The organism is Chitinophaga sp. CC14, assembly GCF_048957795.1.
Classification (GTDB): domain Bacteria; phylum Bacteroidota; class Bacteroidia; order Chitinophagales; family Chitinophagaceae; genus Chitinophaga; species Chitinophaga ginsengisegetis.
On sequence record NZ_JARBFY010000004.1, the window covers coordinates 1 to 57,671 of the forward strand.

The following is a 57,671-nucleotide window of genomic DNA, read 5'->3' on the forward strand; positions in this document are numbered from 1 at the left end:
TACCTGGTTGTGGGAAAAGACCGCTGGTCCTGCCGGGGGAAATCTTTCCGCCGCCAACGCTTCAAAAACAAATGCAACCAACCTGCAGACAGGAACTTATACGTTCCGGTTAACGGTAACCGATAACAACGGCGCCACTGCTACCGCTTCAGTAAACGTCACCGTATTGCCCCTGGAAAATAAGGCGCCGGTAGCCCAAACGCAGGGCGACAGAAGCATTCAGCAGCCAATGAATTCATTCATCGCAGATGGCAGCTCTTCTTATGATCCAGATGGTAATATTGTGAAGTATGAATGGTCACAGGTAGAAGGACCCGCCACCGCAAATTTAAAAAGTCCGGATCAGGTGCAAACACTGATCAACAGCCTCAATGCCGGTAAATACCAGTTCAGGCTTACCGTTACGGACGACAGGGGCGCTACCGCTACCACTACCTTTAACTTAACTGTACTTGGCAACGACATCGTTAGTCATACGGAAGATTCATTGGGTATATTCCCGAATCCGGCCACGCAATACATCCGCTTACGGATTGTGAGAAGCGGTGCAACGCCTTTGCAGGTGCGGATTTTCGACATGAATGGCCGTATGCAGCAACAGATGAGGTATACTACTCCGGATTCATTCCAGACAGAAGTAAACATCAGCAATTTATCAAACGGACATTTTATAGTGGATGTGAAGTCGGAAGATAGCAGTTATAATAAGAAAGGACGTTTTATAAAAGTAACCAACTAGATTTTTTCCCAGGTACCACTGGATGGCTGATATTGACGTATAGGGCGGGCAGGGTTGCCCGCCACTATTGTAAAAGGAGGAACGTCTTTGGTAACCACACTGCCGCCTGCTACTACAGCATGGCGTCCGATGGTTACTCCTGCGGTAATAACGCTGTTGGCGCCAATCCAGCAATCTGCTTCTACAACAATTTCTCCAACGGTGCAGGGCTGCAACGCAATAGGAACATCAGGATCCTGGTAACCATGATTTAAACCGGATAACACAATGTTCTGTGCCAGTATAACATTGTCGCCTATACGAACCGGGCCAATTAACACATTACCTATCCCGATCCTTACATGGTTGCCAATAATCACCGCACCCATGCCATTATTTACCGTAGCAAAATCTTCTATCGTGGAGTAACTTCCGAGGGTAAACGTATTAAATGGCAACACGTCCATCCGTGTGCGTCTTCTTATGAGGGAACCCTTTCCCTTTTTATGGATGAAGGGGTTGATAAACAACCGCACCCACAGGCGTGGACGGGCCTGATGCTTTGGCATCAGCAGGTACAAAGCCAGTTTCTTCAAACCCGGGTGTTGTTTCAGTTTGTCTTTTATACTCATAATCAATTACCGCTGGAATTTAAAATCGCCTGATAAATGGCCGCAACGGAATTCTCCCAGGTATGTGTACCGGCAAAGCGGATACGTTCAGTGGCCAATCCCGGATCAGCATTTTCTGACAGTGCTTTTTCAATCAGTGGAACATAGTCGTCCGGTGTAGCTGCCAGGTAAACATGTTCCCTGAACAACTCCATCGTTTTAGTGGCGGTTGCTACTACCGGCTTACCCATTGCAAGGTATTCATCGATTTTCAACGGGTAATTACCTGCCGTTACTTCATTGATCACCTGTGGATTAAGGCATACATCAAAAGACTGCACATAGGCAGGAAGCTGCGACAGATCTTTATGTCCTGTAAAATAAACGTTGGGAAGGTGGTGGAGCTCAGAAGCTTTGAAGTCATCATCTTCCGGACCAACCAGTACCAGTTGCCATCCCGGTCTTTCACTGGCTATCTTTACCAAAACGGAGATATCCAGCCGCAGCGATTTAAGCGCGCCCACATAACCAATGATGGGGCCTTTTCCTGTTGGCACATCATCCGGAACAGGATGTTTGTCGGCCGCATTAAAAAGCCGGAGGTCACATCCCTGTCCAACATAATAGCTGGAAGGATTATACTGCTGCAGCATTTCTTTGAGATATAAGGAATTGGCTACCGCGGCATCGGCCTTGGCGATGTGTTGTGGTTCAAGCCGGAGCCCGTGCTTTTTCCAGTAAGGCACGCCCAGGAGGTAGTCCCTGCTGTAGTATACATAACTGGAAGGCCGTAGCATTTCTTTGAGATAAAAGCCCCGGAAGATGTCGTTATCATTAAATAAAATGATGTCTTTGAAATTCATTTCCCGGACAGCCTCCATAATACTGTCTGCAAACTTTCTGTTATTCCGCTTGTTAAACCAGGAAAATAACGGTGTAAAAGGGAGCCAGTTAATAGACTCCAGTATGGCAGATGGATAATAGTTCCAGAGGTTGTCACTGATGGGAACAATACCCGGAACTTTTTTATGGATGGCATTCAGCTGGTATTGCACATGCGGATCTTGTCTCCCCGTCATAAGGGTATTTCTGTCCAGCGGAGCGTTAACATATAATACCCTGTTATGCCGGGCGAATTCCAGCGCAATATTTTTACAGTTGCTTCCAATAGTGGTGTACCATTGTTGCAGCCCTATTACAACGATATCTCTGTTTTGAATTAAAGGCACGATAGCAAAGGTGTAGATGATGTATAACGGTTTCTTGAATTAAATGTGCAGGTCTGCCGTTGGGGATGGTTAAATATTGAAGTTGCTAACTTAAATACAAAGTAAATAAAAAAAATCGATATTATTGAAGTATTACGATAAGAATCGTTCTATAAAAAAAGAGGCTATGTCAGAAACAGTAGAAATAAGAACATTGACCGTCGAGGATTACCTGGACCTGAAAGAATCTATGGTGTCCGCTTATGCCGATATGGCTGGCAGTTACTGGCGGGAGCCAACTATACAGCGGCTCATCAAGCTTTTCCCGGAAGGGCAGATAGCGGTTACGGTCAATGATAAAGTAGTAGGTTGCGCGCTGGCTATTATAGTGGACTATGAAAAATTCGGGGATAGTCATACCTATGAGCAGATCACCGGGTACTATACTTTTAACACACACAACCCCAAAGGGGATACGTTGTATGGAATCGAGGTTTTCGTGCATCCCGACTATCGGGGGAAAAGACTGGCCCGCCGGTTATACGATGCCCGTAAAAATCTCTGCGAACAACTAAACCTGCAGGGGATAGTGGCCGGTGGACGCATACCCAATTTTGAAAAGTTCTCCGACCGGATGTCGCCCAGGGAGTATATCGAGAAGGTACAGGACCGGGAAATTTATGATCCCACGCTCACTTTCCAGTTTTCGAATGATTTCACCGTAAAGAAGATCCTGAAGAACTACCTGCCCAACGACGAGGCCTCCAAAGGCTTTGCCACGCTGCTGCAGTGGTTCAATATCTATTATGAAAAAGACCAGGACACTATCCGGTACAACAAATCAACGGTACGCATAGGGCTGGTACAATGGCAGATGCGCGATTATGGCAGCCTGGATGGTTTCCTGCAACAGGTGGAGTATTTCATTGACGCGGTAAGCGACTATGGATCAGACTTTGTTGTTTTCCCGGAACTCTTCAACTCCCCGCTGATGAAAGAGTTTAACCAGATGGACCCCGCCGGGGCTATCAGGGGAGTGGCCCAATACACGGAGCAGTTAAGGGAAATATTCCAGCAGCATGCAGTAGCCTATAATGTAAATATCATTTCGGGGAGCATGCCCATTGTGATCGATGAGGTACTCTACAACATTTCCTACCTCTGCCGCCGGGATGGTACTTACGAGCAATATATCAAGATCCATCCAACTCCCGGTGAGGTAGCTGCCTGGGGAATCAAGGGGGGAAGTGATATCAAGGTGTTTGATACGGATTGCGGCAAAATAGGGATCCAGATCTGCTATGATGTGGAGTTCCCGGAGCCTTCCCGTATCCTGGCGGAACAGGGCATGCAGATCCTGTTCGTTCCTTTTATGACCGATACGCAGCATGCCTATAACCGGGTGCGGTTCTGCGCACAGGCAAGGGCCGTTGAAAATGAGTGCTATGTTGCTATAGCCGGCTGTATCGGTAATTTGCCGAAGGTAAATAATATGGACCTGCAGTATGCGCAATCCTGCGTGTTTACCCCATCGGATTTTGCGTTTCCCGTAACCGGTATAAAAGCAGAATCAACGCCAAACACCGAAATGGTGGTTATCGCTGACGTGGACCTGGTATTGCTGAAAGAATTACACGCCTTTGGAAGCGTACAAACTAAAAAGGATATCCGGCGGGATTTGTATGAAGTGAATTATAAAAAGAAGTGATAATTAGACATATAAATAAGGAGGATTTTTGAATTATAAATGGATGTAATTTGAGTCCTGAAAATAAATAGGGTAACGGCTTGCGGAGGCTTGCTGTTATCCTTTTTTAGTTTTAAATTCAGTGTAAAACCCCTAAGTTATGAAAGATCAAGCCTATTATCCTTCCTGGAAGAATGTATCCAAGTACAGGCAGTATCTTGCCTATTTTAGTGAGTATATCCGGTATAACGACTGGAAATCCCTTCAGGCGTCCCTTAAACTCGTTTTATTAAACAAACCCTCTCTGAGCGAATGGAAGGCAAAATCAGCGATGGGACTTTTCCGGATCCGCGGAGGCACTACCGACTTTCAGTTTATTAATTACGCCTACGAGAAGCGGGTGCGCGACTTCCTCAAGGAGCAGGTGGAAAACAGGAACATCGACGGGTTCATTGATATTGGCGCCTGCATCGGGGAGTATGATATCTGGCTGGCGGGAAAAGGAATCCCCTGCGTTGCCTTTGAACCTGTAAATTATAAAGCCGTTCAGGAAAACATCGGGCTCAATCATGTGGAAGGCAAGGTGAAACTTTATGCCTGCGGTCTTGGCAGCAAGCAGGAAAAGGTGAACTTCAATATTATGAGCACTGTTACCGGGTCCAGTTATATCGACAGGGATAGTGACAAGGAAGGTAATATCCCTATTGAAAAACTCGATGACCTGATCCCCGAACTGGGATTTGACCTGCGCAGTAAGATCATTATAAAGCTGGATGTGGAGGGAATGGAGACAGAAGTGCTGGAAGGGGCACGGAATTTTATCAGCAAAGCTGAACACCTGCGTATCATTTTTGAGCGCTATGAAGGTGACAATACTGTAAATGATAAGTTGAGCTCACTGGCCAATTTTACTTTCGACCGGATAGACCAGTTTAACTACCTGGCTACAAAAATATAATCAGTCTCTTTAGGATGATAAGGGCAATACATGTTCATTTGTGTATTGCCTTTCGTAGTTTTACCACCTTATAGGCGTTAAACAGATGTTTTTTATTTGTTATGTATAATGAAACGTACAATGATTTTAAATAATGAAAATCATGTAAAATATTTCTTCTTTAGTTATTGATAATTAATAAATTGAGAGATTTAATTAAATGAACGCTATAACTAAAACAACCTGTTTTCCCTTGTTCGTAATAAATTACGCCCGGAAAAAGGAGGTTTTAATTGAACCATTACTGTAGACATATTGTTTTAATCAACTGATAACCATAAAATTAAAAAATAGTAAAAAGATGAGCAATAAGATCAATTTAGCACTGCAAATCATTCCTTCAGTGCCGTCAGAACAGGTATACGCGGTAGTTGACGAAGCAATTGCAGTGATTAAAGATTCCGGTGTAAAATACAGGGTATGTCCTTTTGAAACGGTGATGGAAGGAACCTATGATGAGCTGATGGAAGTAGTGCGTAAAACCCAGGAAGTATGTTTTAAGGCCGGCGCATCCCAGTTATTAGTGTATATAAAAATGCAGATAAGAAAAGACGGGGATGTTACCATTGAAGAAAAAACAGGGAAGTATGACAGCATATAACCATTTTTTTTTATCTTACTCACCGAACTAAAGGAGAGCCATAATATGAGATACGCCGCCCCGTTGGATGATAACTCGAAGATTGTAACGAACCTGGTCATCATTATCACGCTAGTGTTTTTATGCAGACAGATGACGGATGTTTCGCATGATGCCGTTACCACTACCATGTTTTTATTTATCCTGGTACCCGCCATCCTGGTGGCCTGGTGTCTGAGCCCCCGGTATTATATTCTAACGGCTACGACTATACTTATCAAGCGCCCGCTGCATACCATCACTATTCAGCTGGAAGATGTGGTAAGACTGAGAAGCGTTACGGAAGAAGACCTTGGCACAAGCTCCCGCTTACTGGGAATAGGAGGCATTTTCGGGTACCTTGGTACCTACCGTTCCAGTGAAATAGGGAAGTACCAGCGCTGGTGTACCAGCCGGGAAAACCTGGTGCTGATAGAATCACTCAACAGGAAATGGCTGATCAGCCCTACCGGTGCAGATGATTTTGTAAAGCGGGTGAATGCCACCATTAACGTACCAGCTTAAAATAACCGGGCTGAACTGAAAAGGGTTCCGGCTCCATCACCTGGCTACCCGGGAGTGGGACCGCCCTTACTTGCCGAATGCTTCTCCAGTGCCCCGGACTTGCGTATATTATGGATCATCCATGCACTATCCATACACTCCTCATGCACTATTAATGCACTCCTCATGCACTCCTCATGCACTATCCATGCACTATCAATGCAAATAGCGTAAAAAAGAGCGGCTGACCCTCAAGCCTCATTTGACTTTTGGATCAGCCGCTGTAATACTCCTTATCATATTATTTAATGGAAGAAGAGATATCCGAGTAATATTGCGCAGAGCATGCCAAAGAAGTCGGCAATCAGCCCGGCCGCCAGGGCATAACGTGTAAGCTTGATGTTTACCGAGCCAAAGTACACCGCCAGTACATAAAAGGTGGTTTCTGTAGTACCCTGTATAATGCTGGCCAGTTTGCCTACGAAAGAATCCGGTCCGTGCGTTTTCAGGATATCCACCATCAGCGCGCGGGCGCCTCCGCCACTCAGCGGCTTCATAAAAGCTACCGGCAGGGCAGGTACAAAATCCGTATTGAACCCCATTGCCGCAAACAGCAGCCCGATTCCGTTGGTGATATAGTCCAGGCAACCAGTGGTCCGGAATACGCTGATCGCTACCAGCATACCCACCAGGTAAGGAATGATTCTTACAGATACCTGGAATCCCTCTTTCGCCCCTTCAATGAAGGCATCATATACATTGATCTTTTTCACGATCCCCGCCACCAGGAAAATAATGACGATGCTGAAAATGATCGCGCCGCCGAGGGAAGCCGTTTTAGGGCCTATCTCCGCAGGAGGTAAACTACGTACCCAAAAATATAAAGCAGCCATAATCCCCGCAAACAGGGTCAGGAATACCAGCACAGGTAATTTAAAGAGATTGATTTTTTGGTAGATGGAAACCACAAACATCCCCATGATAAAAGCCATGAACGTGGATATCAGGGTAGGGATGAAGATGTCTGCCGGGTTAGCCGCGCCTGCGGCCAGCCGTATGGCAATAACAGAAGTCGGGATCAATACCACGCCGGCAGTATTCAGTACCAGGAACATGATTTGCGGATTACTCGCTTCTTCGGGCTTAGGATTGATTTCCTGCAGCTCTTTCATGGCTTTCAGTCCCATTGGCGTGGCGGCGTTGTCCAGCCCCAGCATGGTGGCGGAGAAGTTCATCATCATGGATCCCATCGCCGGATGCCCTTTGGGCACTTCCGGGAACAACTTGGAAAAGAAAGGGTTTACCAGCCTGGAAAACCGGTTGATCATCCCGGCTACCTCGCCAATCCGCATGATACCCAGCCATAAAGTCATGATACCAGCCAGTCCCAGTGAGATCTCCGCACCGGTTTTGGCGCTGGCAAACATGCCGTTCATGATCTCCCCGAAAATAGACGCATCATGTAAAACTACTGACTTGAAAAGTGCTACAACAAATGCAATAAGAAAAAATCCCAGCCATACGTAGTTTAATGCCATTAGATTATTGGTTTATTCAATCAACAAATAAACTAAAATAAACCTATCTTTGCGCAAATTTTAAAAAATGGCTTTGCAAGTTGGAATTGTAGGATTGCCGAATGTAGGAAAATCGACTTTATTTAATGCGGTGAGCAACAGCGCTAAGGCGCAGGCCAGTAACTACCGCTTCTGTACTATAGAACCTAACGTTGGCCAGGTGGACGTACCTGACGAACGTATGCATAAACTGGCAGAGCTGGTAAAGCCTGACCGTGTGGTGCCTACTACCATCGAGTTTGTGGACATTGCCGGCCTGGTAAAAGGCGCCAGCAAAGGGGAAGGTCTGGGAAACAAGTTCCTGGCCAATATCCGTGAGGTAGATGCTATCGTGCACGTGATCCGCTGTTTTGAAGATGAAAACATCCTCCGCGAAGAAGGCGACATCAACCCTGTCAGCGATAAGGAAATTATTGACACCGAATTACAGCTGAAAGACCTCGACAGCGTGGAGCGTAAAGTAGCCCGCACCGAAAAAATGGCTAAAACCGGTGGCGATCCAAAAGCAAAGATCGAATTTGAAATACTGAAAAGATGCCAGGAACACCTGGAGAAAGGCCGTAACATCCGCGAACTCGGTCTTAGTAAAGAAGAACGGGTAGCCATTGCCGACCTGTTCCTGCTCACCGAAAAGCCGGTACTGTACGTTGCCAACGTAGATGAAGCCTCCCTTCATACCGGTAACAAATTTTCCCAGGCCCTCCAGGAATCTGTGAAAGCAGAAAATGCACAGGTAATTATCATGAACAACACCATCGAAGCACAGATCTCCGAAATGGAAGATCCGGCCGATAAAGAATTGTTCCTGGGAGAATATGGTCTCACTGAACCTGGATTGAACCGCTTAATCCGTTCTGCCTATAACCTGCTGGAACTGATCACTTACTTCACTGCCGGCGTGCAGGAAGTACGTGCCTGGACGATCCACAAAGGCTGGAAAGCACCACAGGCCGCCAGCGTAATCCACACCGATTTTGAGAAAGGCTTTATTAAAGCCGAAGTAATTGCCTACGAAGATTACGTGAAATACGGATCTGAAGCTGCTGCCCGTGATAATGGCCGCCTGCGTATTGAAGGTAAAGAATACATCGTTGCCGACGGAGATGTAATGCACTTCCGTTTCAACGTTTAAAAATACTTCTGGATAAGATCCACGAAGGTTACAACAAAAAGACGGGCCGGCCTTCCGGCCCGTTGCTATGTTACCCCTAACGTATATGCATATATTAATTATATAACCCCCGCGCTCCGAATTCAAAATTCTTTTATTAGCTTAGCCACCTATTTTTAATGTTAGCTCATGCGTATTGTCAGGAACGTAAAACTTTTTTTCCGGGAAGGAAACTCGGATAAGACCTATGAAATCGATCTTTGTGAAGTTGGCCCGGAACAGTATATTGTTAACTTCAGATATGGTAAACGCTTTGGTACGCTGAAAGACGGCACCAAAACAGTAAGCCCCGTAACATTATCTGCCGCCACCACTATATTCGATGGTCTTGAAAAAGAAAAAAGAAGTAAAGGTTATCTGGGAGAACAGGAGGCTGTTCAGGATCTGTCGTTTACACCGGTAGACACTACCCTCGTGGAAAATGTGAAGCACCGTGCCATCCTGAAAAGATTACAGGATGCGGTAGAAGGGAAAAGCAGCTTTAAAACTGCCTGGAGAACCTCCCGCGTAATATGGCGGGCCGGTGAAGAAAAGATAAAGGAAGCAGTGCCCTACCTGATCAAGCTCGTGGAAAAAGGCGACGGACTGCAACGCTATGCAGCCCTCTGGGCGCTGGGCAAGTCGGCCGATCCCGCCGCGGCACCGGTGCTCCGCTCTTATGCCGATAACAGCTCCCGCCCGCTGAACATCCGGATGCTGGCCGCCAACGGCTTGTTGCTGGTACTGCCGGCGGAAGAACGCGCAGAACATGTGCGTTCCTACCTCCAACGGCTCCCCGAAGTTTTCCAACAGGCGGTTGCCAAAGGAAATACGGAAGAACTGCTGGCACTGCTGCAGCAACGGGTGATCACACAACAGGAGCAAAGCTATCCTTTACTGGAAGACCTATACATCGTAGCCTTTGAACAGCCCGCAGTAAGGATTGCCATTGGCAACCTCCTTATGCACCTGCCTTTGAGGCCCTCCTGGTTCCAGCATATCCGCCATATCTTCAAACAGGCGGAACTACGCGGCGATCAGGGAATCGTTGCCATCCTGGCCGCCCGTTTTGAAAGGGAAAACGCCATGTTCAGGAATCCGGGTACAAGAATAGATTACAACGATAAACCGTTTGTTCCTGCCACTTACATACACGAACTGGAAGAATCTGTACAGGCAGATAAGGAACTGAAAAAGCCCACCAGCAGGGTAGCCTTTTCAGACAGAACCCGTAATTACCTTCATTACCGTGTATTCCGTAACCTGCGCCAGTTCGGGGAACAAAACGACGACCATTACGTTCGCCTCGCCACGGCCCTGTTGCTGCAATATGAAGAAAGCAGGGATGCTGCCAAAGAATACCAGACCCGGGAACATACCTGGGTGAATGGCCGCTACGTGAGCTTCTACCGCCAGTTCCCGGCTAACTCGAAGTTGGTATACCTCAACTATATCCTCCGCGGAAACGCCGCCAACCTGCAACTAACGCCCGATCGTAAGGAATGGGTTTTCAAAGACGAAGGAGCACCTAACGCACAGGGACAAACGAAACCGGTACTCGGCGCCAACCCCGACGCTGCGAAGGACAAAGGCGGCCTGCTGAAAAAACTCTTCGGCTGGCTGGGTGGGGAGAAGAACCTGACCGCATCCGCCGTACCGCCCGAATATAAATCCACACAGGCATCTTCACCTGCAAAACCGGTGAGCGATGTACCTTTTCTGCCGCTATGGCAAAAGTTACCACAGGCTTTTATCCAGCTGCTGGTATCCGCCCGCATGGAAGTGATCCACATCTTTGCGATGGAGCAACTGAAAGCACACCCGGATTACAATGCCCTGAAAGATAAAATGGATGAAGGCGTGATTGCCGGACTCCTCGCCAACGCATTCTCCATTCCATCTATGTTTGGTCTGGAACTGGCCAAAGAAAGATATGATCCCGCCAATCCGTCGTTGCGGTTATTATATATATTGGTGATGAGCCCACTGGATCTGGCCCGCCTGCAGGGTTTGCAGTGGATCAACGACAATGAAGCCGTTTGCTTTGCGGACATGGACTTCCTCATGCAGCTGATATTCTCACCATATAAAGAGGTGCGTAATTATGTCCGTAAACAACTCAAACCGGTGCATTTGCCACTGGATAAGATGCGGGTTCTCAGCGCAAAAGCAATTACTGCACTGCTGGCGCTGAAAACATCCACACCGGCGGGTAATGAAAACCTCAACGACGGCTGCGATATCCTGGAACAATATTGCCGCGAGGCACTAACGGAAACGGGCATGCCGGATATAGAAGCATTGCTGCAAAGCCCGGTGCCAGCCGGTCAGGCTTTCGCTGCGAGGCTGCTGCTCCTGAAACAGGGACAGTTTAACTTCAGCGAAGTATCTGACGCTATGCTGAAGCGCCTCATCAGCAATGAGTTCCAGCCGGTAAGAACCGCTGGCGTAAGAGTGCTGGAAGCAATAGGCACGGATGAATTGTTGAGAAGACCGGAACTGGTACTCCATATATTATTAAGTACGTACACGGATGTACGGAACGCAGTGCGTCCCCTCATCAGCCGGTTGGTGCAGCAGGATAAACGCCTCGCCGTTTACCTGGTCAATGAACTGGTGCCGTTGCTCATGCGTAAGGAAACTGCCGAAGGCATGCATGCGGATATTGAAGCCACTCTCAGCAATGAGCTGGTAGACTATTTACAGGACATCGACACGGCTACTGCGTTACGCCTGTTATACGCCAACTACAGGTCGGCACAGCAGTTCGGATTGCTGGTGCTGGATAAATATATCCCGGCATCGGCTTTATCCCTGAAACAGGTGATTGCCGCCGGTAACCACGAGTTGCTGAAAGTAAGGGAGTGGAGCTGGCATTTCTATTACAACAACGCGGCGCGTATCCGTTTTGAAAGGGATGCCGCCATCGGCATGCTCGATGCAAAATGGGACGACACCCGGCAGGAGGCCATGGAGTTTTTCCGGACGCAGTTTACAGATAACGACTGGTCGCCGGAAACACTGGTGGCAGTGGCGGACAGTGTACGCCCAGATATACAGGCATTTGGCAGGGAACTGCTGCTGCGCTTCTTCCGCGAACAGGACGGGCAAACTTACCTGTTGAAACTTAGCCAGCATCCAAGTGAAAGCATGCAGTTATTTGCCACCAACTACCTGCAGCAATATGCCGCCGGCAACCTGGTGTTTTTGCAGGAGCTGGAACATTATTTCCGGGTGGTACTGAGCCGGGTAAATAAGGCCCGCGCTGCAAAGGAACGGATCTTTGCATTCCTGGAGAAGGAAGCCATGAAATCCACAGAGGCAGCCACTTACATCGGTCATATTATTGCGCATATATCTGCTACAGTAGCCATTGGCGACAAAGCCCGCTGTATCGCCATCATGCGCAGTATACAGGAACGGTATGCCGTGGAGCTGCCTATTGAAATAGTGCCAACAGCGATTAGAGTATCCTAAAAAGTAATCCATTTATGTTATTCAACTACAGATACAGCGGAAACTCCAACGTGTACAGCAATGCCACTGCTGCGGGCATTTCTTTTGCACCGGATACCCGTCGTGATCCCACTTTTTTTGTGGGCAAGCTGCATAAAAAAATAGCCTTCCGGGAAGCCATTTCCGCCCTGCACGATGTAGTGGTGTCTGATCTGCGCTTTAAACCGAAAGATAAAACAGCCTACAAGGAATGGGCCGCCCAGCAGGAAACGGTGTGGCTGGCGGAATTCATGAACGGCTATGACATGCAGGCCGCTGATCAGCGGATAGAGGCCCTGAGGGGAGAGCTCAACAGTATTTACCAGGAGCAGGACAAAGTGATGGCTCCGTTTTATAAAGCCCGCAAACATTATTTCGATTATTTATACCAGAAGGACCGCGACACATGGTTTGTGCTGGACCCGGTAATCAGCGTGCATCCGGATGAACTGTTCTTTGAATGTTTCAGCCAGGATGAATCTACCTACGGAAAGCTGAGTGCCAGTTATAATGTTTTTAAAGAAGTGAACGAATTTGAATGCGGTACTACCAACATTGATTATTCCGCTTCTTTATATAACGAGTTCCAGAAGATCCGTGATTATAAGGAAACAGATTTTAAGATTGATCCGGGAGGCTTCCAGGTGCAAACCTCGCAGGAGGAACTGTATCATGAAGTAAAGATCGACTTGCCCGATAGCTGGGTGAGGGGATTTCTGCAGGTAAGCTCTGCGATGACGCTGCCCGCAGCAACGTTTGATCTGCATCCGATGGATGTATATAATTTCTGTTCCTGGCTGCGGCGGTTCAAAGAAAAACGCGGTCCCCGTTCCATCCGTTTTATACTGGAACCCGGCAAACCCGTACGTGCTGTGTTTGAACCGTGGAACCAGGAAATCGTATGTGCGAGATCGTTATACACCGGCCCGCAAAGCAGGGAAATCAGGATATGGGGGAGAAGACGGTTGCTGATCCTGGAAAGGCTGATTCCAATTGCAAAGAAATTCACGGTGCATCTTACCGGCAACGGGCTGCCATCCTTTTATGTGGCGGACCTCGGCGATATGCAGTTTACGCTGGGGCTCAGCGGATGGACCGCCAACGACTGGTCGCGCGCCGGGCAGTTCGACCTCATGGCGCCGAGAGCAGAAGTGAATGACCTGGCAAAGCTCACCGTTTATGAAGACCTGAAAACCAGGTGGATGGCCAAACCGGAAACAATTGTGGCGGCCACTGGTCTGGATAGGGCTACGGTATTGGGCGCACTGGGAATTTATACCCAGGCAGGCAAAGTAATTTACGATCTGCACACCGGCTTTTACCGTCTTCGTGAGCTGAGCCGTGAACCATTGCCGCTGGACCAGCTGCGCTTTGCCAATCCACAGGAGGGCGAAGCCACCAAACTGGTGCAGGCCGGAAAAGTAGAGCTGACGGCGACCGACATCCCCGGAGTAGGTTTGCAACTGAAAGGAACTATAAAAGGTGCGCAACGTATATACCATCCCGTTATAACCATTGATGCGGATGAAAGATTGAGTAATGCGCACTGCGATTGTAATTTTTATAGTACGAATAAATTATACAAGGGGCCGTGCGAACACATGCTGGCACTGCGTATAGCGCATTCGGAAAATAAAGCGGTAAAATAATTTAAGGAGGTGTTTTATTTCCGGAAATTATTTTCTACCTTGCTGACTCGTTAATAACAAAGATCTTTGTAAAGAGGAATTGATTGCACTTGCGCCCGAAAAGGGACGAATGATGTTTCGTCATTCAGGTATTCTGACTATACATGCTTCACTAAATGCAATCTTTACTTTGGGAGGGGCCTACTGTACGCATATTTCCAGTAGAAGCCCCGGGGGCTGAAATATGCGTACAGTAGGCCCCTCCCTGGAGTTGATTGATTTAGTCAATGGTTTGCACGAAGGCCTTTTCCTCTTTACAGAATTTGTTTCCCCCTCAGCAGGGCTGCGCCGCCGGCCATTTTCCACCTCCTTTTATTTTATACACCCGGATATTTATTAGGGATATACTCCGTTATCAAAATCATGAAACTGAATAAATACAAACATATTTATCATGTCCTTAACCCGTCAACAACTGTACGATAAGATACGTGCATCCTCTAAAGAGGAATATATATTACAGGAAATGACACGCCTGGGTTTCTGGGCCGAAAATGTTGCGCAGCCTTCACCGGCGGCTACGCTCATCCAGAAGGAAAAGGAGGTGCGCCGGCAACTGAACGATCTTCTCAGCGAGCGGCAGAAATACCGCAACAAACGGGCAATGCTGGAAGACATGCGCAAAGCCCGCATGGCAAAAGCCAAACTGAAAAGAGAAGAAACAAAACAACGCCGCGAAGCTGCCCGGAAAGAAAGAGCAGCGGCATGGGCCATCACCAAAGAGCAACAGATTGTATATCTCGGTGAAGAGGTATCTGCCGGCTTAAATAAAGTGACGCCGGATGTAGCGCAACTACAAAAGTTCGGATTGCCTGTATGGGCCGACGCTACCGCATTGGCCACTGCGATGGGAATCACCATCGGCAAACTGAGGTATTTATCGTTTAACCGTAAAGTGGGCCACCATACCCACTACCAACGTTTTCAGATTCCCAAAAAATCCGGCGGCGCCCGCACCATTTCTGCGCCCATGCCACAGCTGAAAGCCGCACAACACTGGATCCTGGAAAATATTCTCTATAAAATAAAAAATGATGAATCTGCCCACGGCTTTGTACCGGGTAGATCCATTGTTACCAACGCAACGCCACATACCGGTCAGGATATCGTGATCAACATCGATCTGCGCGACTTCTTCCCGTCCATCGCATACAAACGTGTAAAAGGATTATTCTGTAAACTCGGATATGCTGAACAGGTAGCTACCATACTGGCGCTTATTTGTACAGAACCCGAAGTAGATGAAGTATTGCTCGATGGCCGCAAATATTATGTGGCTAAAACAGCCAGGCATCTCCCGCAGGGAGCCCCTACCAGCCCTGCTATTACAAACCTGATCTGTTATAAGCTGGACAGGCGTTTTGCAGGTTTGGCGGCAAAATACGGGTACGCCTATACGAGGTATGCAGACGATATGACTTTTTCTGCCAAAGGACCCGCTGCAGATAAAGCAGGGCAGTTACTGCGCGCCGTGAAAATGTTTGTAAAGGAAGAAGGCTTTACCATCCACCCGGATAAATTAAAGGTGATGCGTAAAGGAGATAAGCACGAAGTAACAGGCATCGTGGTAAATGAAAAGCTGAGCCTGGACCGTACTACCCTGCGTAAATTCCGCGCCCTGCTGCACCAGGTTGAAAAAACAGGTTTAGCTAACAAAAGCTGGGGCAAAGGAAAAAATATTATCAGCAGCATGGAAGGCTACGCCAACTTTGTATACATGGTAAAACCGGAGCTGGGCGCAAAGCTGAAAGCCACGCTGGGCACATTGTTACAAAGGGAAGATATTAAAGCAGAAGCCCGTGGTTTATGGACGGGAGAAAGCACCGCGAAAAAAATTACGCCACTGGTAAATGCCACACCGCTCAACAATCCAACCACCTCATCAGACAAACCCTGGTGGGATGTAGTATAGCAACTGACTAACAAACATAAAAAGCCCCGGGTATTATTTTCTGATCAGAAAACAGTATCCGGGGCTTCTTCTTTTTATAAATTTATAAATTATAACCGATAGAAATATAGCCTTGCATGCCAACAGTAGGATTACCCCACGACTGCACATATTTCTTGTTCAGGATATTGGCGGCGCCCAGTTTTACCGTGGTTTTAGCCTTCGGGAAAAACTTGCTCACCATCGCATCCAGTGTGCCATAGGCAGGAATTTCACTAAGACCTGCAGCATTTAAATTAGGTCCTACAAATGAAGATTGCCATATAAAGGATTCCTGCCATTTCCATAATATATTAAAAGCAAAATTGGAATTGGCTATGTTGCGGTTACCGAAATTCAGGCTGTAGCGCACCTTTGGTGTGTTGTACATGGTCATGAACGAACCCAGGTCTTTTTCATTGGTGAGTTCATTATACGAGATGTTACCCCCGGCGGTGAAATTAAGCGGCAGGCTGTAATCCAGTCCCAATGCCCATCCCCAGGAGTGTACCACTTCTGTGGCGCTTACAGGTATAGAGAAGATATTATTTTTGGTAGGGTCAGCAGTGGGTTGCACCAGCACCTGCGTACCATTCATATTTTTAAAATCATTTTTATAAATGTACGCATCCACTAACAGTTGTTTTGCGATCACTGCTTTATAACCTATTTCATATGCCTGGATTCTTTCCGGGAGGAATTCGCGGAAAACGTACTGTTTAGGAGCGCCCGCCTGTACTGACTGGAGGGAGAATACCGGTCCTTTATCCAAACCATAGCGTTCGCGGAGGAAAGGTAAACCACCGATCAGGTGTGCCTGCGGCGTTACGAGATCAATATATTGATCCTGGTTGTGCGGGATGCGGAAACCTGTTTGATAGGAAGCGCGGATATTGTGCGTACCGAGGAAAGTATATACTGCCGACAAACGCGGACTGAACTGGCCTTTGAAGTTCATGTTCTTGTCATAACGCAGGGAGCCGGTCAGTTTTACGTGATCGTCTATCAGCTTTTTCATGACCTGTACATAGCCGCCATATTCATTGATACGGAACTCATCGCCGTTGTCGTCCACCGCAAACAATGTTTTTTCGGAGTTCAGCGCATAGCGGCGGTAGTTACCGCCTACCAATATTTCTGCAAAATGAATCAGGTTATGAAAGTTGTACATGAACTCTGCCTGATACAGGTTGGTTTTATCGGTAAACTTGGCGCCAACGCCGGAAGCGTCGCCGGGGATGGGTTTGTTCTTCACCTTATCTGCGGCAGCATCAAACTCCGGTGTGCCGGGAATCAGGCGGCCCTTGTCGGCGTTGGTTCTGGCAGCGCCGATGAAATTGGCCTGTTGCGACTGAACGGCGGCCTGGGCAGCAGCAAATGCGGCAGGAATTCCTTGTCCGAGGTTATTGGTAAAAGTTGTTTTAAAAAGATTGCCTGCTGCAAGGCCGTAAGTACCGAAGTATTCAGTATACCATTGCTGGCTGGTTTTCCAGGCTTCATTGATACCGGAAGCCAGCGTACCACCGGCGTAGCTGTCGCCCGCCCTTTCCTGCGTAGTATATAATCTTACATAGAAGTCTGGGCTCTTCAATTCCACTTTATACTGGCCCATGTTGAAGTTTTTCAGGGAATACCTGTCAGCTCCTGTATACACGGTGGTACCGGAACCATAGCTACCCTGCAAAATGGCTTCGAGATTGGTGGTTAGCCGGTAGTGCAATGCTGCGTTCAGTTTCAGGTTTTTGGTGGTATAATCTACTACGTCCGCTTCATTGTAACCGGTGCGGGTTACGTTCGACATATTCTGCGGAGGCAGGATAGCGTTATATAATTGATCTGGTGTGAGGGCGCCTCCCAGTTGCTGTGATAATGCAATCATTTGTGGCATCAGGGAAGGTTTCAGGCCGGTGTACATATTTACCGTATTCTCATCTCCATATACATTCACCCCGTTATAGCCTTCATTATTGGCGCGGGTACCGTTTTCGAGGGTATGACCGTTTGCCAGGCTCTGATCCCGGTGGTCATATGCCTGCCAGTCCTTCGCCTGTAAATAGCCTACGTTCAGCTTAAAGGCCACTTTATCACTAAAGGCATGCGCGTAACGTACAGACACATCGTAATAGCCGGTAGTGGCGGTGGAGCGGCCGGCATCATTCAGGAAGCCGGTTTTTACGAGGGCGCTTAATCCCTGGTACTGGAAAGGGTTTTTGCTGTTCATCAGCAGGATGCCGTTGAGGGCATTGGGGCCATACAGTGCGGAAGCCGCGCCGGGAATGAGTTCCATGTTGTCGAGGTCCACTTCAGGAATACCCACCATGTTGCCCACCGCGAAATTGAGGCCGGGCGCCTGGTTGTCCATTCCGTCGTTCAGTTGCAGCACGCGGGTATTACCATTGCTGTTAAAGCCGCGGGTGTTCACTGATTTAAATGTTAAGCTCTGGGTGCTCATTTCAACGCCTTTGAGGTTAGCCAGCGCATCGTAATAAGAAGGCGCGGGAGAGGCTTTCAGGGCGCGGGTGTCCAGCTTTTCGATAGACACCGGTGATTGCAGGATGCTTTCCTGTGTACGGCTGGCAGCAACTACTACTTCCTGGCCGAGGATTTCGGTGGAGCTGAGTTCTATCGCCACTTTATCAGTAGCGGAAGAAATTTGCTGTTCCTCCGTTTTAAAGCCTACGTAGGAAAACACCAGTGTTAACGGGAACGCATGTGTGGTTCTGAGCGTGAAAGCGCCTCCGCTGCCGGTGATCGCACCGGTATTGGAGCCTTTAACTGCTACGGTTACACCAGGCATGACGTTGCCGGAACCTTTTTCGCGTACAGTACCATTAATGGAGACAGGGTTTTGGGCCGAAATTATCTGGGTTAGGGATAATAAAAGCACCAGACAGCCAATGAAGGCTTTGATTAGAATGCTTCTCATACACGATGGATTTATAAAAGGTTTAGACTCGGTTTAAATAAATATAACGAAAAAAAACCGCATATAGCCATCGGGAGTGCAGGGGATTAAAATAATAATGCAGCAGGGTCATCCTGCTGCATCTATCTTATTATAATACCTTAAAAATCAATGTGCTGTTATTGCATCCATTCCTGTAATATGTTCCCGATTTTTTCAAATTCTATCAGGAAACCATCATGCCCGTACGAAGAATCTATTTCATGATAAGTAGCATGTGGCAGATGTGCGGCCATGAACTGCTGTTCTTCCGGCGGACACAGAATATCGCTGCTGATACCTATCAGCAGGGTAGGTTGCTGAATGTGCGAAAGGGTAGTGGTAATATCTTCATGACGGCCACGGGCAATATTATGACTGTCCATTGCTTTCGTGAGCAGCCAGTACGACTGTGCATTAAAGCGTTTTACGAGTTTGTCGCCCTGGTAAATGATATAGGAAGAAGCCCTGAAATTATCGGTCTTCTCTTTATCTTCATCGGATTGGGCGCGCACAAAGGTCCGGTAGTTGCGATAGGTAAGCATACCGATAGCCCTGGCGGCTTTCAGCCCTTTCGATCCTGCGCTGTGGCAGTTGTCTTTCCAGGTATCATCCGCTTCAATGGCCAGTCGCTGCGCGGTGTGAATGGCAATACCCCAGGCGCTTTCTGCAGCTCCGGTACATAACAGGAACAGGCGATCAATAACAGCCGCCTCCTGCAACGACCATTCCAGTGCCTGGTAACCGCCCATAGAACCGCCGATCAGCAGGTGGATACGGGGAATTTCCAGGTGCTGCCGGAGCAGGATATGCGCCTGTACCATATCGCGGATAGTGATGGTAGGGAACTGCCGGTACCACGGATGGCCCGTTTCCGGGTTGATAGTATGAGGGCCGCTGCTGCCATAGCAGGAGCCAATGATATTGGCGCACACAATGAAGTGCCTGGCAGGGTCAATCGCTTTGCCGGAACCAATTAAGCCAGTCCACCAGTCAGCCGCATCACTGTTGGCGGTTAGGGCATGACATACCCAAACCACGTTACTGCCATCTTCTTTCATCGTACCATATGTATGGTACGCGATATGTAATCCCGGTAATACTTCCCCGGATTCTAACCGGAATGCTGTTTGACTGTGAAATACCTTTGCCGACAATGCTTCTTCGAATTTGCGCAAAACTACAATATCAGAATTAAAAATTGCAAAATACAGCCGATGAATTACGAATTAGGGAGGAATGACGGCCACTGCATAAATCCTGATGGTTTTATTTTATCTTTGTTGAAGATAACCTAATAATCATGAAGATAGCATTACAAAGAGTAGATGACGGATTTAATATGGAGGCAGTAGATGAAGGCGGCCACAAAGTACTGATGGACTCATCTCTGGAAAATGGCGGTAAGAATAACGGAGTAAGACCTATGCAAATGGTGATCATGGGCCTGGGTGGTTGCTCTGCCATTGATGTGATGATGATCCTGAAGAAACAACGCCAGGAAGTAACAGATTTCCGTATTGAAATAGACGCAGAAAGAGAAAAAGGAAAAGAACCTTCTCTCTGGGAAACAGCTCACCTGGTATTTCATCTCAAGGGTAATATTGATCCCGATAAAGCAGCACGCGCTGTAGAATTGTCTATGAACAAATATTGTTCTGTAGCGGAAACCCTGCGTCAGGGTAATACCAAACTGACCTGGGAAGTGAAACTGAACGCTTAAAATGCTGTAATTACCATATCCATGAGCAAAGATAGAAATCAATACCAACCGGATACCAATGCGGTAAGAATGCAGACGCCAAAAACGGACCAGATGGAACATTCCGTACCCATGTTCCTGACTTCCAGTTTTTGTTTTGATAACGCAGAAGAAATGCGCGCTACCTTCGCGGATGAAACTGACTTTAATATCTACAGCCGTTTCAGCAATCCCAATGTAGACGAATTTGTACAGAAGATGTGTGCCCTCGAAGGAGGAGAAGCCGGGTATGCCACCGCATCGGGGATGAGCGCTATTTTTGCCAGCTTTATGGCACTGCTCAAAGCCGGCGACCACCTGCTGTCGGCCCGCTCTATCTTTGGATCTACCCACACTGTGATCACGAAGTTCCTGCCAAAATGGGGTATTGAAACTTCTTATTTTGATATGACTGATCCCGCCGGCATTGCCGCTATGATAAAGCCCAATACCCGGATGATCTTCGTGGAAACGCCGTCCAATCCCGGTCTTGAGATCATTGACCTGGAACTGCTGGCCGGCATTGCCAACAAGCACAATATCATTCTGAACGTAGACAACTGCTTTGCAACGCCTGTACTGCAACGTCCTATTGAATACGGCGCCCACCTGGTTACCCATTCGGCTACCAAATGGATCGACGGGCAGGGACGTGTACTGGGTGGAGTAGTAGTTGGAAAGGCAGAGCTGATCAAGGAAATCCATACTTTTTGCAGAAGCACCGGCCCGGCCATGTCGCCATTCAACGCCTGGGTGTTGAGTAAAAGCCTGGAAACCCTGTATGTGAGGATGGAGCGTCATTCGGCCAGCGCCCTGAAACTGGCGGAGCGCCTGCAAAGTAACCCGCACCTGTTGTCGGTGAAATATCCTTTGCTGACCACTCACCCGCAATACGATATTGCAAAGAAACAAATGAGTGGCGGCGGCGGTATCGTATGCTTTGAGCTGAAAGGCGGTCTGCAACAGGGCGTTCGTTTCCTGGATGCATTACAACTCCTTTCGCTTACTGCTAACCTGGGAGACAGCCGCAGTATTGCTTCCCATCCTGCCAGCACCACCCATGCAAAGCTCTCTGATGAAGAACGGGCAATTGCCGGTATAACGCCAGGGCTGATACGCATTTCCGTAGGACTGGAAAATATTAAGGATATCGTGGAAGATATAGAACAGGCATTAGAGAAGAGTAAATAAAAATAATCACGGAGCTGGCTGAAAGGGAACACGGGATAACAATCCTGTATAACTTTTTAGTCAGCTCCGGTTGCAAAGCCCCCACAGTACTGGCATGAATGTCCCGATGTACCGGCATGTGAATAAAGAGCCCCTTCAACCATTTGAATAAATAGTTTGCAGTATCACTGTGAACACAGCATCTTTCCCCACGGATTTTTAAAAGGTGCAGAAAACAATTCCTTTATTGCGACTAACCCTCCTCATTTTTGAACTTTTCTACTTATATTAGAATCATGAAATCCTTTGCCCATTTTCTCCTGATCCTTCTCCTGGCTTATGTAGCAGGTATGGTGCTGCCCTGGTGGAGCGTAGCGCTCGTGGCCTTCCTGGTAACGTTGCTGATGCCTTTATCACCGGGTAAATCATTCTTCAGCGCCTTCATGGGCATATTTGTGTTATGGATGATCCTGGCTTTTTATATGGATGTAAGAAATGATCACCTGCTGGCCAATCGGATGAGTGAAATGATCTTGAAGGTGCGGAGCGCGCCGCTCATGGGTGCAGTGAGTTCATTTATCGGCGGACTCGTAGCCGGCTTTGCCGCCAGTTCTGCTGCGTTTATCCGTGCCGCAAAAAAGCCCGCCTGATTACTTATCCAGGCTGTTAAAATTCTGATAAAACAGCTTATGCAGGTACCCCGTAAGCTGTTCGCCGTTACATTTGGAATATGAAGAATTACCTGTCTGCCCTGTTTTGCATTTTCATTTCCAGCTACTGCCAGGCTATTGCGGTGAAAGGCCGCGTAACGGATGATAAAGATCAACCGCTCCCATTTGCTACCGTTTTCATAAAAGGAACCACCACCGGCACTACTACCAACGCTGCCGGCCAATACCAGCTTGACCTTGCACCCGGCCAGTATACCGTGGTATGCCAGTATATCGGTTTTAAAAGAACAGAACTACCGCTTAACGTAAACGCCTCAACGCAGATACTCGACTTTCACCTGCAGCCCGTTAATATGCAGATAAAAGAAGTAGTGGTGAAAGCCAATGGAGAAGATCCCGCCTATGCCATCATCCGTCAGGCCATTAAGAAGCGGCATTTCTACCAGGAACAGGTGAAAGAATATACCTGTATGTCTTATATCAAAGGCACCATCGGGATGAAAAATGTTCCGGGAAGATTCATGGGACAGAAAATAGATAAGAAAGAAATGGGGGTAGACAGTACCGGGAAAGGCATGATATTCCTGTCGGAATCTGTTACTAAAATATCGGCACGGTTGCCGGATAAAATAAAACTGGAAGTAATTTCCTCCCGCAAAAGTGGCGGCGGATTTGGTTTAAGCTTCCCTGCCATCATCAGCTTCTATGACAACAATGTTTCCGCCGTTATCACGCAAATGGGCCCCAGGGGCTACATTTCTCCCATTGCAGAAAACGCATTGGCCTATTACAAATACAGGTTGGAAGGCACTTTTACAGAAGAAGGCAAAACCGTTAATAAAATACAGGTGATTCCCCGCCGGAAGCAGGAGCCCCTGTTTTCCGGCTATATCTTTATTACAGACGACGACTGGCGCATTCACAGCACAGACCTGATCCTCACCAGCGAATACCAGCTGGAACTGATGGATACACTGGAGATCCGCCAAACCCATGTACCCGTTACTGCCGACATCTGGCGCGTAAAAGACCAGGTGATGCACATCTCATTTAATAAGTTTGGTTTCCGCATGGGTGGCAGTTTTGTAAATGTATATTCTGATTATAACGTACATCCTGATTTTCCTCCTAAGTTTTTCGATAATACTTTCCTTAAATATGACTCCGCTTTTGATAAGCAGGGGCATACCTACTGGGACAGTATCCGGCCGGTACCGCTGGAAACCGCTGAGGTAAAGGATTACCACGAAAAAGACAGCATCGCCAAAGCCGCGCGCGACTCTTCTTTTTCCCGCTATCATCTCGACTCCCTGCAACGCAAACAGAAACCGGTGAAAGCAATGGATGTACTCTGGAACGGCGTAAAACATAAATACTATTTCCGCCGCGACAGCTCCATACAATATCATTCCCTCGGCGTAAAGGGACTGCTGAAATCGCTGAAGTATAATACTGTAGAAGGATTGGTCATTGCACTGGAACCCGACCTGAACATCTATACCGGGGAAGAAAGCAGTTTACGTATCACTCCCTTTCTGCGGTACGGGTTGAGTAATACTCACTTCAATGCCTATACGCAAATTGACTATAGTAACAGGAGTAAAGTACAAAAGCGTTACGGCCGCAACGACTGGTCGCTGGCAGGAGGGAAGCGCGTTTCCCAATTTAACCAGGACAATCCCATCGACAATATTGCCAACGAGTTTTATACCCTGTTCCTGAAGGAAAACTATATGAAGCTGTATGAAAACTGGTTTGGTAAACTACACTACACACGTACATTCCAGACCAATGACCGCCTGTCGCTCGGCGCTACCTATGAAAGCAGGAACCCGGTAGAAAATACCACCGACTTTGTAATATTTAAAAACGACCGCAAACAGTTTACGCCCAATCACCCTTATGAGCTGGCCAATGTGCCCTTTGAAAAGCACCAGGCCTTGATACTGGATGTGGATTTTACCTTCCAGCCCGGTCAACAGTTTGTGGAATTGCCCGACCGCAAAATTCCCTTTGGCTCCAAATACCCCACGTTCAAAGTGGGCTATAGCAAGGGGATACCCAATGTGGCAAACAGTATTGTTGATTTCGATAAATGGAGTTTTTCCGTGCAGGATAATATGAACTTTAAGTTGCTGGGTGAATTCCGCTACCGCCTCGGAGCAGGTGGATTCCTGAACGACCGGAATGTACAAATACCCGATTACCAGCACTTCAATGGTAACCAGACCTTCTATAACATGAAGTACCTGAACAGCTTTCAGCTGGCGCCGTATTATCAGTATAGTACTACCGCTCCGTTTTATGCCACCGCCAATGTGGAACATCATTTTAATGGTTTACTCACCAATAAAATTCCATTGTTCAACCGCCTGAAATGGAACCTGGTAGCCGGCGCCAACGCATTTTATGTAAACAGCGATAATAACTATGTAGAAGTTTTCGGGGGTATTGAAAATATTCTGAAGATGATCAGGGTAGATGTGGTAGCGGGTTATCAGAGTAAAGAAGATACCCGTATAGGCGTCCGGGTTGGCTTTGGTGGTATCCTGGGTAATATGGTGAAGTTTAAAAACTAACCGGCACTGATTCCGGGGACCTGTTACCACCTGTTATTGCTTGCCAGGTAACAAAATCCCCGTATCTCATCATTCACAAAACCGGTTCTAAAATTTCTTCCTGCTCTTTATTTCTTTCTTTTCGTCAAAGAAGTATGCCAGTAACCTGTAAATCCAGATACCAACAACTGCATAAATAAAGTAAGTAATGTAAATACTCATAAAATAACATTTTCGGGTTAAACAATATTGCTTCTCTTAGTCAATTTTCAAAAAGGGTGCCAATTGGGGTTGTAACGTGTCCGCAAAGATATATACAATAATTATCAAATAGTTATAAAAAGATAAATATTTTTTAGATCTCCGGTGAACCTTTGGTTGAGTTAATTCGTTAGTAAGGTAAGTATATTTTGGCCCAGCGTAGTACACATTTTACTCACACGTTGGTGCCAGAACGAAGCGTCATCCTTTGAACCATCCGGTATGAGAAAAATCGCCCTCATTGTGCTGCTGTCGGGAATTATCCTGGCGGCAGCCTCCTACATTACGGAAACAAATGACCTGCCCGGCGCGGCAGAACTGAGAACTCCCGGCTTTATCGGTTACATCTTCATTATCAGCGCAATAGCCTGGTTTTCCTTACATATTCTTTACCAGTGGGCGAAGAAATCAGACCCTTATCACTACTGATATTCAGTGAATTTTGCTACCTTTGCGGCCTAAATCAATTGTTCTTTTACGATTAAAGAGGGTTGATTGGAGTTTTGTTCGCGACGCAGGCGTCCTTAAAATTTCAAGCAATTATGGCATTACACAACAGAGTATCTGCCGCCGAACTGAAAGTACGGCTGGCCAATGAAACGTTTAAACGCGTCACTGTTTCTTTCTACCAGTACGCAAAAATCCCCGATCCACAGGCATTCCGTGATCAACTGTACGAATCGCTTTTCCAACTCGGTACTTTCGGGCGTATTTATGTAGCCCACGAAGGCATTAATGCCCAGGTGAGCGTTCCCGAGCATCACTTTGAGGCATTTAAGCAACAACTGTATGCTATCGACTTCCTCAATGGCATCCGGCTCAACATCGCCGTGGATGATGACGGCAAATCCTTTTTTGTGCTGAAAATCAAAGTCCGTGAAAAGATAGTGGCCGACGGCATTGAAGATCCCACCTTCGACATGGCCAACCGTGGCCGTTATGTGGATGCCGGTACCTTCAACGAGCTCACCGCCGATCCGGATACCGTGATTGTGGACATGAGAAACCACTATGAGTATGAAGTCGGACATTTTGAAGGCGCCATAGAAGTACCCTCAGATACTTTCCGCGATCAGCTGCCCATGGCGGTAGATATGCTTGCAGATAAAAAAGACAAGAATATCATCATGTACTGCACCGGGGGAATCCGCTGTGAAAAAGCATCGGCTTACATGCTGCACAACGGCTTTAAAAATGTATTCCACCTCGAAGGCGGTATCATTGAATATACTAACAAGGCCCGTCAGCAAGGACTTCCCATTAAGTTCAAAGGCAAAAACTTTGTATTCGACGACAGGCTCGGAGAACGCATCAGCGAGGATATTATCAGTCAATGCCACCAGTGCGGAGCGCCCTGCGACACACATACCAACTGCCTGAATGATGGCTGCCACCTGCTGTTTATTCAATGCGAATCCTGCGCAAAAAAGTATGATGGCTGTTGCAGCGAATCCTGCCAAACCACCCACGCATTACCTCCGGAACAACAGGCGGAACTGCGTAAGGGAGTGGAAAAAGGACTGATGTTCAACAAATCCAGGAGAAGAAAAATAGAATAAAAAAATCCGCCCCGCGTTGTTTCTTCTCGGCAGGGCGGAGTAGCTGACCATAAAATTGAATCGGCCGGATCACTCCGGCCTTTTCTTTTCTATGACCATTCTATCAACCTATATGCGAACTAAAAATGTAAGCGTGTAGCCCTCTGCGTTATAACGTACTAAATGAAACGACTACACGCCATTCAATCCATTACATCTGATCCTTCTTATTTTTATAAGCACCGTAGAAAATGATCGGGAATACCAACAGCGTAAGTACCGTTGCGGTAATAAGCCCGCCAATTACTACGATGGCCAGTGGCTTCTGTGTTTCAGATCCGATACCATGTGATATAGCTGCCGGAATCAAGCCTATGGCGGCCATCATGGCTGTCATCACCACCGGCCGTATACGGCTCTGCACACCCAGTTTAATCGATTCATTCAACGATAGTTTTGCCTCCAGGTTTTTATGGAATACGGAAATGAGGATCACGCCATTCTGAATACAGATACCAAACAATGCAATGAAACCCACACCTGCGGAGATACCAAAGTTCATATTGGTAACATGCAATGCCAGGATACCACCTATCAGTGCAAACGGCACGTTCATTAACACCAGCCCTGCATCCTTTACACTGCCCAGCATAATAAACAACACCATAAAGATGGCAATGATACTGATAGGCACTACCTGTCCCAGTCGTTGTGTGGCGCGCACCTGGTTTTCAAATTCACCCGTCCAGCCAATGCTGTAGCCTTTCGGCAGTTTCACCACCCGGTTGATTTTCGCCTGCGCTTCAGCAATGGTACTGCCGAGGTCGCGGTCACGAACAGAGAACTTCACGCCGATAAAACGTTTGTTACTGTCGCGGTAAATGAAAGCCGGCCCGGTAATGGTTTTGATCTCTGCGATCTCTTTCAGCGGTATTTTATTGTTGTTGATTGTAGGCACCATCAGGTTGGCCAGGTCATCTTCCGTTTTGCGATAGTTCTCATCATAACGGATACGGATATCGAATTTTTTCTCGCCTTCATACAGCTGGGTAGCCGTTTTACCGCCAATAGCCATTTCAATAACTGCCTGCGCATCACCGGTGGCTACGCCATACTGGGCCATTTTATTGTCGTCGAGATTGATACTCATTTCAGGCTGACCAATATTCCGGATCACCCCGAGATCTTTAATACCCTGCACTGTTTTCAATTGCGCTACTACCTGTTGTGAGAGCGATTCCAGCTTCACGAGGTCATCTCCAAAAATCTTCACACCGTTGGCAGCCTTGAATCCGGCTACTGCTTCAGAAACGTTGTCGCTGATAGGTTGTGAGAAGTTCAGGATGATACCCGGGTATTTCTTCAGGCGCTGTTCCATCTGGGAAATCAGTTCGTCCTGTGTAATCTTGCGTTTCCATTCATCCTTCGGCGCCAGGTCTACCTGGTATTGTACAAAGTAGAAGCCGTTGGGATCTGTACCATCATTGGAGCGGCCTACCTGCGATAATACCCTTTTTACTTCAGGGAACCCGCCGAGGTCCTGGCGGATATCATGCGCCATTTTGGTGCTTTCTGTGAGTGACATACTCATGGGCAGTTCCGTGGTTACCCACAGGGAGCCTTCATTCAGTTGTGGAAGGAACTCTGTTCCCAGGAATTTGGCCGAAACAAAGGTGAGCACCATAAAAGCCAGTGCCAGCGTAAGACTCAGGCGTTTATTCCGGTAGGTCCATCCGAATCCTTTCATTACAAAACGGTCAAAGAAATTCACCAACGGGTTGTTTTTCTCTTTCACGTTTTTATTGAGCAGTATAGAACACAGTACAGGCACCAGTGTTAAGGTGAACAGTAATGCGCCCAGTAAAGCAAATCCCAGCGTCCAGGCCAGTGGCGAAAACATTTTACCTTCTACTTTCTGGAAAGAAAATATGGGGATCAGGGAGATGATGATAATGAGTTTAGAGAAGAAGATGGCTTTGGCCAGTTCTCCACCGGTTTGCTTGATCCAGCCCAGCTTCGCCATTTTGTTGAACCGCTCCATGCCAAACTTGTGGGCCTTATGGTCCAGCATCACGAAGATGCCCTCCACCATTACCACGGCGCCATCTATGATGATACCGAAATCGATCGCCCCCATCGACAGCAGGTTGGCGCTCATGCCTTTCAGGCGTAAGCACATAAAGGCAAACAACAGGGCCAGCGGAATAATGATGGATACAATCACGGTGGTGCGCCAGTCGGCCATGAACAGGAATACGATCACCGTTACAAAAATGATTCCTTCAGCGAGGTTGTGCATCACCGTATGGGTGCAGAACTCCATGAGGTTATCACGGTCGTAGAACGTTTCCATTTTAATATCATCGGGCAAAATGGTTTCATTCAGCTCCTTCAGCTTCTCTTTCAGGCGGGCGAGCACTTCTGTCGGATTTTCTCCTTTACGCATTACCACAATGCCTTCTACCAGGTCGTCGTTGCTGCCTATGCCTACCTGGCCTACACGCGGCGCGGAGGCTTCATGTACATTAGCCAGGTCTTTCACCAGGAGGGGCACGCCATTGATATTCTGAACAATGATGTTATTGATATCGGGAATACTGTTCAACAGGCCGATACCACGCACTACATATGCCTGTCCGTTCTTTTCAATTACATCGCCGCCTACGTTCACATTACTTTTGGTAACGGCCTGGTATAATTCCAGCGGGGTGATATCGTATTTGGCAAGTCTTACCGGGTCAGCGGAGATCTCATAGATCTTTTCCTGTCCGCCGAAGGCCACTACGTCGGCAACGCCGGGCACGCTGCGGATCTGCCGGTCTATCACCCAGTTTTGCCAGGTGAGCAGGTCGCGGGAGTCGCGTTTGCTGCTTTTCAGGTAGTACCGGAATATCTCACCGGTAGGGCCATAGGGCGGCTGTACTTCGGGATCGGCGCCCTCCGGCAAACTGATACTCTGCAGCATGTTGTTGACCTGTTGCCGGGCGAAGAAATCTTCTACGTCATCGTCAAACATGATCTTTACTACAGATAATCCGAACATGGTAACAGAGCGTACGCTGGTTTTCTTCTGTACCGCATTCATAGATACTTCTATGGGCAGCGTTACAAAGCGTTCCACTTCCTGCGCGCTGCGGCCGTTCCATTTGGTTACAATCACGATCTGTGTATTGGTAACGTCGGGAAAGGCTTCAATGGGCGTATGCAAAAATGAGAATATGCCTGCTGCGATCAGCGTAGCCACACTGATAAAAACAAACAGTTTGTTTCTCAGCGAAAAAGCGACAATATTTCTAATGAATTTATTCATAAGTCCTGTTCTTTAGAATGCCACTCTGGTCCTTAACCCGATGATATTTACCGGTCCGCGGTCCCTGTTGTAGGCAGGGTGCATCACAAACTGGTAATCAGGGCTTAAGGCTATATGTAGCCTGGTAATGTTACATTGATAGAAAACTTCGGCGATCATTTCCGGTGCATAGTTCAGCTGGCCGTCGCCGATCATGAAGCCTGTGCCGCCTGCAGCAAGGTAGTTGCGGTGCTCTGCTGATAATCCGTTTACCACCACCGCAACGCCGGCGTTGTCTTGCGCCCGGTGCCAGCACTGGCCGTTTTGCAGCCATCCGGCGCTGATGGAACGGTCGATTTCTGTATAAGCCCAGGTTTCATTACGACCATCATTCCACGATGCTTTCAGGAAAGCGCCGCCGCTGTTGGTCAGCTCCTGGTCTATATTGATGCCGAAACCATATTTGGTACGACCATCTCTTCTTACGGAACTGATGTCGGGCGTATCTTTTGCCACGCTCACCGCTTCGTTATAATTGCCCATAGGGGCCTGGTTAATAAAAGCCATTAGCCGCACATTCCCTTCATGCTTATTTAGTGTATGCGTGTGCGTTACTTCCACTACTTCGCCGTTGGATTTACCATAGTGGTAATTCAGCTTCGGTCCGTTGGCTTCTTCCGGCTCCAGGGAGGTAGCTGCCTGCAACAGCCAGTTATCTTTCCGGTACTGAACGGTCAGTGCCATCGTATAACCGCGTACATCTGCGGGATAGTCCCATGCGGCGTTGCTCATCAGCGACCAGTTCATAAACTGGGTGCGGGGATCATGGCTATACGCATTCTGATCAAAGAAATCCGCGAGGCAGTATTTACCACCGATAAACCGCAGATAATGAGTAGGAGTGACGCCGCCTACATGATTCAGATCATCGCCATCCGCTTCTGTAGCAGAAGTTAACGGCAACGTATATACGCCATAAGCGCGGGCCAGGTAAATTTTTGGTTTAGGATCGCCCACACGGAAGGTTTCTCCGTTCGGGAAACCCGCAATGCCGGTGGCATGGCTGAGACCTTCACCACCGGCGAGTTCCGGGTTCACATATAATTCAAAGTTCTTCCACGGACGGATACCGGCATAAACAGTACTGGTAATAGACGTAGCCCCTTTTTCATGGGTACGGAAACTGTTGGCGCCTGAGTACTTCGCGGAGAAATCAGGATGCCATTGCGTTACCAGCGTTTGCTGAAAATGGAACGTGTACGGGATAATGCTATCCGTTTTCTTTTCCTGTGCCAGCAGGCGGGTACTGCCCAGTGCCAGTATTCCTATGGAGAACAACTGCTTCATTGCCGGATTAATCTTTAAGTGCATCGTAAATGAGCAATTGGTTTTTGGAGATCACTTTCTCTTCTGCTGCTAAGCCGGAGGAGATATAAGTAATATCACCAGCTGTTTTATCTACTTCCACCTCGCGTACGGCTATATTAAATTTGTCTTTAAATACCAGCACATAATTTTTGCTGTTATCAAAGATGACGGCGGCAGAAGGGACGGCTATTTTCTGGTCGTTATCCTGGTATTTTACATATACCGTGGCAAACATTTCCGGCTTCAGCAGCATGTTTTTATTATCGATGCTGATCCTTACCTGCATGGTTTTGGTAGCGGGGTCCAGGAAGTTGTAGATCTTGTCGATTTTGCCACGGAAAGGCTGATCAGGGTAACTTACTGTTACCACGTCTGCTTCATAGCCTTCTTTGATGCGTGCGATATCTGTTTCAAAAACATTGGCCATTACCCACACATCGTCCAGCTCAGAGATGGTGAAAATATTGGAACTGTTATCGGTACGTATCTCCATGTTATTATTGATATTCTTCTCAATAATATAACCGGAAATAGGGGCGGTTACCAGGTAGGTAGCGCCTTTACCTTTACGGTATATTTTAAACAGGTCGTTGAGCCGGTTAATTTCTGCATCAGATTTCTGTACTTCTCCTTTGGCATTTACTACATCTTTATCTGTGTTCAAACGGCTGTCGAACAGGTCCTGGGCCACTTTGAGGTTTTTGTCTGCCACATTGCGGTCCGACTTAGCCTGTGCCAGCTGCTTTTCGTAATCAGCAATTTCAGCACTGTGTATAACGGCCAGTACCTGGCCTTTCTGTACATAGTCGCCCAGCTGAACTTTGATATCTTCCACATACCCGCTCACCAGTGGATATACTTTCAATACCTTGCCGCCGTTGGGGGTAACCTTACCGGATAAACGAACTTCATTCACCACCGGTTGCAGATGTGCGGTATCGATACGGATATTTTTCAGCATGGTATCGCTGAGCACAAAGGTGGTTTTCTCCTGATCTTCTGCCTGGCTGTGTTTACAACCACTCCATAGAATGGTTGCCAGCAGCGAAAAGCCAATAAAAAGGAAAGGCTGTTTCATGCGCTTAATTTTTAAATAATTCTTGTCCTGTTGCATAGTTGAGTTCTTCGTAGGCATTTACCCGGTTGGATAAAAACTTGTTGATATTTTTTGCGTTATCGCTGTAACTGTTGAAGTAATCGATGAACTGAAGAAGGGAGATATTTCCTTTGCTGAAATTCTTGGCCACTTCTGCAATCAGGGTATCAAATTCTCCCTGGAACTGGTGCAGGTCAAATCCTTTGTAACGCTTTTCCAGTGCTAATATGCGCTGATAAGCATTCAGCACTTCCGATTGTGCGATGGATTGTTGCTGCAGCAGTTGTTGTTGCTCTGACCCGATCTGGAGCTGCGCTGCGCGGATATTTCCCTGGTTACGGTTCCAGGTGGGTAAGTCAATGCCCAGTGTGAGTCCCACGAAATTTGGTGTGTAACTGCCTTGTTTGTCGTAGGTAGCGCCTACATGAAGGTCCGGTACTGCCATTGATTTCTGGAGGCGGTAGTTCAGCTGTGCGGTTTGATACTGCATGTCGGCCATCCGTACATCCGGCCTGTTCTGCGCTACGCTGTCGAGCAGCGGTTGCAGCTGGATTTTATCCAGGTTATATGAAGCCAGGTCCGCAGGTTGCAGCCGGGCTTCATAAAAAACACTGGTATGTAACAACTGTTGCAGGTTTTTCTGTGATTCCAATTCCTGTTGTTTCAGATCGGCAAAGTCGTTTTCAATGCCTACCTGTAATGCCTGCAGCCTTACGAGATCCGCGTGGGCCACGCTTCCTTTTTTATCTGCCGTTACATATGCATCCACAATTTTCTGCAGGTTATCCAGCTGTTCTTTCAACACTGTTTCGCTCTGTTGCTGGTAGTATACATTGTAGAAGTTTTCCCGGAGTTGTAAGCGGAGGGTGCGCACCAGTTCATCGAAGTTGGCTTCGCTCATTTTAGCTGCTGCTGCCGCCAGTTGTATGGTTTTATTCCGTTTGCCTGCCAGCTGGATCAGTTGATCCAGGTTGTATTGTGTTTCGCCACCGGCGCCCACATTAAACGGCTTGAAATTATTGGTGCTGCCAAAACCCAGTACGGTGCTGAAGGAGGGGTTGTTCCACATCTTCGCCTGCCGGATCAGCGCTTTGGAAGCGTCTACCTGGTAGCGTTGCGCCAGTAATAAATAGTTTTTTGTAAGAAATGAATCTTCAACTGCCTGCAAGGTGACAGGTTGAGAAGTGATTTGCGCCTGTGCATGTTGAATATAGCCCAGGCCGGAAATACACGCTGTTAGGAACAGCATCCTGATAGTTCGCATAATGCCAGATTTCATGGCACAAAGCTCAGAAAGGTGAATTAAAGCGGCCTTTAAGGAAGATTAAAAAAAACTTAAAAGAAATTTAAACATGTGGGAGGATGACGGAGAAAGTGGTGCCACCTTCGGGATTGGAAGTAACAGTAATGTGGCCGTTATGGATCTGCACAATTTTTTTACAGATAGATAAACCCAGGCCGTGGCCGCGGATCTGAAGGGCATTCTGACCACGGTAAAAGGGTTCAAATATTTTGTTAATGTCGTCTGGTGGAATACCGATGCCGGAATCTTTTATCTGTACGAGGATATGTTGCGTGTAAAAATCTATCGACACATGCGCCGTGTTATTTTCGGAAAACTTACACGCATTGTCGATCAGGTTCAGGAAAAGTACCTTTAATAAATTCTCATTTCCATAACAGGTTACCAGCAAATCATTATCCGGCACCTTCATAAACTGGATCTCTACTTTGCTGGAGGTTTTTTGTTTCAACCGGATCAGGGTGGTCATCTCCATCAGTAATTCATCGATCCTTACATTACCCAATACAAATTCCTGTTGCCGCATTTCCGACTGCGCCAGTTGCAGCAGGCCATTGGAAAGGTCGGAGAGGTTTTCTGCATCTTCCAGCACGGAGGTGAGTAATGCCAGGTATTCTTCTTTGCTACGGTCTTTGGATAGTGCCACCTGTAACTGGCTGATGATGGCTGCCAGGGGGGTACGCAGCTCATGGGAGGCGTTGCTCACAAAGCTTTTTTGCAGATGGAACGACTCGCTGAGGCGTTGCAGCATGGTGTTGAAGTTGGCGCCCAGCTTAGCTATTTCATCTTTCCCTTTCACGGCTACCTGCGTGTCCTGCATGTTATTGGCATTGATACTATCTACCTGTTGTACCAGCTGATCGATAGGCTGCACCATTTTACGGGCAAAAAAGTAACCTACGCCTACCAGCACTATCACAGCGGTAATCAGCTCCAGCAGCAGGATCTGGCTGAGGTTCTGCAGGTTTTGAAAACCATATTTATCAAAGGAAGATACAATTACGATGACAGACACATTGCCCTCTGTATAATAAACGCCTACAACTTCACCACTGCCTTTGTCGTAGCTGTACAGTTTATTCTCTTTGATGTAGTCGAGTAAACTCGGATGTGTGCGGATGGTGGTGTCTTTCAGATTGCTGTACAGCAGGTCGTAACTGGGGTTGTATACGAGGATCGTTTCTTTATAAAGATCCTGGAAGGTGGTCCGGTCCAGTTTCCGCAGCAAATCCACCTTTACATTGCCGTCTTCAATAATCACGTTGGCAATGGAGCGGGCGCGGTATTCCAGTCTTTCCAGGTATTCCGCCTTCCGTGATTTGGCGGAGAAATAATACGCCAGCACGGCAAATGCAACGAGCATCAGCGTGGCCGAGAGGGTATAATAAAGCGCTATTTTATATTTGATTTTCAACCGGGCGTGTTATTCTTCAGAAAGATAATAACCCATACCTGTTTTGGTGTGCAGGAGTTTCTGATCAAAATCTTTGTCAATTTTTTTGCGGAGGAAGTTCATGTACACTTCAATCACGTTGGTACCGGTATCGAAGTCGATATCCCATACTTTTTCGGCGATGGTGATTTTAGAGATAACCTTGCCTTTATGCATGGCCAGAAATTCCAGCAGCTGGTATTCTTTGGCGGTGAGGGCAATTTTTTTGCCGCCACGGGTTACGTCTTTTTTCTCCCGGTCTATTTCCAGGTCGGCGATACTGATTTTGTACTGGGTACCGTGAGTGGCGTCGGAGCCGGCTCTTTTCAGGAATACCCGGATACGCGCCAGCAGTTCGCGGAAGTCGAAAGGCTTAACGAGGTAGTCGTCCGCACCCAGCTCAAAAGCCTGCATTTTATCTTCCATGCCACCAAGGGCGGTGAGCATAATCACAGGAACGCGGTTGTTTTTATGGCGGATTACTTCACACAGCTCGTAGCCGTTGTTGTGGGGCAGGTTGAGGTCCAGGATCACCAGGTCGTAATCGTTGCTGGTGGCCAATCCTTTGCCTATACGTCCGTCGTAGGCCACATCCACATCAAAACCGTTTTCTTCCAGTCCTTTCTTCACGGCATTGGCTACTTTAACTTCGTCTTCAACAACCAGTATTTTTTGCATACTTCAGAAAGGGTTTAAGTGTTGTTATACAGGTATCCCGAAAGATACCTGTATAACAAAATTACTAACTGATAAGGTTCGCTTCCAGCTGCATTATTTTCTCAAATAACTGCTCATATTGCTGATTGGCCCTGTCCAGGTATTTCTGAACATCCTGGTATTCGCTTTCTACCTGGGCAAATTTAGCTTTATCGTTATAGATTTCAGGAGAACCCAGGCTGGCTTCCAGGCCGGCTTTACGTTCCTTCAGGCTGGCCACCTGGCCTTCTACCTGTGAAAACTGTTTTTGTTGTTTCTGCAGTTCACGCTGTACGTCTTTGTTGATAGCGCCTTTGCCTGCATCTGCAGCAGGGGCGGAGGCTTGCTGGCGGCTTTCTTTTTTCGTATCTGCGTTATTGTTAGTGGCTTTGGCATTGCCGGGTTGTTGCTGGGCAGCCATTCTCTTTTTCCACTCTTCGTATTCGTTGTAGGTACCTTTGAACTCCTTGATTTCACCGTCAACGATTTCCCAGATCTTGTTGGCGGTCTGGCTTACGAAGTAACGGTCGTGCGATACCAGTACCAGGCTGCCGTCGTATTTGTTGAGGGCATCTATCAGCATTTGCACGGAGTTCATGTCCAGGTGGTTCGTGGGCTCATCCAGCATCAGGAAGTTGGCCTGGCTGATAATGGTTTTTGCCAGCGCCACACGGGCCTTTTCACCTCCGGACAGGATCTTGATCTTTTTAAATACATCATCGCCGGTAAAGAGGAAGCAGCCCAACAACTGGCGTAGTTCCAGCTCTGTACGGCCGCTGCCAAAGTTTTTCAGTTCATCCAGTATTTCGCTGTTCATGTCCAGTGATTCCAGCTGGTGCTGTGCATAGAAGCTGGTTACCACGTTATGACCGGGTACCCGTTCACCTTCCATCGGCTCCATACCAAAGATGATCCGCAGCAGGGTAGACTTACCCTTACCATTGGCGCCGATTAAGGCTATTTTATCGCCACGGTTGATTTCTGCGCTGGTATTTTTTAAGATCTCTATCTTGCCGAAGCTTTTACTGATGTTATTCAGGGTACATAAGATCTTACCAGGCGTTTTATCTACGGTGAAGTTGATTTTTATTTTAGATGGACCGTTATCGGTTTGTTCCACACGCTCCAGTTTATCGAGCCTTTTGGCGATACTCTGTGCCTGGGCGGCTTTGGACGCTTTGGCTTTAAAGCGCTCAATAAAGCGTTCCTGCTGGCGGATATAGTCTTGCTGGTTTTCGTAAGCACGTTGCTGCATTTCGCGGCGCAGTTCCTTTTCCACTTCATAGTCGGCGTAAGAACCGGCGTAGTGGTGCAGCTGCTGCTGGTATACTTCCACGATCTTATTCACCATACGGTCCAGGAAGAAACGGTCGTGCGATACAATGATCACGGCGCCGTTGTACCCTACCAGGTACCTTTCCAGCCATTCGATGGAGGGAAGATCCAGGTGGTTCGTGGGCTCATCGAGCATCAGCACATCCGGCTGCTGCAGGATAAGACGGGCCAGGAGCACACGCATACGCCATCCACCGGAAAACTGGCTGTATGGCCGTTCCAGGTCGGAGGTGGTAAAACCAAGACCTTCCAGCACCTGTGCCGTTTTGTGTTTCATGTTGTAGCCGTCGAGCGCTTCAAATTCATGCAGTTTATCGCTGAATTCGTGCAACAGTTCTTCTGTCTGGCTGTCTTCCAGTTCCCGGGTAATACGCTCAATGTCTTTCTCCAGCTCCAGCGCCTTGCCAAAGGCCATCATGCCTACGGTAAGAATAGATTCATCGGTTTCAAAGCTGAGCAGGTCCTGGTTAAAGAAGCCAATCGTCAGACTTTTACTTTTATTAACACTTCCTTTGGAAATGGAATATTCCCCATTGATAATGCGCAACAGGGTAGATTTGCCGGTACCATTCAACCCGATAAGCCCCACACGGTCGCCCGGTTCTATATGCCACGAGGAATTTTCCAGAATAACCCTGGACCCAAACTCAAACGTAATGTCCTGTAATGCGATCAACATAAAAAATAAAAAAATTGGATAAAAAACGTGCAAAGTTAAGGAAAAATGCGGACTTTAACCTACTCAAATTCAGTACTCCTGAGAAACAATCCGGTCATTTTATTTAGTTTTGTTGCAAAGTGTAAGATTATGAATTTTAAAGTATGCGTTCCGGTTGGCTTACTGATGCTGAGTGCGGCCCTGTTTGCCTGCAACCAGCAGGCCGCCCCGAAGGAGGAGGCAGCAGCGGCAGGCGCTTCCACCGCGTTACAGGCGCCATATAGCCAGGTATTTTACGACTCACTCGGCGCCATTATGCAATCGTATTATAAACTTTCGGATGCGCTGGTACAGGCCGATAGCACTGCTGCCAACACCGCTGCGGCGGCGCTCAAAGGGCATGTGGACAGTCTCCCGGTGAACCTTTTACAGATGGATAGCAGCCACCTGGCCAATATTACCGGCATCACCGGCAGCGTAAGCGCCGAATTAGCCGGGCTGGCAGGGGAAACGGAACTCGATGGTAAAAGAGCGGCTTTCCAGATGGTATCCGATATGCTGTTCGACCTTGTGAAGAATACGGGCCTGAAAGGTCATACTATTTATCACCAATACTGCCCGATGGCCTTTGATGACAAAGGCGCTTACTGGCTCAACGACAAGGCAGACATACAGAATCCTTACTTCGGTCATAAGATGCTCACCTGCGGTGAAACCAAAGATAGCCTGAGCTATAAATAATAAGTAATCGTTGGATCGTGCGCAGTAAATCGTAAATTACTTTTGCATTTGCTGCTCATGATTTACGGTATGTTCACACGATATAGTCCCTTTTTATTGTTCTTCTTTTTGCTATGTTTCTTTAATGAAACAGCGGGACAGCAATTTACCGTAAGCGGGTTTATTAAAGACAGTACCAATGGTGAATCACTCCCCGGCGCCACCGTGCAGGTGCTGCATTCCACCAACGGGGTACATACCAATAACTACGGATTTTATTCTATCACCCTGCCGGCCGGCAACTACATCCTTTTGTATTCTTTTCTGGGCTATGAATCCAAAGCAGTAGCGCTTACCCTGGATGGGAATACCACCCAGCACCTGCAACTGTACCCACGTTCGTACCAGGCAAAGGAAGTGGTGGTCACCGACAAAAGAAAAGACGCCAATGTAAAAAGTACCGACATGGGCAAGGCGGAGTTAACGGCGGTACAAATAAAGAAACTGCCCGCATTAATGGGAGAGGTGGACGTGCTCAAAGCCCTGCAGCTTATGCCGGGCGTACAGGCCGCTGGTGAAGGGAATGCCGGTTTTTATGTGCGTGGTGGCGGAGCCGATCAAAATCTTATCCTGCTCGATGAAGCCCCGGTGTATAATACAGGCCATCTCTTTGGCTTTTTCTCTGTGTTTAATGCAGATGCCATCCGGAGCACCACCCTCATCAAAGGTGGTATGCCAGCCAATTATGGCGGCCGGTTGTCGTCTGTGGCGGATATCGCCATGAAGGAGGGGAATAATAAAAATTTCCAGGGAGAAGGGGGAATAGGGCTGATCTCTTCCCGGCTGTCTTTCCAGGGACCGCTGAAAAAAGATAAAGCCTCCTTTATCGTCAGCGGCCGCCGTACTTATATCGACCTCGTTACAAAACCATTCATTAATAATACTTCGTATAAGGGTTCGGGTTATTATTTCTACGATCTGAATGTAAAGATGAACTACGCTATTTCTGATAAAGACCGTATTTACCTGAGCGGTTATCTTGGGAAAGATGTATTCAGCTTTAATAACCAGGACCGCTCCTTTGATGTAAAGATCCCCTGGGGCAATACCACGGCTACTTTGCGGTGGAATCATGTATTCAGTCAGAAGTTGTTTGCCAACACTTCCCTCATCTACAATGATTATAAATTTCAGTTCAGCGCGCTGCAGAATAATTTTGATATCAGGTTGTCTTCCGGCATCAGCGATATGAACCTGAAAACAGATTTCGATTACTATGCGCATGTAAAGCACCATATCCGTTTTGGCGGCAACTATATCTATCACACTTTTACGCCGTCTACCATCAGCGGGGAGCAGGATTCCACCAGGTTCTCCCCGGAGAATGTGTTTAAGAAATATGCCCATGAGGTGGCGTTGTACCTGATGGACGACTGGGAAATATCTCCCCGGCTGCAGCTGAACGTGGGCGTGCGCTACAGCGGCTTTATGCAGATAGGCCCCTATACCCGCTATACCCGTGATGCAGCAGGGAATAAAACCGATAGCATCGTATACCGGCGCTGGCAACCGATATCCCGTCATGGTGGCTTTGAGCCACGGGTCATTTTGCGATGGTCGTGGAACGAGGAAAGCTCCGTAAAAGCTTCGGCCACCCGTAATTACCAGTTTATTCACCTCGTATCCAACGCAGGTACTACTTTGCCTACGGACGTTTGGGTGCCCAGCACTTACCTGGTGCAGCCGCAGATTTCCTGGCAATATTCAGCCGGGTACTTCCGCAACTTCAACAACAATATGTATGAAGCTTCTGCAGAGGTATATTACAAAAGCCTGCAAAACCAGATTGAATACAGGGAAGGATATACGCCTTCCTTGAATGATCCGGAACTGGACTTCGTTTTTGGGAAGGGCGAGGCTTATGGAATGGAATTATTTGTAAACAAAAAGAAGGGGCGGTTTACCGGCTGGCTGGGTTATACGTTGGCCTGGACGTGGCGGCAATTTCCTGCGCTGAATGATGGCAACCGTTATCCCGCAAAGTACGATCGCCGTCATGATTTGTCGCTGGTGGGCACTTACGACCTGAGTAAACGGTGGACTGTGTCGGCTGTGTTTATTTACGGCAGCGGTAATACCACTACGTTACCGGAAAAGTTCTATTTTATAGAAGGTACGCTGGTACAGGGTTACGGCAGCATTAACTCTTACAGGCTGGATGCCTATCACCGGCTGGATCTGTCGGCCATATATACGCCGGTGTCTAAAAGGCCCAATAAGCGTGTTAAAGGCAGCTGGACGTTTTCTGTGTATAATGTTTACAGCAGGAAAAATCCTTATTTTATTTACTTTGACCAGGAGGGGAGTGCGGTAGATGGCACGTTGAAGGTGAGTGCGAAGCAGGTATCGTTGTTTCCGGTGTTACCGTCGGTGACTTATAACTTTAAGTTCTGATCCGGAATTCAAAGGGGTGATAGTACATACAAATGGGGTGATAGTAGGGGGGCATTATCTCACCAGGCAGTACCTGATGATTCCTACCAAAGCAGCTACTATAGCAATAAACTGGGCAATGGCGGCGTAGTGTACCGATTTGTGAATCGTGTTGATCAGCTCTGCTTTGACATGGTTGATCGTGTCAGTCAATTCTGATTTAACCTTCTGGATATCCATCGTCAAGTCCGTTTTAACTTTTTGGATGTCCACGGTCAATTCTGATTTAACCTTCTGGATATCCAGCGTTAACCCTGTTTTAACAGCCGACAGCTCCTCTTTAGTGGCCATCAGATCCATGCGGGTAGCCAGCGTGTGGATTTCCTGCTTAAGTTCATTTTTAACCGCTGATAACTCCTCTTTAGTGGCCATCAGATCCATCCTGGTGGCGAGCGTGTGGATGTCCTGCTTTAGTTCGTTTTTAACGGCCAACAACTCGCCTTTATTAGCCAGTTGCTCAATTTTCGCGGATGATTTCCTCTCATAATGATCATCCATTGCGTTTACAACTTCCAGGGCTTTGTCGTCCGACAAATGCAAATCCTTGCGGAAGATGTCATACAGTTTTAAGTTTCCAATTGTCATATGTAATGTTTTTTTATTACAGGATTAAAATTAATTTATTCTTTATTCCGATATCGCAGTTATTACAGATATTTCTTTTAAATATATCAAATGCGATTTCCCATTATTATCTTCTAAGTACGAATGATATTTTGAAATAAATGAGCTAAGAACAGCACTTGGATTATTGCCTGGATTGTACTCCCGAAAGGATTTTGAGCCTCATATGCCCGATGATTGTGCAGATGTTACCCGACTATGGAACTAGTCCTATGCAGAGGAGACTTTTACAAACCTTATATTACACTTGTAATAAAGACACTGATAAACCATAGATAAACCGTATCTTATAGGTATGGCTTATATACGGCTTAACTACGGCTTAACTACGGGTTATCTACGGCTTATCCTATAAGGACGGATGCCTGGGTATTGCGGCAGCGATAAGTAATAGTACCTTTGTTGTAATGATTTGTAATTATAAATGTATAATTCAACTGTGTTCACACCGCTGTATAAATATTTATTTTTAAAATCCTTAAGTTCAAGGACATGGTTATCTAAATGCTAACAAACTATTTCTTAACTTCGCAAACATTTTATAAAGGAAATATAGCCCATATGAAAAAGTATGGCGCTAACAGCAAAACGTATGATAAATATCACTTTTCCGGATGGCGCAGTTCGTCAGTATGAATCAGGAGTAACTGCATTGGACATTGCCAAATCCATCAGCGAAGGATTGGCACGCAAAGTATTGGCAGCAAATGTTAACGGGCAGGTAGTGGATGCTACACGCCCGATTTTGACGGATAGCACGCTGCAGCTGCTGACGTGGGTGGATAAGGATGGTAAAGCAACAATGTGGCATTCCTCGGCGCATCTGATGGCCGAAGCACTGGAAGCCCTGTACCCCGGCGTAAAACTCGGCTATGGCCCTTCAATTGAAAACGGATTCTATTACGATATTGATTTGGGCGACCGCACCATTTCTGAAGAAGATCTGAAAGCGATCGAAGCAAAAATGGTGGAGCTGTCTAAACACAACAGCGAATACGTGCGCAAAGAAGTAAGTAAGGCAGATGCACTGACTTATTTTACTGAAAAAGGCGATCCGTATAAAATAGAAACGATCAATGAATTACCTGATGGAAGCATCACTTTCTATACCCAGGGCGGATTCACAGATCTTTGCCGCGGACCGCATATTCCGAATACCGGCTTTATCAAATCCATCAAGCTTACCAGCATTGCAGGCGCTTACTGGCGTGGCAGTGAAAAAAATAAGATGCTTACCCGCATCTACGGCATCACCTTCCCTAATCAGAAAGAGCTGGATGAATACCTGGCCCTGATAGAGGAAGCCAAGAAACGTGATCACCGTAAACTGGGTAAGGAACTGGAACTGTTTGCCTTCTCTGAAAAAGTAGGTTTGGGTTTACCGATGTGGTTACCCAAAGGCGCCATGTTGCGCGAACGCCTGCAGCGTTTCCTCCAGGAAGCCCAGCTGGCCAGCGGTTACCTGCCGGTAGTAACACCGCATATCGGGAATAAAAATCTGTACGTGACTTCTGGTCACTACGAAAAATATGGTAAAGACAGTTTTCAGCCGATCCATACACCGGAAGAAGGTGAGGAGTTTATGCTGAAACCCATGAACTGCCCGCATCACTGTGAGCTGTATAAGGTATCGCCAAAGTCGTACAAAGACTTACCTGTGCGTTTTGCCGAATTCGGTACCGTATACCGTTATGAGCAGCATGGTGAACTGCATGGCCTTACCCGTGTAAGAGGATTTACGCAGGATGATGCGCATCTGTTTTGCCGTCCGGACCAGGTGAAGGAAGAATTCCAGAAAGTGATAGACCTGGTGATGTATGTATTCAACAGCCTTAGCTTTACGGATTTCACTGCCCAGATCTCGCTGCGCGATAAAGATGACCGCAGCAAGTACATCGGAACCGATGAAAACTGGGATCTGGCAGAACAGGCCATTATTGAGTCTGCAGCAGAAAAGGGCCTTAACACCGTAGTGGAATATGGCGAAGCGGCTTTCTATGGTCCTAAGCTCGACTTCATGGTGAAGGATGCACTGGGCCGCAAATGGCAGCTTGGTACCATCCAGGTGGATTATAACCTGCCGGAACGCTTTGAGCTGGAGTACATCGGGGCAGACAACCAGAAACACCGCCCGGTAATGATCCACCGTGCGCCATTTGGTTCACTGGAACGCTTTATTGCTGTACTGATCGAACACTGTGCCGGTAAATTCCCGTTGTGGTTAGCGCCAACACAGGTGAAGATCCTCCCTATCAGTGATAAAAGCCAGGCGTATGCAGAAAAAGTAGCAGAATTGCTAAAAAAAGCGGAAATTCGCGCTGAAATAGATGACAGAAGCGAAAAAATAGGTAAGAAGATCCGGGAAGCAGAGCTGGCAAAGATTCCGTACATGCTCGTACTCGGTGAAAAAGAAGCAGCTGATAATGTAGTAGCCGTTCGTCGTCAGTCAAAAGGTGATTTGGGAACTATGCAACTCGGGCAGTTTACCACTATGATAAACGAAGAGGTAGCAAACCGGAAGCCAATTGAATAACATCGCATAAATGTGGAAAAAAGGTATATAAAACAATGAACATTACTCGATTGAGGTATGTTAATTGCTGTAATTTTCCCCGTATTTTTGTAAAGATTGTTTTTGGTCCCTGGACGATATGTGGACCACGGACTAAATGGACAATTAATTAATTAATTTTATTTTTCTTAATGCAACAAAGACCCAGACCAAGCAGTTTTGGCGGCAACAACCGGGGAAGAAACCCCAACTTCCGCAGGGAACAACAACAAGAACATCGCACTAACAGGATGATACGCGTTCCTGAGGTACGACTTGTAGGTGAAAATATTGAGGTAGGTGTCTACAAAACAGAGGATGCGCTGCGTATGGCTGAGGAACAGGGTTTAGACCTGGTGGAGATTTCCCCTAATGCTGTGCCTCCCGTTTGTCGTATCATCGACTACAATAAATTCCTCTACGAAAAGAAAAAGAAGGAAAAGGAAATGAAGGCGAAGGCGCACAAAAGTGAAGTGAAAGAAATTCGCTTTACGCCTAACACCGACGACCATGACTTCGATTTTAAAGCGAAACATGCTGAAAGCTTCCTGAAAGACGGTAACAAGGTAAAAACCTATGTACAGTTTAAAGGACGTGCTATCATGTTTAAGGAACGTGGTGAATTGATTCTCCTGAAGTTTGCTGAAAGGCTGGCAGAAGTAGGTGGTCTGGAAAGTATGCCTACCATGGAAGGTAAGCGTATGATCGCCATCTTTGCTCCTAAAGCAGCGAAAAAGAAGGAAAAAGAACCTAAGGAACCAAGAGAACCCAAGGAACCGAGGGAGCCAAGAGAACCAAGAGAAGCAAAGGCGCCCGTTACACCTCCAGCCGCTGACGCAGCAGGAGATGCCAACGCATAGCCGATGGTTATATCACATTAAAAAAGCAGCACAGCAGGGTATTATACCTTGTTGCGCTGCTTTTGCTTTTAGCGTGTAACCCGCTATTGTATTTCTTTCAACACTCTCTGCGCCCTGGAACGGATGCCAGGCGTGGGATTATTTTCCAGCTCTGCTGCTATCAGCAGCCGGATCTCGTTTTTGATGTCGGGATAATCTTTTGCCAGGTTAGCCAGTATCGTCATGGAAAATGCTTTCACTGCTACGGTTTCCAGCGGATCTTCCAGGAATGCAAAACAACTGTTCATCACCGGCCCTTGCAGGGACTCAGGGATGCGCAGGTATTGCAATACCCTTAATACATTCCTCTTCACTGCCACAGGCATACCTGTTTCCTCCATCCTGGCTACCATTGCCGGCAGGTGAGGGGCAAGCAACTCCGGGTGCCTTTCTGCCACAAAGCTTACAATCCACGCTGCCCGCTGTACCACGCGGTATTCGTCGTGCAGGAATAAATGTATCAATGCGGCAAACCGCTCCGGATGAGGGCCTATCCATGCAGCAATGCGGAGTGACTGGGCACGGGAGTGCTCCGATAAAATTTCAGCGCGCAGATCCATAGACCTGCAATTTAATACACAGGTGCTAATTATTATCAGAAGTACTGTTTGCCAGCAGGTAGGCAAGCGTTTTCTCGCGCATCCGCTCTACGTCTTCGGGATTTACCGGCATATCCGTTTCCTTGCCCATATCATCCCAGATCCTGATCTGGATGTATTGATGAAATAATGGATCGCTGCGGAATGCCAGCGCCTCTTCTTCGTTCATGGGGCCACCCTGGTATTCCAGGGTTTGTTTACTGGCTTCAGAAAGGGTATCGTAATAGGCGCTGTCGGACCAGGTGAGGTAGCGTTTCGCTGCAACATGACTGCCTACCAGCTGTGCCATCCGCTCCGGAAAGCCGCATTCCAGCAGGAAAGCGCTGCCCAGGTCATCGTGTGCGCGGGTACCGAGACCGCCCATCTGGGGGGCATTTTCAAAAAAGTGACCAATGTCGTGCAGGAATGCGGCAACGATCATTTCATCGTCAAAGCCGGTGCTTTCTGCTATGAGCGCCGCTTGCATCATATGCATCAGCATCGTTACCTGCTCACCGTATTCCTGGTGGCCATATGTATTATACAGGTCGAAAATTTTATTGATTACAGATTGGGCATGTAATTCACTACCGGTCATTTTCGTACGTTTATAAGGGTTAGTACAGTTTTTTCATAGTATGCTGTGGCATTATCGCAAATGTAATAGCTGCAACTGCTTTATCAGCATGCCTTATGTTATGTTTTTATTAATACCCGGAGTGGTTTTCAAACGCCAATAATCCTTTACCTTTGCCCTTTACTATTACACAAAACTGAACCTTTGCTAAAAAAAGAACTGCGCGTCATACTGGTGTCGCTGATTGTTAGCTTTATTCTAACGGTGGCGAAATTCTCGGCGTACTTTATGACCCATTCGGTGGCCATCCTTTCTGATGCCCTGGAATCCATTATCAATGTGGTGGCGGGAGGTTTTGCCTGCTATAGTATTTACCTCGCCAGTCAGCCGAAAGATGCCAATCATCCTTACGGGCATGGCAAAGTGGAGTTCTTTTCAATCGGCTTTGAAGGCGCCATGATCTTTATCGCTGGTGTGTTGATCCTTGTGAAAACATTCCAGTATTTTATCATGCCGCGCGAACTGCACCGGATAGAAAACGGTTTATGGGTATTGGGTGCTACCACTGTAGCAAACCTGCTGCTGGGACTGTACCTCGTGCGCTCCGGCAAGCAGCTTTCTTCTATTACTATTTCGGGAAACGGACAGCATATCATGACCGATGTATACAGCAGCGCCGGGTTGATTGCAGCATTGGTTGTTATTCATTTCACCGGCTGGACCTGGCTGGACCCCGCGGTATCACTGGTGATGGGCGGATTGATCCTCGGCAAGGGATACCAGTTGTTACGCCGTTCTATTTCCGGGTTAATGGATGAAACGGATATGAAAATAGTGGACAAGGTGATCACTATTTTATCGGCCCACCGCAGGGAGAACTGGATTGATATTCATAATATGCGTGTACAGCAATATGGAAACAACTATCATATTGATTGCCATGTAACGCTGCCTTACTACCTGGAGCTGAATGATGCGCACGATGAAATGAAGAAGATTGAAAAGCTCGTGAATGAAGGGTTTGCGGGCAGCGAGGTGGAGTTTTTTATTCATATGGATCCCTGTATTCCTTCCTGTTGCCACTATTGCCTGAAAGAAGCATGCCCGGTCCGGAGCCATGCATTTACCGGCGAAATAATATGGACCCGCGATAACGTGCTACCCAACAGAAAGCATGGATAGTAACACATCTCACAAAAAAAACCAGCACAACTTATACAAGCTATGCTGGTTTTTTTTATAGTAAGATGTTTAACTGTTTATTCTTCTCCCGCTTCTTCACCATCACCATGACCAATGATATCACGTATAGGTTTTACTGCCTGGTAAATACCGCGGTTGTATTTGTTTCCTAAGATAACAAGGGTGGTAGAATCCTGTATAAAACGGTAGAACACCGTATTGTTACCATGCCACCAGCCGTTATGATAAATGATATTTTTTGTGCTGTCGGGATACACCATGAGCCGCCATCCCAGTCCGTAATTGCGGACACCTGGTTTCTCATTGCTGTAAGGCGTGTAGGCGGCCTTTAAGGTTGCTTCATTCAGGAACTGGCCGGAATAAAGCGCCTGGTCCCATTTGAGCATATCCCTGGCACTGCTGTAAATACCTTTATCACCCATTACACCGTCGAAATAAGTATCCGGTTCAAACTGTCCGTTATATTTATGGCTCTGGGTTTGATGTACGCGCACAGCAGAGGAGGGGTCGTATACAAAAGTGCTGGTCATATGCAGTGGCCCGAAAATGGTTTGCTGCATGAAGTCGGCATATTTTTGTCCGCTTACCTTTTCAATAATAGAAGCAAGGAGGAGATAGTTGGTGTTGCAATACTGGAAATGCGTACCCGGCAAATGTTGCATGGCGGGCTTATGTTGTTCCATTAATTTGATCACCTCACCATTGGTAATAAAGTTGGCTTCCTCTTTCCATAAGCTATCGCAGAAATAAAGATAGTTAGGCAGGCCACTCCGGTGGTTCAGGAGCATACGGACATTGATTCCTTTATAAGGAAATTCGGGAAAGAATTTTTGCAGGGAATCTTCCAGGCTCAGCTTCTCATTTTGTACCAGCCACATCACTGCTGCGCCGGTAAAGGTTTTTGTTACAGAAGCCAGCTGAAAAGAAGAACTATCTATCACCGGTGTTTTAGTCCGGGAGTTTTCATAGCCATGATATTTTTCAAAGATAACCACCCCTTTCCTTGCCACTATGATGGAGCCGTTAAAGCCGCTGCGTAGCAGCTTCCCGTTGTAAAATGCTTCCAGTTCCTGTTGCATTTGTTTCGTACGCGGTGATTTAAGGATGGCTTCTTTTTCCGCGGCTGATAGTCCTATAGTAAAGCGTACTGAATCTGCTGCTGCTTTCCTTTTACTTTCTTCCCTTCTTGCTGCATTGCTCTGACAGCTGGAGATAATTGCAATACCCGATATGGTTAAGATAATACTTAATGCTTTCAATCGCTTCATTAGAGGAGTTGTGACTACTTTCTTAATTCAATTTTCGACCCAAAAAATACAAAGCGCTAAAATTAGACTCAAAGTAAAAGACTGCCAAATAAAAACAGTGATTTGTGATTCTTTTAATTGATTTTTAAGCAAAAAAGCGAGAAAAACTTTAAAAATCAGCTCTGATTGTTCTGTTTTTTTGATAAAATCGAATTTGATTCCCCTGCTATTTGAATATTCCTCAACTTCGAGTAGGTTTGTGCCCTGTTTCCCCGCTATCAGCAATTATTAAGCCAATTGCAACACAGAGATACACATATAACTTAGTATAATATTATGGACCAGCAAAAGTCGACAAGTTATCCGAAAGAGAAGATCAGCATTTTATTATTAGAGAACATCAGCGATGCTGCGGTGGCAGAATTTACCACGGCAGGATACCAGGTGCGCAAACTATCGGGCGCACTGAGTGAAGAGGATCTTATCAATGAAATCAAGGACGTTCATCTACTGGGCATCCGATCCAAAACCAAAGTTACCCGTAAAGTGCTGGAATCGGCCAGGAAACTGCAGGCCATTGGTTGTTTCTGTATCGGTACCAACCAGGTTGACCTGAAAGCTGCTACAGAGCACGGCGTAACCGTTTTTAACGCACCTTATTCCAATACCCGTTCAGTGGCTGAGCTGGTAATAGGCTTGTCTATTATCCTCATCCGCCGTATCGTGGATAAAAATAATGCAGCACATAACGGCATCTGGCTGAAAGAAGCCACCGGCAGCTATGAGCTAAGAGGTAAAACACTGGGGATTGTCGGTTACGGCAACATCGGTAGCCAGGTGAGCGTACTGGCAGAAGGGATGGGGATGAACGTAATCTATTACGATGCAGAAACCAAACTGCCACTCGGTAATGCAGAACAGCAACGCACCCTGAAAGAACTCTTCAACAAGGCCGATATTGTTTCCCTGCACGTACCTTCCAGCAAAACCACGGCGAATATGATCACCGCAGAGGTGCTGGCAGATGCAAAACCCGGCGCTATCTTTATTAACTATGCCCGCGGTGAAGTAGTAGACCTGGAAGCGCTGAAAGACGCACTGGAAAGTGGCCGTCTGTCCGGCGCCGCCATCGACGTATTCCCCGTAGAACCGGAGAAGAATGGCGCCGCATTCAGTACACCGCTGCAAAAATTATCCAACGTAATCCTGACGCCGCATATCGGCGGAAGCACAGAAGAAGCGCAGCACAACATCGGCCTGGACGTGAGCAGTAAAATGCTCAACTACCTGGAGAAGGGCGCCAGCTTTGGTTCCCATACGGTGCCGGCTATCAGCGTGCCACCTATTGAAAACACACACCGTATCCTGCATATTCATCAGAACGTGCCGGGAGTATTGTCTGCTATCAATACGGCTTTATCTGCCAACAAAATCAATATCCTGGGGCAGTACCTGAAAACCAATGACCAGATCGGTTATGTGGTACTGGATGTGGATACCAGGTTATCACAGGAGGCGCTGGCTTTGCTGAAGGAAGTAGAGCATACGATTAAAACGAGATTATTGTATTAATAAAAGCAACAACGGATTTGCGGGCGAACGGTTTTAGTTCCCCGCAAACCCGCCATGCTCACCCTCCATATCCCCCCGTTCACCGATTCTTTTTGCTCATATACATTTTTTCTGCCCGTATTTTCAAAATTCTTTGTTAACCTTGTAGTGCAACTGAAAAAATTAGCACATGAAAATGAACAGGGCACTGACGGCAGGAGCAGGGGTAATAGCCGGTCTTTTGTTGTATGTAAATGCTTCCGCACAAGATAGTGAACCGAATAAATGGGCGCCAGCCAATATTAAAATCGACGGACAGGCTACTGAATGGCCCAAACCCCTGCAGTTCTATAACAACGTAACCAAGTTATTTTACACCATAGCCAACGACCAGGAGAATTTATACGTAATCGTTAGTGTTCCTGATCCGCAGAGCCAGATGAAAATTATGCGTTCCGGCCTTACTGTTTCCATCAACGCTACCGGGAAGAAAAAAGGCGGCGCGGGGATTACATTTCCGCTCACCTATAATATAAATACCGGCGCGCCCGATGTGCCGGAAGAATCCAGGGCGCTTATTGCAGGTGAATTAAAGAAACAACTCCTGGCGAACGTAAAGGAGATAAAAGTAGAAGGATTCGACAGCATCCCGGATGGCAATATTCCGGTGAAGAATACGTTTGGTATTCAAACCACCTCTTCTTATGATGCCGCCGGTAACCTGGTATGTGAACTGGGAATCCCATTGAAAGTGCTGGGCATTCCCGCTGGAAGTGATAAGCCCATTGCCTATCATTTCAAGGTAAATGCCATGAAAAGAGAGGATAAAAAAGAACTGGAGGCTAAACGGGCCAAAGGAGAAAAGCCCCCAATGCCGGGTGAGTATGCGGACAATTTCGCTTTGTATTATTCAGCCGACTTCTGGACACGCCAAACACTGGCCACCCAAAAGTAAGCCAGTCTGACTACCATCGTCTTAACTGTTTTTATGTATAAAAAACTGTTTTCTGCGGGAACTACAACGATATTGGCGGGCGCCTTGTGTTCAGGCGCTTTTATGTCCTGCCATAAAGATAAAGCTGCCTCTCCGCCACCTGTTGACATTACAGACGCCCTGAAGAAGGACTCCCTGAAATACCTGATGTACCAGATTATGCAGGTAACCTACGGCGATGGCGGACGAACCGCCAGCAAAGGACTGCCTACTTACTATTGGTATTCCAGCGTACCGCAGCTGGATCCCCTGGCCAGCAAGTATACGGATGCAAATGCCCTGCTGACAGAGATGAAGGGGTATGCCATTAATCCGGCTACCAATGCAGCATACGATCATTACAGCTTCCTCGATGAAGATGGCACTATCACCAATCAGCTCATGAACGGTGTATCGGAACAGAATGCCGCCGCCAATCCCTCTAAACTGGGATTTGACATCGGGTTCGCTGCCGGAGCAGACGCCAGTAAAGTGAGATTGTTTGTAAAGTATGCAGATAAGAACAGCCCGGCCGGTAAAGCAGGGGTTTTAAGAGGGTGGGAGATCACTTCCGTAAACGGCAATACCAATTTCTCCAGCGCCTCATCTGCCATTAACTCGCTTTATAATACTATTTCAACGGCATCCACTATCACGCTGGGATTCAAAAAACAGGACCAGACTGCGGTTACCCTTACGCTCAATGCAGCTACCTATAACATCAACCCGGTGCTGTTTGATACGGTTTATACCGTTAAAAATACCGCCAACATAGATATCAAGGTGGGCTATTTTGTGATGTATACTTTTTCAAGTGTGACCAACAATTCGGGCAATGCTACTGCCACGAAAACGGCTTTGGATCAGACAATCGCAAAATTCAAGGCACAGGGCATAAAGCAGCTGATCGTGGATTTCCGGTATAACGGCGGTGGAGCTACGTCTACAGCGGAATATCTCGACAATGCCTTTGCTCCTTCCGCTGCTGCGGGTAAAGTGATGTATACTTATAAGTATAACGATAAGATCATGCAGAACCTGGCCGCTACCAAACTGGATGCACAGGTGAACTATGCCGCTGCTACAGGCGGCATGGGACTGGATAACGTGTTTTTTATTGTATCCGGCGAAACTGCTTCTGCCAGCGAATTAACGTTGAATAATCTTAAGCCTTACATGAATGTAAGGCTCATCGGCAAGAAAACATACGGGAAGCCAGTTGGCTTTATTGATTTCAATATCACAATGTATGATAATGATCATAAGCCGGTATACCTCGCGGACCTGTATGCCATCAACTTTGAAACCATGAATGCCAACGGCAACGGCGGCTACTACACCGGTATCCCGGTGGATGCAGAAGCTGTTGACTATGTAAATATCGCATGGGGTAACACTACTTCAGATCAGAACCTGCAACAGGCCATGAATTATATTTCAACAGGCAGTTACCTGAACCTTCGCAGCAGCGCGGGGATCAGTGCTGCGGCCGGTAATGATTTACGTGAGGCGATTCCCAATATTACGCCCACCAGAGGGTTTAACGGAATGGTTGACTTCAGGCTGAGCAAGAAAGTAGCAGGACTTCAATAACATATAACCTTTAGCGTTAGCTGGTTAATTAAAAGCCGCGCAGATCGAAAGATCCACGCGGCTTTTCTGTTTTTGGAGATAATAAAAAAGTCCGGGTACGTATACCCGGACCCGTTAGTTGATTAAAGAAGATGTATCAGCGGTGACCCAGTTTACGGATCATATCTTCAGACATATCTTCTGAATAAACACCATACCCATACATCAATACGCCTTTGAGTCCTGATTTGGTTTCAATGGCATACACTACTGCCTCATCGCCGGGGTCAGTATCTCCTTCAAAACGATAGGTTTCTGTAATTTCAAAATCCTCTGGACGCACATTCCCGCTGTTACACTGAATACTGTCGAAAACAAGATTGAAATCGGTGGTGTATCCGCGTTTGCGCAGATCTTCCATGGCCGCTGTTACGGTGTCGAACACTTTCATATAAAAACAATTTCCGGTTTGCAAATGAAACGGTACTAAGTTATAAAACAAAAAGCATAAAGCCGGGTGGCCTTATGCTTTTTGTTTTATGATTGTATCCGTTATTACCGGATAACGGTAACTTCTCCTTTCAGTACGTTGGAGGATCCGCCGGCTACTTTCTTGTAAGAAAGCCACCATACGTATGTACCAACATCCACCGGAACTCCCTTGTATTTACCATCCCATCCTTTATGGTTATCGGACGACATAAAGATCAATTCGCCCCAGCGGTTAAAGATCCGCAATTCGTAGTCGAACATTTGTCCTCTTACAACTGGTCTGAACACATCGTTACGTCCATCGCCATTTGGTGAGAAGGCGTTTGGCAAGGTTGGTTTAGGTTCACATTCTATAAAGCCTACTGTGATGTCGTCGGTAGCCGATCCGCAATCGTTGAATACAGTTACGGTATAAGTACCTCCGTTGGTAACGGTGAGGGATGGTCCGCCGGAACCGTTATCCCAGCGTACACCTGTAATACCACCACCTTCAGCGCGCAGTATGAGTGTTTCACCTTTACACAGGGTAGTATCTCTTCCCAGGTTGATAACCGGCAAACCGGTGATGTTTACTTTCACGCTGTCCATGAACACACGTTGACAGTATTTATCCATCACGGCCAGTTTATAGCTGCCGGCCTGAGAAATTTGTTTAACCGGGTTAGGATCGCCGTCGTTCCAGAGATAAGAAACAGCATCCGGGTTGGTACCGTCCAGGGTAATGGTGCCACCAGGGCAGATGTTCCTGTCGGGTCCCAGCTCCATTGTGAGCGCTGGTTTCATTCTCACGTTTACGGTATCTCTTACCACACAATTATCCCTGCTTACAGCTACCCAGTATCCGCCTGGTTTGTTTACCACGATAGAGTTGCTGGTTTCACCTGTCTGCCATTTGATGCGGCCCCCGTTTGAATTAACGGTGAGCATAATGGACTGGTCAGGACAGATAGATGTGTCGCGGCTCAGGCTAATATCCGGTGGAGGATTCACGCTCACTTTCACGGTATCGATGGTGATACATCCAGACTTCATCACTTTCACCCAGAATTGTTCCTGTGTTCCTACCAGGATAGAAGGTTCTGTAGAACCGTTACTCCAGAGATAGGAGCCGCCATTTACATAAGCATCCAGTTTTACGGTTTGGCCGCGGCAGATGGTCGTATCAGGGATATCGACCAGTGGCGTTGGTACCAGACCTACATGAATGGTATCGGTAGTGGCACATTCGCCGTTGCTTACATTTACCCAGTAGGTGCCTGCCTGGTTAATATTGATCCGCTGCGTGGTTGCGCCGGTAGACCATTTAATCTGGTAGGCAAAGTTTGCAGGACCAGCATCCAGTACCAGGTTGTTGCCGCCACAGATAGTGGTATCGTTACCCAGGTTCACCATTGGTTTCTGAATGTAGGTCAGGTTGTAAGTCACGGTATCGGAAGAGCAACCTGTTCTGCCATCTGTAATAATAAAGGAAGCAGAAGTAGCGCCGTTCAGGTTGAACACGTTGTTGCTTTGTGTTCTTGGTAATCCTGTTACTGCGTTGGCCGGCGTAACTGCTACCAGCGTATAGCTAGGCAGGTATACATTGCCAACTTTGCGTAAAGCGATCCTGCCGTTGTCGGAACAGTTGGATGGCAGGGTAGCTTCCAGTTGCGGTTTATCGCAAGGCTTAATAATTACACGTTGGATTACGTCGTTGGCTTTATTACCGCAGGCATCCATGATAGTCCATCTTCTTACAATCGTATATCCGTTACAGATATCTTCCACATATGGATCTTCTGTATAGATGGCTCTTTTCGGGAAGCTGTTATCACAGTTGTCTGTTGCGGTTAATACCGGTGCTGCCGGGATTTTATCCTGACAGTAGATTTCCACATCTGCAGGTGCAGGCATGATCACTGGCCGGGTTGTATCTTTTACAGTTACCACCTGTGTGATGGTAGCGGTATTACCACAGGCATCTTTAGCAATCCAGGTTCTGATGATGCGGTAGTTACCGGCACATTCGCCTGGTGTTCTTTCTGTAGTGATCCTGCGGGATACGGTAAGACCGTTTCCGATGCTGCTGCAGTTATCAGATACCTGTACATCGGTAGCAGGAGCAGGGATGTTATCACAGCTCACTGTTGTGTCGGCAGGAGGCATTACGGTGAATACCGGTTTAGTGGTATCCTGAACGGTAATGATCTGCTGCATCACTGATTTGTTGCCGCATTCGTCGGTAGCGGTCCAGGTTCTGGTTTCCTGGAAGTTCCTGGCGCAGTTACCTGGTAATTTCACGGTTTTAGTACTGGTGAATACCTGGATGCTGCCGCTGCAATTATCGGTGGCGGTGATCGCAGGCCATGCCGGTACCTTATCGCAATCCACTACGGTATCTTTCGGAGCAGACATGCTGAATACCGGTCTGGTAGTATCCTGTACCCTGATGATCTGTTGTACTGCACGTGCATTACCACATTCATCAAAGGCGGTCCACTTACGATAGATCACGTAGTTGTTATTACAGTTGTTAGTACTGCGGGCCGCAGAGTCTTTCGGCACTACTGTAATTACGCCCGGCGTACAGTTATCGGAAGCCGTGAGATTAAATCCGGCCGGAATCTTATCGCAATCCACGGTGGTATCAGCAGGTGTTGCCATGTTGAATACCGGTGCGGTCATGTCTTTCACGGTGATCACCTGTTTCAGGGTCACGCCTGTGTTACATTCGTCTTTCGCGGTCCAGGTGCGGATCAGCAGGTAGTTGTTGGAACAGTTGCCTGGCAGATCCTGGCGAACTTCCACTACAGGGATAATGATTTCCCCTGCGCAGTCGTCGTTGGCTTTCAGATCTGTTTTAGCAGGTACTTTATCACAATCTACGGTGGTATCCGCAGGCGCCGGTGTAGTGAATACCGGTGCTTTGGTATCCTTCACGGTGATGGTTTGTGAAGCGCTTACTGAAAGACCGCATCTGTCTGTCGCTGTCCAGGTACGGGTAATGGTACTGAGGCAAGGCGAAGTAACCACGGTTACATCATTGTGAGTAATGGTCAGAGGTTCGTTGTTATAAGGCGCATGACTGAACGCCGGATCTCCGAAGAGGGTGGTGTAGTCTTTACCTCTTTCACATTCCGTTGTAATAGCCGGAGGAGTGAAAGTAACAATCGGGCTGATAGTGATAGCGGTGATTTTCACCACGTTGCTGATGTTGTTGATACAAGCTCCGGAAGCTACCACTCTTCTGTACCAGGTGTTGGCTGCAAGCAAACCAGGCTGGTAAGTAGCGCTGGTGGCGCCGGTGATGTTGGTGAATGGCCCGTTTGCACCGGCAGTGCTTTGTTGCCACTGGTAGGTGTAAGTACCATTACCGCCGGTCAGTGCAATACTGCGTATAGCCATTGGCGTTTCTGTTACGCAAACTGTCTGATCATCCTGGATGGTGTTACCGAGTATCGGTTTACGGTTAATCAGGGTGACACTGGAGCTGGAAGCGTCGCACACGCCGTTGCTTACTACCCACGTTAATTGGGCTGTTTCGCCGGCAGGAACCGTGATGATAGCATCTTTCCGGTTAATATCACTGATATTGATCAGTGTTGCATTGTTGCTGGTTACAATCCAGGTACCTTTTGCACCTGCAACACCAGGATCGCTGGCATTCATATTAAAGGTAGCATTATCGCAATGTTCCTGATCGCTACCTGCATTGGCAGGCACCGGTAATCTGTAGTTGATGAGTGTTACATCATCCCAGGTAGCGCTGCACACACCGTTGGTCACAGTCCAGCGTAAAGTAACCGTATCGCCTACGTTGATGTTTACATTGGAAGTTGGGCTGTTGATAGACCTGATTGCAGCATTTCCTTTAATCACAGACCAGAAACCTTTGGCACTTGGTACAGATACCGGATCTGCTGCGAGGGTGAAGTCGCCGGTGTTGTTACACATTTCAATGTCTGTTC

The 57,671-nt window shown here is 47.2% G+C and carries 41 protein-coding genes (1 of these 41 running past the window's edge); 23 read left to right on the forward strand and 18 right to left on the reverse strand.

Features of this window, described 5'->3' with window-relative positions; translation table 11 throughout:
- On the forward strand, positions 1–739 hold a 739-nt coding region (locus tag PV783_RS19410), incomplete at its 5' end, for a PKD domain-containing protein (protein WP_420989236.1).
- Here PV783_RS19410 and PV783_RS19415 read toward each other — a convergent pair.
- Together PV783_RS19415 and PV783_RS19420 are read right to left on the reverse strand one after the other, a co-directional pair.
- Positions 736–1,350, reverse strand: a complete 615-nt coding sequence (locus PV783_RS19415) for an acyltransferase (RefSeq protein WP_079467409.1) — start codon at positions 1,348–1,350, stop codon at positions 736–738. The two genes, PV783_RS19410 and PV783_RS19415, sit on opposite strands and share 4 nt — an antisense overlap.
- A gap of 2 nt (positions 1,351–1,352) precedes the next feature.
- Entirely contained in the window at positions 1,353–2,558 is a 1,206-nt protein-coding gene (locus PV783_RS19420) for a glycosyltransferase (protein WP_420989237.1), read from the reverse strand.
- 166 nt (positions 2,559–2,724) lie between these two features.
- On the opposite strand from PV783_RS19420, the gene PV783_RS19425 reads away from it, so the two are divergent.
- The 4 genes from PV783_RS19425 to PV783_RS19440 all read left to right on the forward strand — a co-directional run bounded on the left by PV783_RS19425 (position 2,725) and on the right by PV783_RS19440 (position 6,365).
- Positions 2,725–4,245, forward strand: coding sequence for a bifunctional GNAT family N-acetyltransferase/carbon-nitrogen hydrolase family protein (locus PV783_RS19425; protein ID WP_079467407.1), 1,521 nt, complete (start codon positions 2,725–2,727; stop codon positions 4,243–4,245).
- A gap of 139 nt (positions 4,246–4,384) precedes the next feature.
- Positions 4,385–5,182, forward strand: coding sequence for an FkbM family methyltransferase (locus PV783_RS19430; protein ID WP_420989238.1), 798 nt, complete (start codon positions 4,385–4,387; stop codon positions 5,180–5,182).
- Between the two features lie 340 nt (positions 5,183–5,522).
- Positions 5,523–5,822: a thiamine-binding protein gene (locus PV783_RS19435; protein ID WP_420989239.1), complete on the forward strand. Its 300-nt coding sequence runs from the start codon at positions 5,523–5,525 to the stop codon at positions 5,820–5,822.
- Between the two features lie 45 nt (positions 5,823–5,867).
- Positions 5,868–6,365 carry a PH domain-containing protein gene (locus PV783_RS19440; RefSeq protein ID WP_420989240.1) on the forward strand — a complete coding sequence of 166 codons (498 nt, stop codon included), beginning with the start codon at positions 5,868–5,870 and terminating at the stop codon, positions 6,363–6,365.
- A 284-nt stretch (positions 6,366–6,649) separates the two neighbouring features.
- Here PV783_RS19440 and PV783_RS19445 read toward each other — a convergent pair whose 3' ends face one another.
- Positions 6,650–7,882, reverse strand: a complete 1,233-nt coding sequence (locus tag PV783_RS19445) for a nucleoside recognition domain-containing protein (RefSeq protein WP_111578107.1) — start codon at positions 7,880–7,882, stop codon at positions 6,650–6,652.
- A gap of 67 nt (positions 7,883–7,949) precedes the next feature.
- On the opposite strand from PV783_RS19445, the gene ychF reads away from it, so the two are divergent.
- The 4 genes from ychF (at position 7,950) to PV783_RS19465 (ending at position 16,166) form a co-directional block, all read left to right on the forward strand.
- Positions 7,950–9,053 (forward strand): redox-regulated ATPase YchF, encoded by a 1,104-nt coding sequence (ychF, locus tag PV783_RS19450; protein ID WP_079467402.1) that lies wholly within the window; start codon positions 7,950–7,952, stop codon positions 9,051–9,053.
- Positions 9,054–9,221: 168 nt separating this feature from the next.
- A complete protein-coding gene (locus tag PV783_RS19455; RefSeq protein WP_420989241.1) occupies positions 9,222–12,548 on the forward strand; it encodes a HEAT repeat domain-containing protein in 3,327 nt (1,108 codons plus the stop codon).
- Between the two features lie 14 nt (positions 12,549–12,562).
- A complete protein-coding gene (locus PV783_RS19460; protein ID WP_363435995.1) occupies positions 12,563–14,215 on the forward strand; it encodes an SWIM zinc finger family protein in 1,653 nt (550 codons plus the stop codon).
- 433 nt (positions 14,216–14,648) lie between these two features.
- The gene (locus PV783_RS19465; RefSeq protein WP_420989242.1) at positions 14,649–16,166 is read left to right on the forward strand and encodes a reverse transcriptase family protein; all 1,518 of its coding nucleotides are present in this window, start codon (positions 14,649–14,651) and stop codon (positions 16,164–16,166) included.
- 82 nt (positions 16,167–16,248) lie between these two features.
- Here PV783_RS19465 and PV783_RS19470 read toward each other — a convergent pair whose 3' ends face one another.
- Positions 16,249–19,110: a TonB-dependent receptor gene (locus PV783_RS19470; RefSeq protein WP_420989243.1), complete on the reverse strand. Its 2,862-nt coding sequence runs from the start codon at positions 19,108–19,110 to the stop codon at positions 16,249–16,251.
- Between the two features lie 158 nt (positions 19,111–19,268).
- Positions 19,269–20,306 carry a homoserine O-acetyltransferase MetX gene (metX, locus tag PV783_RS19475; protein ID WP_420989244.1) on the reverse strand — a complete coding sequence of 346 codons (1,038 nt, stop codon included), beginning with the start codon at positions 20,304–20,306 and terminating at the stop codon, positions 19,269–19,271.
- 125 nt (positions 20,307–20,431) lie between these two features.
- Between metX and PV783_RS19480 the strand changes: the two genes are divergently transcribed.
- The 6 genes from PV783_RS19480 (at position 20,432) to PV783_RS19505 (ending at position 27,088) form a co-directional block, all read left to right on the forward strand.
- On the forward strand, positions 20,432–20,851 hold the full coding sequence (locus tag PV783_RS19480; RefSeq protein ID WP_079467397.1) for an OsmC family protein: 420 nt from the start codon (positions 20,432–20,434) through the stop codon (positions 20,849–20,851).
- Positions 20,852–20,872: 21 nt separating this feature from the next.
- Positions 20,873–22,060 carry an O-succinylhomoserine sulfhydrylase gene (locus PV783_RS19485; protein WP_420989245.1) on the forward strand — a complete coding sequence of 396 codons (1,188 nt, stop codon included), beginning with the start codon at positions 20,873–20,875 and terminating at the stop codon, positions 22,058–22,060.
- Positions 22,061–22,335: 275 nt separating this feature from the next.
- The gene (locus tag PV783_RS19490) at positions 22,336–22,689 is read left to right on the forward strand and encodes a hypothetical protein (protein WP_420989246.1); all 354 of its coding nucleotides are present in this window, start codon (positions 22,336–22,338) and stop codon (positions 22,687–22,689) included.
- Positions 22,690–22,769: 80 nt separating this feature from the next.
- Complete coding sequence (locus PV783_RS19495) at positions 22,770–25,289, forward strand: DUF5686 and carboxypeptidase regulatory-like domain-containing protein (protein WP_420989247.1); 2,520 nt, start codon at positions 22,770–22,772, stop codon at positions 25,287–25,289.
- A gap of 462 nt (positions 25,290–25,751) precedes the next feature.
- Positions 25,752–25,958: a hypothetical protein gene (locus PV783_RS19500; RefSeq protein ID WP_420989248.1), complete on the forward strand. Its 207-nt coding sequence runs from the start codon at positions 25,752–25,754 to the stop codon at positions 25,956–25,958.
- A 113-nt stretch (positions 25,959–26,071) separates the two neighbouring features.
- Positions 26,072–27,088: a rhodanese-related sulfurtransferase gene (locus PV783_RS19505; protein ID WP_420989249.1), complete on the forward strand. Its 1,017-nt coding sequence runs from the start codon at positions 26,072–26,074 to the stop codon at positions 27,086–27,088.
- A gap of 190 nt (positions 27,089–27,278) precedes the next feature.
- Here PV783_RS19505 and PV783_RS19510 read toward each other — a convergent pair whose 3' ends face one another.
- The 7 genes from PV783_RS19510 to PV783_RS19540 all read right to left on the reverse strand — a co-directional run bounded on the left by PV783_RS19510 (position 27,279) and on the right by PV783_RS19540 (position 38,265).
- A complete protein-coding gene (locus PV783_RS19510) occupies positions 27,279–30,377 on the reverse strand; it encodes an efflux RND transporter permease subunit (protein ID WP_079467391.1) in 3,099 nt (1,032 codons plus the stop codon).
- 12 nt (positions 30,378–30,389) lie between these two features.
- Positions 30,390–31,703 (reverse strand): carbohydrate porin, encoded by a 1,314-nt coding sequence (locus PV783_RS19515; protein WP_420989250.1) that lies wholly within the window; start codon positions 31,701–31,703, stop codon positions 30,390–30,392.
- A 7-nt stretch (positions 31,704–31,710) separates the two neighbouring features.
- Positions 31,711–32,802: an efflux RND transporter periplasmic adaptor subunit gene (locus tag PV783_RS19520; protein WP_079467390.1), complete on the reverse strand. Its 1,092-nt coding sequence runs from the start codon at positions 32,800–32,802 to the stop codon at positions 31,711–31,713.
- A 4-nt stretch (positions 32,803–32,806) separates the two neighbouring features.
- Complete coding sequence (locus PV783_RS19525; RefSeq protein WP_168771352.1) at positions 32,807–34,084, reverse strand: TolC family protein; 1,278 nt, start codon at positions 34,082–34,084, stop codon at positions 32,807–32,809.
- Positions 34,085–34,166: 82 nt separating this feature from the next.
- Positions 34,167–35,537, reverse strand: a complete 1,371-nt coding sequence (locus PV783_RS19530; protein WP_111578118.1) for a HAMP domain-containing sensor histidine kinase — start codon at positions 35,535–35,537, stop codon at positions 34,167–34,169.
- Between the two features lie 9 nt (positions 35,538–35,546).
- Positions 35,547–36,233, reverse strand: coding sequence for a response regulator transcription factor (locus PV783_RS19535; protein ID WP_079467387.1), 687 nt, complete (start codon positions 36,231–36,233; stop codon positions 35,547–35,549).
- A gap of 64 nt (positions 36,234–36,297) precedes the next feature.
- Entirely contained in the window at positions 36,298–38,265 is a 1,968-nt protein-coding gene (locus PV783_RS19540; RefSeq protein WP_079467386.1) for an ABC-F family ATP-binding cassette domain-containing protein, read from the reverse strand.
- A gap of 129 nt (positions 38,266–38,394) precedes the next feature.
- Between PV783_RS19540 and PV783_RS19545 the strand changes: the two genes are divergently transcribed.
- Positions 38,395–38,985, forward strand: coding sequence for a DUF3347 domain-containing protein (locus PV783_RS19545; protein WP_420989251.1), 591 nt, complete (start codon positions 38,395–38,397; stop codon positions 38,983–38,985).
- 69 nt (positions 38,986–39,054) lie between these two features.
- Positions 39,055–41,418 carry a TonB-dependent receptor gene (locus tag PV783_RS19550; RefSeq protein ID WP_420989252.1) on the forward strand — a complete coding sequence of 788 codons (2,364 nt, stop codon included), beginning with the start codon at positions 39,055–39,057 and terminating at the stop codon, positions 41,416–41,418.
- A gap of 54 nt (positions 41,419–41,472) precedes the next feature.
- On the opposite strand, the gene PV783_RS19555 is transcribed toward PV783_RS19550, so the two are convergent.
- Positions 41,473–42,042 carry a hypothetical protein gene (locus PV783_RS19555; RefSeq protein ID WP_420989253.1) on the reverse strand — a complete coding sequence of 190 codons (570 nt, stop codon included), beginning with the start codon at positions 42,040–42,042 and terminating at the stop codon, positions 41,473–41,475.
- 631 nt (positions 42,043–42,673) lie between these two features.
- On the opposite strand from PV783_RS19555, the gene thrS reads away from it, so the two are divergent.
- Together thrS and infC are read left to right on the forward strand one after the other, a co-directional pair.
- A complete protein-coding gene (gene thrS, locus PV783_RS19560; protein WP_079467383.1) occupies positions 42,674–44,614 on the forward strand; it encodes a threonine--tRNA ligase in 1,941 nt (646 codons plus the stop codon).
- A 170-nt stretch (positions 44,615–44,784) separates the two neighbouring features.
- A complete protein-coding gene (infC, locus tag PV783_RS19565; RefSeq protein WP_079467382.1) occupies positions 44,785–45,492 on the forward strand; it encodes a translation initiation factor IF-3 in 708 nt (235 codons plus the stop codon).
- Positions 45,493–45,575: 83 nt separating this feature from the next.
- On the opposite strand, the gene PV783_RS19570 is transcribed toward infC, so the two are convergent.
- Both PV783_RS19570 and PV783_RS19575 read right to left on the reverse strand, forming a co-directional pair.
- Complete coding sequence (locus tag PV783_RS19570) at positions 45,576–46,091, reverse strand: hypothetical protein (protein ID WP_420989254.1); 516 nt, start codon at positions 46,089–46,091, stop codon at positions 45,576–45,578.
- A 25-nt stretch (positions 46,092–46,116) separates the two neighbouring features.
- Positions 46,117–46,707 carry an HD domain-containing protein gene (locus PV783_RS19575; protein ID WP_420989255.1) on the reverse strand — a complete coding sequence of 197 codons (591 nt, stop codon included), beginning with the start codon at positions 46,705–46,707 and terminating at the stop codon, positions 46,117–46,119.
- 183 nt (positions 46,708–46,890) lie between these two features.
- Here PV783_RS19575 and PV783_RS19580 point away from each other — a divergent pair, with 183 nt between their 5' ends.
- Positions 46,891–47,868 carry a cation diffusion facilitator family transporter gene (locus PV783_RS19580; RefSeq protein ID WP_420989256.1) on the forward strand — a complete coding sequence of 326 codons (978 nt, stop codon included), beginning with the start codon at positions 46,891–46,893 and terminating at the stop codon, positions 47,866–47,868.
- 77 nt (positions 47,869–47,945) lie between these two features.
- On the opposite strand, the gene PV783_RS19585 is transcribed toward PV783_RS19580, so the two are convergent.
- Complete coding sequence (locus PV783_RS19585) at positions 47,946–49,157, reverse strand: serine hydrolase domain-containing protein (protein ID WP_227024529.1); 1,212 nt, start codon at positions 49,155–49,157, stop codon at positions 47,946–47,948.
- Positions 49,158–49,472: 315 nt separating this feature from the next.
- On the opposite strand from PV783_RS19585, the gene serA reads away from it, so the two are divergent.
- The 3 genes from serA (at position 49,473) to PV783_RS19600 (ending at position 53,253) form a co-directional block, all read left to right on the forward strand.
- On the forward strand, positions 49,473–50,708 hold the full coding sequence (serA, locus tag PV783_RS19590; protein WP_079467377.1) for a phosphoglycerate dehydrogenase: 1,236 nt from the start codon (positions 49,473–49,475) through the stop codon (positions 50,706–50,708).
- 169 nt (positions 50,709–50,877) lie between these two features.
- Positions 50,878–51,642, forward strand: coding sequence for a hypothetical protein (locus PV783_RS19595; RefSeq protein ID WP_111578123.1), 765 nt, complete (start codon positions 50,878–50,880; stop codon positions 51,640–51,642).
- 33 nt (positions 51,643–51,675) lie between these two features.
- The gene (locus PV783_RS19600; RefSeq protein ID WP_420989257.1) at positions 51,676–53,253 is read left to right on the forward strand and encodes a S41 family peptidase; all 1,578 of its coding nucleotides are present in this window, start codon (positions 51,676–51,678) and stop codon (positions 53,251–53,253) included.
- A 136-nt stretch (positions 53,254–53,389) separates the two neighbouring features.
- Here PV783_RS19600 and PV783_RS19605 read toward each other — a convergent pair whose 3' ends face one another.
- Together PV783_RS19605 and PV783_RS19610 are read right to left on the reverse strand one after the other, a co-directional pair.
- Complete coding sequence (locus tag PV783_RS19605) at positions 53,390–53,683, reverse strand: phosphoribosylpyrophosphate synthetase (RefSeq protein ID WP_111578125.1); 294 nt, start codon at positions 53,681–53,683, stop codon at positions 53,390–53,392.
- A gap of 104 nt (positions 53,684–53,787) precedes the next feature.
- Positions 53,788–57,671, reverse strand: partial view of a gliding motility-associated C-terminal domain-containing protein gene (locus tag PV783_RS19610; protein WP_420989258.1) — the 3' portion only. 3,220 nt of this gene lie beyond the right edge of the window; only the last 3,884 of its 7,104 coding nucleotides appear in the window; its start codon lies beyond the right edge, outside the window — the gene reads right to left on this strand; it ends in the stop codon at positions 53,788–53,790.

What these genes read in the sequence shown, in the direction of transcription:
- PV783_RS19415 (WP_079467409.1), bottom strand. Translation starts at nt 1,350, where the DNA reads ATGAGTATAAAAGACAAACTGAAACAACACCCGGGTTTGAAGAAACTG.
- PV783_RS19425 (WP_079467407.1), top strand. Translation starts at nt 2,725, where the DNA reads ATGTCAGAAACAGTAGAAATAAGAACATTGACCGTCGAGGATTACCTG.
- PV783_RS19430 (WP_420989238.1), top strand. Translation starts at nt 4,385, where the DNA reads ATGAAAGATCAAGCCTATTATCCTTCCTGGAAGAATGTATCCAAGTAC.
- PV783_RS19435 (WP_420989239.1), top strand. Translation starts at nt 5,523, where the DNA reads ATGAGCAATAAGATCAATTTAGCACTGCAAATCATTCCTTCAGTGCCG.
- PV783_RS19440 (WP_420989240.1), top strand. Translation starts at nt 5,868, where the DNA reads ATGAGATACGCCGCCCCGTTGGATGATAACTCGAAGATTGTAACGAAC.
- PV783_RS19445 (WP_111578107.1), bottom strand. Translation starts at nt 7,882, where the DNA reads ATGGCATTAAACTACGTATGGCTGGGATTTTTTCTTATTGCATTTGTT.
- ychF (WP_079467402.1), top strand. Translation starts at nt 7,950, where the DNA reads ATGGCTTTGCAAGTTGGAATTGTAGGATTGCCGAATGTAGGAAAATCG.
- PV783_RS19455 (WP_420989241.1), top strand. Translation starts at nt 9,222, where the DNA reads ATGCGTATTGTCAGGAACGTAAAACTTTTTTTCCGGGAAGGAAACTCG.
- PV783_RS19460 (WP_363435995.1), top strand. Translation starts at nt 12,563, where the DNA reads ATGTTATTCAACTACAGATACAGCGGAAACTCCAACGTGTACAGCAAT.
- PV783_RS19465 (WP_420989242.1), top strand. Translation starts at nt 14,649, where the DNA reads ATGTCCTTAACCCGTCAACAACTGTACGATAAGATACGTGCATCCTCT.
- PV783_RS19470 (WP_420989243.1), bottom strand. Translation starts at nt 19,110, where the DNA reads ATGAGAAGCATTCTAATCAAAGCCTTCATTGGCTGTCTGGTGCTTTTA.
- PV783_RS19480 (WP_079467397.1), top strand. Translation starts at nt 20,432, where the DNA reads ATGAAGATAGCATTACAAAGAGTAGATGACGGATTTAATATGGAGGCA.
- PV783_RS19485 (WP_420989245.1), top strand. Translation starts at nt 20,873, where the DNA reads ATGAGCAAAGATAGAAATCAATACCAACCGGATACCAATGCGGTAAGA.
- PV783_RS19490 (WP_420989246.1), top strand. Translation starts at nt 22,336, where the DNA reads ATGAAATCCTTTGCCCATTTTCTCCTGATCCTTCTCCTGGCTTATGTA.
- PV783_RS19495 (WP_420989247.1), top strand. Translation starts at nt 22,770, where the DNA reads ATGAAGAATTACCTGTCTGCCCTGTTTTGCATTTTCATTTCCAGCTAC.
- PV783_RS19500 (WP_420989248.1), top strand. Translation starts at nt 25,752, where the DNA reads ATGAGAAAAATCGCCCTCATTGTGCTGCTGTCGGGAATTATCCTGGCG.
- PV783_RS19505 (WP_420989249.1), top strand. Translation starts at nt 26,072, where the DNA reads ATGGCATTACACAACAGAGTATCTGCCGCCGAACTGAAAGTACGGCTG.
- PV783_RS19510 (WP_079467391.1), bottom strand. Translation starts at nt 30,377, where the DNA reads ATGAATAAATTCATTAGAAATATTGTCGCTTTTTCGCTGAGAAACAAA.
- PV783_RS19515 (WP_420989250.1), bottom strand. Translation starts at nt 31,703, where the DNA reads ATGAAGCAGTTGTTCTCCATAGGAATACTGGCACTGGGCAGTACCCGC.
- PV783_RS19520 (WP_079467390.1), bottom strand. Translation starts at nt 32,802, where the DNA reads ATGAAACAGCCTTTCCTTTTTATTGGCTTTTCGCTGCTGGCAACCATT.
- PV783_RS19525 (WP_168771352.1), bottom strand. Translation starts at nt 34,084, where the DNA reads ATGCGAACTATCAGGATGCTGTTCCTAACAGCGTGTATTTCCGGCCTG.
- PV783_RS19535 (WP_079467387.1), bottom strand. Translation starts at nt 36,233, where the DNA reads ATGCAAAAAATACTGGTTGTTGAAGACGAAGTTAAAGTAGCCAATGCC.
- PV783_RS19540 (WP_079467386.1), bottom strand. Translation starts at nt 38,265, where the DNA reads ATGTTGATCGCATTACAGGACATTACGTTTGAGTTTGGGTCCAGGGTT.
- PV783_RS19545 (WP_420989251.1), top strand. Translation starts at nt 38,395, where the DNA reads ATGAATTTTAAAGTATGCGTTCCGGTTGGCTTACTGATGCTGAGTGCG.
- PV783_RS19550 (WP_420989252.1), top strand. Translation starts at nt 39,055, where the DNA reads ATGTTCACACGATATAGTCCCTTTTTATTGTTCTTCTTTTTGCTATGT.
- PV783_RS19555 (WP_420989253.1), bottom strand. Translation starts at nt 42,042, where the DNA reads ATGACAATTGGAAACTTAAAACTGTATGACATCTTCCGCAAGGATTTG.
- thrS (WP_079467383.1), top strand. Translation starts at nt 42,674, where the DNA reads ATGATAAATATCACTTTTCCGGATGGCGCAGTTCGTCAGTATGAATCA.
- infC (WP_079467382.1), top strand. Translation starts at nt 44,785, where the DNA reads ATGCAACAAAGACCCAGACCAAGCAGTTTTGGCGGCAACAACCGGGGA.
- PV783_RS19570 (WP_420989254.1), bottom strand. Translation starts at nt 46,091, where the DNA reads ATGGATCTGCGCGCTGAAATTTTATCGGAGCACTCCCGTGCCCAGTCA.
- PV783_RS19575 (WP_420989255.1), bottom strand. Translation starts at nt 46,707, where the DNA reads ATGACCGGTAGTGAATTACATGCCCAATCTGTAATCAATAAAATTTTC.
- PV783_RS19585 (WP_227024529.1), bottom strand. Translation starts at nt 49,157, where the DNA reads ATGAAGCGATTGAAAGCATTAAGTATTATCTTAACCATATCGGGTATT.
- serA (WP_079467377.1), top strand. Translation starts at nt 49,473, where the DNA reads ATGGACCAGCAAAAGTCGACAAGTTATCCGAAAGAGAAGATCAGCATT.
- PV783_RS19595 (WP_111578123.1), top strand. Translation starts at nt 50,878, where the DNA reads ATGAAAATGAACAGGGCACTGACGGCAGGAGCAGGGGTAATAGCCGGT.
- PV783_RS19600 (WP_420989257.1), top strand. Translation starts at nt 51,676, where the DNA reads ATGTATAAAAAACTGTTTTCTGCGGGAACTACAACGATATTGGCGGGC.
- PV783_RS19605 (WP_111578125.1), bottom strand. Translation starts at nt 53,683, where the DNA reads ATGAAAGTGTTCGACACCGTAACAGCGGCCATGGAAGATCTGCGCAAA.